The 56,680-nt window shown below is 66.2% G+C and carries 51 protein-coding genes, 1 rRNA gene and 6 pseudogenes (1 of these 58 cut by a window edge); 9 read left to right on the plus strand and 49 right to left on the minus strand.

Going from position 1 to position 56,680, the window contains the following annotated elements; translation table 11 throughout:
• The 5 genes from PAA8504_RS18735 to tnpA (PAA8504_RS18755) all read right to left on the minus strand — a co-directional run.
• Window positions 1-123 (minus strand): 16S ribosomal RNA (locus PAA8504_RS18735); the annotation flags it as partial.
• Between the two features lie 588 nt (window positions 124-711).
• Window positions 712-1,308, minus strand: coding sequence for a plasmid pRiA4b ORF-3 family protein (locus PAA8504_RS18740; protein WP_108895678.1), 597 nt, complete (start codon window positions 1,306-1,308; stop codon window positions 712-714).
• Complete coding sequence (gene tnpC, locus PAA8504_RS18745; protein WP_108895679.1) at window positions 1,305-2,951, minus strand: IS66 family transposase; 1,647 nt, start codon at window positions 2,949-2,951, stop codon at window positions 1,305-1,307. Before tnpC ends, PAA8504_RS18740 begins: the two co-directional genes overlap by 4 nt.
• Window positions 2,952-3,011: 60 nt before the next feature.
• Window positions 3,012-3,362 (minus strand): IS66 family insertion sequence element accessory protein TnpB, encoded by a 351-nt coding sequence (tnpB, locus tag PAA8504_RS18750; protein ID WP_108895680.1) that lies wholly within the window; start codon window positions 3,360-3,362, stop codon window positions 3,012-3,014.
• Entirely contained in the window at window positions 3,359-3,763 is a 405-nt protein-coding gene (tnpA, locus tag PAA8504_RS18755; RefSeq protein ID WP_108895681.1) for an IS66-like element accessory protein TnpA, read from the minus strand. Before tnpA (PAA8504_RS18755) ends, tnpB (PAA8504_RS18750) begins: the two co-directional genes overlap by 4 nt.
• A 346-nt stretch (window positions 3,764-4,109) precedes the next feature.
• Here tnpA (PAA8504_RS18755) and PAA8504_RS22325 point away from each other — a divergent pair.
• Window positions 4,110-4,244, plus strand: a pseudogene (locus tag PAA8504_RS22325) (IS5/IS1182 family transposase); the annotation flags it as partial.
• A gap of 56 nt (window positions 4,245-4,300) precedes the next feature.
• On the opposite strand, the pseudogene PAA8504_RS22595 reads toward PAA8504_RS22325, so the two are convergent.
• The 16 genes and pseudogenes from PAA8504_RS22595 to PAA8504_RS18835 all read right to left on the minus strand — a co-directional run.
• Window positions 4,301-4,528: pseudogene (locus PAA8504_RS22595) on the minus strand (plasmid pRiA4b ORF-3 family protein); the annotation flags it as partial.
• Window positions 4,525-4,668, minus strand: a pseudogene (locus PAA8504_RS18765) (transposase domain-containing protein); the annotation flags it as partial. The pseudogenes PAA8504_RS22595 and PAA8504_RS18765, both read right to left, overlap by 4 nt.
• Before the next feature lie 4 nt (window positions 4,669-4,672).
• Window positions 4,673-4,901 (minus strand): annotated as a pseudogene (locus tag PAA8504_RS22980) (hypothetical protein); the annotation flags it as partial.
• A gap of 114 nt (window positions 4,902-5,015) precedes the next feature.
• Window positions 5,016-5,072 (minus strand): annotated as a pseudogene (locus tag PAA8504_RS22985) (hypothetical protein); the annotation flags it as partial.
• 242 nt (window positions 5,073-5,314) lie between these two features.
• A pseudogene (gene tnpB, locus PAA8504_RS18775) lies at window positions 5,315-5,703 on the minus strand (IS66 family insertion sequence element accessory protein TnpB).
• On the minus strand, window positions 5,700-6,065 hold the full coding sequence (gene tnpA, locus PAA8504_RS18780) for an IS66-like element accessory protein TnpA (RefSeq protein ID WP_108895685.1): 366 nt from the start codon (window positions 6,063-6,065) through the stop codon (window positions 5,700-5,702). Before tnpA (PAA8504_RS18780) ends, tnpB (PAA8504_RS18775) begins: the two are co-directional and overlap by 4 nt.
• A gap of 394 nt (window positions 6,066-6,459) precedes the next feature.
• Complete coding sequence (locus tag PAA8504_RS18790; protein ID WP_108895686.1) at window positions 6,460-7,899, minus strand: tetratricopeptide repeat protein; 1,440 nt, start codon at window positions 7,897-7,899, stop codon at window positions 6,460-6,462.
• The gene (locus PAA8504_RS18795) at window positions 7,884-8,975 is read right to left on the minus strand and encodes a family 8 glycosyl hydrolase (RefSeq protein WP_181375871.1); all 1,092 of its coding nucleotides are present in this window, start codon (window positions 8,973-8,975) and stop codon (window positions 7,884-7,886) included. The genes PAA8504_RS18790 and PAA8504_RS18795 overlap by 16 nt, the downstream gene beginning before the upstream one ends.
• Window positions 8,972-11,278: a cellulose biosynthesis cyclic di-GMP-binding regulatory protein BcsB gene (locus PAA8504_RS18800; RefSeq protein ID WP_108895688.1), complete on the minus strand. Its 2,307-nt coding sequence runs from the start codon at window positions 11,276-11,278 to the stop codon at window positions 8,972-8,974. Before PAA8504_RS18800 ends, PAA8504_RS18795 begins: the two co-directional genes overlap by 4 nt.
• Window positions 11,279-11,281: 3 nt before the next feature.
• Window positions 11,282-13,639, minus strand: a complete 2,358-nt coding sequence (gene bcsA, locus PAA8504_RS18805; RefSeq protein ID WP_108895689.1) for a UDP-forming cellulose synthase catalytic subunit — start codon at window positions 13,637-13,639, stop codon at window positions 11,282-11,284.
• A 15-nt stretch (window positions 13,640-13,654) separates the two neighbouring features.
• The gene (locus tag PAA8504_RS18810) at window positions 13,655-14,137 is read right to left on the minus strand and encodes a hypothetical protein (RefSeq protein WP_146190532.1); all 483 of its coding nucleotides are present in this window, start codon (window positions 14,135-14,137) and stop codon (window positions 13,655-13,657) included.
• 499 nt (window positions 14,138-14,636) lie between these two features.
• Window positions 14,637-14,912 carry a hypothetical protein gene (locus tag PAA8504_RS18815; protein ID WP_108895691.1) on the minus strand — a complete coding sequence of 92 codons (276 nt, stop codon included), beginning with the start codon at window positions 14,910-14,912 and terminating at the stop codon, window positions 14,637-14,639.
• Between the two features lie 21 nt (window positions 14,913-14,933).
• Window positions 14,934-16,178: an AAA family ATPase gene (locus PAA8504_RS18820; RefSeq protein WP_181375872.1), complete on the minus strand. Its 1,245-nt coding sequence runs from the start codon at window positions 16,176-16,178 to the stop codon at window positions 14,934-14,936.
• 441 nt (window positions 16,179-16,619) lie between these two features.
• On the minus strand, window positions 16,620-17,072 hold the full coding sequence (locus PAA8504_RS18825; RefSeq protein ID WP_306419545.1) for a type II toxin-antitoxin system VapC family toxin: 453 nt from the start codon (window positions 17,070-17,072) through the stop codon (window positions 16,620-16,622).
• Window positions 17,063-17,284, minus strand: coding sequence for a type II toxin-antitoxin system Phd/YefM family antitoxin (locus PAA8504_RS18830; protein ID WP_219928956.1), 222 nt, complete (start codon window positions 17,282-17,284; stop codon window positions 17,063-17,065). The genes PAA8504_RS18825 and PAA8504_RS18830 overlap by 10 nt, the downstream gene beginning before the upstream one ends.
• A 204-nt stretch (window positions 17,285-17,488) precedes the next feature.
• The gene (locus tag PAA8504_RS18835) at window positions 17,489-18,529 is read right to left on the minus strand and encodes a family 8 glycosyl hydrolase (protein WP_181375873.1); all 1,041 of its coding nucleotides are present in this window, start codon (window positions 18,527-18,529) and stop codon (window positions 17,489-17,491) included.
• A gap of 105 nt (window positions 18,530-18,634) precedes the next feature.
• On the opposite strand from PAA8504_RS18835, the gene PAA8504_RS18840 reads away from it, so the two are divergent.
• The 3 genes from PAA8504_RS18840 (at window position 18,635) to PAA8504_RS18850 (ending at window position 20,597) form a co-directional block, all read left to right on the plus strand.
• On the plus strand, window positions 18,635-19,723 hold the full coding sequence (locus PAA8504_RS18840) for a cache domain-containing protein (protein WP_108895696.1): 1,089 nt from the start codon (window positions 18,635-18,637) through the stop codon (window positions 19,721-19,723).
• Between the two features lie 340 nt (window positions 19,724-20,063).
• Entirely contained in the window at window positions 20,064-20,294 is a 231-nt protein-coding gene (locus tag PAA8504_RS18845) for a type II toxin-antitoxin system CcdA family antitoxin (protein ID WP_108895697.1), read from the plus strand.
• A gap of 57 nt (window positions 20,295-20,351) precedes the next feature.
• The gene (locus PAA8504_RS18850; RefSeq protein WP_108895698.1) at window positions 20,352-20,597 is read left to right on the plus strand and encodes a CcdB family protein; all 246 of its coding nucleotides are present in this window, start codon (window positions 20,352-20,354) and stop codon (window positions 20,595-20,597) included.
• Window positions 20,598-20,698: 101 nt separating this feature from the next.
• On the opposite strand, the gene PAA8504_RS18855 is transcribed toward PAA8504_RS18850, so the two are convergent.
• Window positions 20,699-22,681, minus strand: coding sequence for a glycosyltransferase family 2 protein (locus PAA8504_RS18855; RefSeq protein WP_108895699.1), 1,983 nt, complete (start codon window positions 22,679-22,681; stop codon window positions 20,699-20,701).
• Entirely contained in the window at window positions 22,681-23,958 is a 1,278-nt protein-coding gene (locus PAA8504_RS18860) for an HlyD family secretion protein (protein WP_108895700.1), read from the minus strand. The genes PAA8504_RS18855 and PAA8504_RS18860 overlap by 1 nt, the downstream gene beginning before the upstream one ends.
• Window positions 23,959-24,343: 385 nt before the next feature.
• On the opposite strand from PAA8504_RS18860, the gene PAA8504_RS18865 reads away from it, so the two are divergent.
• A complete protein-coding gene (locus tag PAA8504_RS18865; RefSeq protein ID WP_108895701.1) occupies window positions 24,344-25,561 on the plus strand; it encodes a hypothetical protein in 1,218 nt (405 codons plus the stop codon).
• 147 nt (window positions 25,562-25,708) lie between these two features.
• Complete coding sequence (locus PAA8504_RS18870) at window positions 25,709-26,371, plus strand: helix-turn-helix transcriptional regulator (RefSeq protein WP_245897695.1); 663 nt, start codon at window positions 25,709-25,711, stop codon at window positions 26,369-26,371.
• A 97-nt stretch (window positions 26,372-26,468) separates the two neighbouring features.
• Here the strand turns inward: PAA8504_RS18870 and PAA8504_RS18875 are convergent, their stop codons facing one another.
• The 5 genes from PAA8504_RS18875 to PAA8504_RS18895 all read right to left on the minus strand — a co-directional run bounded on the left by PAA8504_RS18875 (window position 26,469) and on the right by PAA8504_RS18895 (window position 33,829).
• Complete coding sequence (locus tag PAA8504_RS18875) at window positions 26,469-27,806, minus strand: HlyD family type I secretion periplasmic adaptor subunit (RefSeq protein ID WP_108895702.1); 1,338 nt, start codon at window positions 27,804-27,806, stop codon at window positions 26,469-26,471.
• The gene (locus PAA8504_RS18880) at window positions 27,803-29,764 is read right to left on the minus strand and encodes a type I secretion system permease/ATPase (protein ID WP_219928955.1); all 1,962 of its coding nucleotides are present in this window, start codon (window positions 29,762-29,764) and stop codon (window positions 27,803-27,805) included. The genes PAA8504_RS18875 and PAA8504_RS18880 overlap by 4 nt, the downstream gene beginning before the upstream one ends.
• Entirely contained in the window at window positions 29,761-31,812 is a 2,052-nt protein-coding gene (locus tag PAA8504_RS18885; protein ID WP_108895703.1) for a hypothetical protein, read from the minus strand. Before PAA8504_RS18885 ends, PAA8504_RS18880 begins: the two co-directional genes overlap by 4 nt.
• Before the next feature lie 118 nt (window positions 31,813-31,930).
• Window positions 31,931-33,019, minus strand: a complete 1,089-nt coding sequence (locus PAA8504_RS18890) for a hypothetical protein (RefSeq protein WP_181375874.1) — start codon at window positions 33,017-33,019, stop codon at window positions 31,931-31,933.
• A gap of 231 nt (window positions 33,020-33,250) precedes the next feature.
• Window positions 33,251-33,829 (minus strand): hypothetical protein, encoded by a 579-nt coding sequence (locus tag PAA8504_RS18895; RefSeq protein WP_108895705.1) that lies wholly within the window; start codon window positions 33,827-33,829, stop codon window positions 33,251-33,253.
• An 88-nt stretch (window positions 33,830-33,917) separates the two neighbouring features.
• Between PAA8504_RS18895 and PAA8504_RS18900 the strand changes: the two genes are divergently transcribed.
• Window positions 33,918-34,331, plus strand: a complete 414-nt coding sequence (locus tag PAA8504_RS18900) for a hypothetical protein (protein WP_108895706.1) — start codon at window positions 33,918-33,920, stop codon at window positions 34,329-34,331.
• Here the strand turns inward: PAA8504_RS18900 and PAA8504_RS18905 are convergent.
• The 7 genes from PAA8504_RS18905 to PAA8504_RS18940 all read right to left on the minus strand — a co-directional run bounded on the left by PAA8504_RS18905 (window position 34,328) and on the right by PAA8504_RS18940 (window position 40,065).
• Window positions 34,328-34,777 carry a hypothetical protein gene (locus PAA8504_RS18905; RefSeq protein ID WP_108895707.1) on the minus strand — a complete coding sequence of 150 codons (450 nt, stop codon included), beginning with the start codon at window positions 34,775-34,777 and terminating at the stop codon, window positions 34,328-34,330. The genes PAA8504_RS18900 and PAA8504_RS18905 overlap by 4 nt on opposite strands.
• A gap of 920 nt (window positions 34,778-35,697) precedes the next feature.
• Window positions 35,698-36,441 carry a xanthine dehydrogenase accessory protein XdhC gene (gene xdhC, locus PAA8504_RS18920; protein ID WP_181375881.1) on the minus strand — a complete coding sequence of 248 codons (744 nt, stop codon included), beginning with the start codon at window positions 36,439-36,441 and terminating at the stop codon, window positions 35,698-35,700.
• Between the two features lie 329 nt (window positions 36,442-36,770).
• Window positions 36,771-37,049: an MDR/zinc-dependent alcohol dehydrogenase-like family protein gene (locus PAA8504_RS18925; RefSeq protein ID WP_108895710.1), complete on the minus strand. Its 279-nt coding sequence runs from the start codon at window positions 37,047-37,049 to the stop codon at window positions 36,771-36,773.
• On the minus strand, window positions 37,049-37,213 hold the full coding sequence (locus PAA8504_RS22190; RefSeq protein ID WP_181375875.1) for a hypothetical protein: 165 nt from the start codon (window positions 37,211-37,213) through the stop codon (window positions 37,049-37,051). The genes PAA8504_RS18925 and PAA8504_RS22190 overlap by 1 nt, the downstream gene beginning before the upstream one ends.
• The gene (locus PAA8504_RS18930; protein ID WP_108895711.1) at window positions 37,214-37,546 is read right to left on the minus strand and encodes an alcohol dehydrogenase catalytic domain-containing protein; all 333 of its coding nucleotides are present in this window, start codon (window positions 37,544-37,546) and stop codon (window positions 37,214-37,216) included. It lies immediately after the preceding gene.
• Between the two features lie 142 nt (window positions 37,547-37,688).
• Window positions 37,689-38,756, minus strand: a complete 1,068-nt coding sequence (locus PAA8504_RS18935) for a ParB/RepB/Spo0J family partition protein (RefSeq protein WP_108895712.1) — start codon at window positions 38,754-38,756, stop codon at window positions 37,689-37,691.
• 13 nt (window positions 38,757-38,769) lie between these two features.
• Entirely contained in the window at window positions 38,770-40,065 is a 1,296-nt protein-coding gene (locus PAA8504_RS18940; protein WP_108895713.1) for an AAA family ATPase, read from the minus strand.
• A 488-nt stretch (window positions 40,066-40,553) separates the two neighbouring features.
• Here PAA8504_RS18940 and PAA8504_RS18945 point away from each other — a divergent pair, with 488 nt between their 5' ends.
• Entirely contained in the window at window positions 40,554-41,228 is a 675-nt protein-coding gene (locus PAA8504_RS18945; protein WP_108895714.1) for a DnaA N-terminal domain-containing protein, read from the plus strand.
• A gap of 25 nt (window positions 41,229-41,253) precedes the next feature.
• On the opposite strand, the gene PAA8504_RS18950 is transcribed toward PAA8504_RS18945, so the two are convergent.
• From PAA8504_RS18950 to PAA8504_RS19005, 12 genes are all read right to left on the minus strand, one after another.
• Window positions 41,254-42,447, minus strand: coding sequence for an MFS transporter (locus PAA8504_RS18950; RefSeq protein WP_108895715.1), 1,194 nt, complete (start codon window positions 42,445-42,447; stop codon window positions 41,254-41,256).
• Window positions 42,440-43,798, minus strand: coding sequence for a TRAP transporter large permease (locus PAA8504_RS18955; protein ID WP_108895716.1), 1,359 nt, complete (start codon window positions 43,796-43,798; stop codon window positions 42,440-42,442). The genes PAA8504_RS18950 and PAA8504_RS18955 overlap by 8 nt, the downstream gene beginning before the upstream one ends.
• Complete coding sequence (locus tag PAA8504_RS18960) at window positions 43,799-44,296, minus strand: TRAP transporter small permease (protein ID WP_108895717.1); 498 nt, start codon at window positions 44,294-44,296, stop codon at window positions 43,799-43,801.
• 20 nt (window positions 44,297-44,316) lie between these two features.
• Window positions 44,317-45,342: a TRAP transporter substrate-binding protein gene (locus PAA8504_RS18965; RefSeq protein ID WP_108895718.1), complete on the minus strand. Its 1,026-nt coding sequence runs from the start codon at window positions 45,340-45,342 to the stop codon at window positions 44,317-44,319.
• 348 nt (window positions 45,343-45,690) lie between these two features.
• A complete protein-coding gene (locus PAA8504_RS18970; protein ID WP_108895719.1) occupies window positions 45,691-46,659 on the minus strand; it encodes a glycosyltransferase family 2 protein in 969 nt (322 codons plus the stop codon).
• Entirely contained in the window at window positions 46,656-49,016 is a 2,361-nt protein-coding gene (locus PAA8504_RS18975) for an alginate lyase family protein (protein WP_108895720.1), read from the minus strand. Before PAA8504_RS18975 ends, PAA8504_RS18970 begins: the two co-directional genes overlap by 4 nt.
• Window positions 49,000-50,802 (minus strand): ABC transporter ATP-binding protein, encoded by a 1,803-nt coding sequence (locus PAA8504_RS18980; RefSeq protein ID WP_245897696.1) that lies wholly within the window; start codon window positions 50,800-50,802, stop codon window positions 49,000-49,002. Before PAA8504_RS18980 ends, PAA8504_RS18975 begins: the two co-directional genes overlap by 17 nt.
• A gap of 85 nt (window positions 50,803-50,887) precedes the next feature.
• A complete protein-coding gene (locus PAA8504_RS18985; protein ID WP_245897697.1) occupies window positions 50,888-51,262 on the minus strand; it encodes a type II toxin-antitoxin system VapC family toxin in 375 nt (124 codons plus the stop codon).
• Between the two features lie 17 nt (window positions 51,263-51,279).
• Window positions 51,280-51,513 carry an AbrB/MazE/SpoVT family DNA-binding domain-containing protein gene (locus PAA8504_RS18990; protein WP_108895722.1) on the minus strand — a complete coding sequence of 78 codons (234 nt, stop codon included), beginning with the start codon at window positions 51,511-51,513 and terminating at the stop codon, window positions 51,280-51,282.
• A gap of 73 nt (window positions 51,514-51,586) precedes the next feature.
• A complete protein-coding gene (locus PAA8504_RS18995) occupies window positions 51,587-52,384 on the minus strand; it encodes a metal ABC transporter permease (RefSeq protein ID WP_181375876.1) in 798 nt (265 codons plus the stop codon).
• Window positions 52,381-53,169, minus strand: coding sequence for a metal ABC transporter ATP-binding protein (locus PAA8504_RS19000; protein WP_370739709.1), 789 nt, complete (start codon window positions 53,167-53,169; stop codon window positions 52,381-52,383). The genes PAA8504_RS18995 and PAA8504_RS19000 overlap by 4 nt, the downstream gene beginning before the upstream one ends.
• Window positions 53,151-53,627, minus strand: coding sequence for a transcriptional repressor (locus tag PAA8504_RS19005; RefSeq protein ID WP_108895723.1), 477 nt, complete (start codon window positions 53,625-53,627; stop codon window positions 53,151-53,153). Before PAA8504_RS19005 ends, PAA8504_RS19000 begins: the two co-directional genes overlap by 19 nt.
• A gap of 86 nt (window positions 53,628-53,713) precedes the next feature.
• Here PAA8504_RS19005 and PAA8504_RS19010 point away from each other — a divergent pair, with 86 nt between their 5' ends.
• Window positions 53,714-54,808: a zinc ABC transporter substrate-binding protein gene (locus PAA8504_RS19010; protein WP_108895724.1), complete on the plus strand. Its 1,095-nt coding sequence runs from the start codon at window positions 53,714-53,716 to the stop codon at window positions 54,806-54,808.
• Between the two features lie 42 nt (window positions 54,809-54,850).
• Here the strand turns inward: PAA8504_RS19010 and PAA8504_RS19015 are convergent, their stop codons facing one another.
• Both PAA8504_RS19015 and PAA8504_RS19020 read right to left on the minus strand, forming a co-directional pair.
• Window positions 54,851-56,464 carry an AMP-binding protein gene (locus PAA8504_RS19015; protein ID WP_108895781.1) on the minus strand — a complete coding sequence of 538 codons (1,614 nt, stop codon included), beginning with the start codon at window positions 56,462-56,464 and terminating at the stop codon, window positions 54,851-54,853.
• A gap of 103 nt (window positions 56,465-56,567) precedes the next feature.
• A protein-coding gene (locus PAA8504_RS19020) for an acyl-CoA dehydrogenase family protein (RefSeq protein WP_108895725.1) crosses the window boundary here: on the minus strand, window positions 56,568-56,680 show its 3' portion. 1,036 nt of this gene lie beyond the right edge of the window; the window shows 113 of its 1,149 coding nt (coding positions 1,037-1,149); its start codon lies beyond the right edge, outside the window — the gene reads right to left on this strand; its stop codon occupies window positions 56,568-56,570.

Here is a 56,680-nt window from a genome sequence, read left to right on the forward strand (position 1 = left end):
AGGAATGGGTACGTTCCCACGTGTTACTCACCCGTCCGCCGCTCACCCGAAGGTGCGCTCGACTTGCATGTGTTAGGCCTGCCGCCAGCGTTCGTTCTGAGCCAGGATCAAACTCTCAAGTTGAAACATCCCGAAAGATGTATCCTTGACGCTCGAACCCTCGCACATCTTTCAACGGCCTACCGGCTATTCGCCTACTTGAGGCCAATACCCAGAATAACCGATGAAAGCTTTCTGCTTGGTCAAAGTCACCGAAGTAACTCGCCAAACAGTGAAGCTGTCTCCTCCATTATCGCCCGAAAGCTAAGAGGCCGATATACGAGAGCTGATCCATCGAAATGAACCGTGACCGCCCGCATATCTCTTCAGATACCGTCAGTTTCAAAGAGCACGACAAAAAAACAAACACGATGCGCTAAATATTCCAGCGCGCCCCGCCTGCCATATGTCTAATTTTCGTCCGCGTCATGAGCCACTTCAGCGACCCATCCGCATCCCCGTCAGCACCTCGGCGCCGGCGGTGAAGCGCTACCTATGGGTGGAGCCGGGAACCTGCAAGAGGTTTTTTTAGGTTAGATCCGCTCTTTTGTTCAGAAGCTGCGGCAAGCCACTGTTTCGCTTCCTGAAAGCTCGGCCAGCCCGAAGCTTGAGCTTCCGACTGCAGGAGCAGTCTAAAAGTAAGCATTCGGCGTAGGCCGTAGGAGCTGGCTTTTATTTTGTCTCCGCCCTGGGTTTGCGAGGTCGCGGAGCCCATTTCTTGGCAAGTCGGTCGAAGCTCTCGATGATGCTGTCAGTTCCGGCATCTTCGGGGTCGAAGTCTCCTCCCGACCACCGCACCATGTCCTCGTGTTGTTCGTGGTCAGGATCGGTGAGAGCTTCGAGGAACTCTTCGTAGCCCCAGGCGCCGCCGACATCTTCGGGCGGACAGGCGCCGGTGGCCTTCAGCAGCCGGGGATAGCTGATGCCCGGCGTGGCATCGTTTACCCGCTCGATCCGGATACTGTGTTCCCAGTCATCGCCGAAGTCGTAGACATACTGGATCGTCCTGGTGGCGGTGCGGTTGAGCAGCTTTTCCAGGGTCATCTTCTTCGCATCCATGGGACCGTCGTAGAACCCTTCCGGGTCGGGCAGTCCCCAACCGGCATCACCGACGCGGAACTCGTAGAGATGGGTGTCCGTCCAGCCCATGGCCGCCTGAATGACCTCATGCAGCCGGTCGAGCCTGATCTTCAGCGGTACCTCGATATGGCGCATCGGCATTGGCTCGACGTCGTTCAGAATGATCCGAAGGCGGGCAATCAGAGTCATGCGGCCATTCTTTGCCGTGTCGGGGCCCAATTCCAAGGCAGGAGGTCTGGCACCTGCGAAGCGGTCATGTCCGGCAGCCGGGCGAGCACGTCGGCCAGCCATGCCTGGGGATCGATGTCGTTCATCTTCGCGGTGACGATCAGGGAATATATGAAGGCCGCGCGGTCGCCGCCGCGCTCGGAGCCGGCGAAGAGCCATGACTTCCGGCCAAGAGCCACGCCACGCAGCGCTCGCTCGGCGGCATTGTTCGTCAGGCAGATCCGGCCATCGTCGAGGAAGCGGGTGAAGGCCTCCCAGCGGTCCTTCTTGAACATGTAGCTGATCGCCTTGGCCACCGGGTTGTGCTTCGACATCGTGTCGCGCTCGCTCCGCATCCATTCGTGAAGATCATCGACCAGTGGGCGTGAGCGAAGTTGTCGGACTTCAAGCCGCGATCCGGCATCCAGGCCGTTGATCTCCCGTTCGATGTCGAAGACGGCATCGATTCGCTTGATTGCTTCTAGCGCGACGGGGGAGATGTCGTGGTCCGGCTTCTTCTTGCGGGCCTTCTCCTTGATGTCGGCGAGCTCGAAGAACTTCCGGCGAGCATGGCTCCAGCACAGCGCGCTGCTCGCCGGCCCGGGATCACGGTCGCCGCGATAGAGATCGTTGTATCCGCTATAGGCATCGGCTTGCAGGATACCCTGCCATCCCGCGAGATGCCGGGTCGGGTGGGTCATCTCCCTGTCCCTGGAGAAGTAAAACAGCGCCGCCGGCGGCGCGCCGCCCGCAAACGGCCGGTCGTCCCGAACATAGGTCCAGAGCCGCGCGGTCTTCGTCCCTCCCTTTGCGAGAAGTGGCACGGTCGTGTCGTCGCCGTGCAACCGTTCGGCGCGCAGAACGTGGTCGCGGATCAAGGCATGGATCGGCGCGAGCGCGGCGGCACAGGCGCCGACCTGATCGGCCAGGGTCGAGAGGCTTAGCTCGACGCCTTCCCGGGCATAGCGTTCGGCCTGGCGATTGAGCGGCTGGTGCTGTCCAAACTTCTCGAACAGGATCATCGCAAGAAGGTTCGACCCGGCCCATCCGCGCGGTATTGCATGGAACGGCGCCGGCGGCTGGCTGATCGCCTCGCAAGTCCGGCACGTGAACTTCTCGCGGACGGTCTGGATCACCTTCCAGCGGCGCGGGATCACTTCAAGGGTCTCGGTGACGTCCTCGCCCATCTTCACGATGCGGTCGGAGCCGCAGCATGAACATGCGGTCGGCGCCTCGATTACGACCCGCTCGCGCGGGAGATGCTCCGGAAAGGGTTTGCGGGCCGGGCGGCGGCGCTGGAAGCCCGTGACGGAGGTGGTCTTTGCCGCCTTCTCCGCGCCGAGCTCATCCTCGGTGGCAGCGGCCTCGAGCTCCTCAAGCTGCAACTCCATCTGGTCGATCAGGCGAGCGCCGCGCTCCGAGCTATGGCCGTATTGCTCCCGTCGCAGCTTGGCGATCTCGAGCTTGAGATGCTTGATCATCGCCTCGGAGGTCGAGACCACCGCGCGGGCCTGCGCCAGCTCGCTCTCGGCGGTGGATGCACGCGCCTGCGCTGTCGCGACACGGGCCTCCGAGGCCGCGAGCGCGGCACGCAATCTGGCGATCTCGGAAGCGGCATCTGGCATAGCGGAAATTTACTACACGGACCTCGCGATGCCTACTGAAATAGGGCTCAAAGGAAAGATTTATCCCGCCTTTGCAGGTCGTTGCGTCCAACGCGGATTGCGCCAATCGATCCCTTCCAAGAGGTAGCCCAGCTGGGCCGCAGAGACCTGAACAGCGTCGCCGCTTGCGCTTGTCGGCCAGATGAACTTCCCGGCCTCGAGCCGCTTGATGTAGAGCGACATGCCGACCCCATCGTGCCAGAGCAGCTTGACCAGGTCGCCCTTGCGGCCCCGGAAACAGAAGATCTCGCCGGCGTGCGGATCGCGCCCAAGCCCTTCCTGAACCTGTAGGGCCAGAGTGTTCATCCCACGGCGCATGTCGGTGACCCCGCCAGCGATCCAGACGCGCACCCCCGCCGGGAGGGCAATCATTGTCCGTCGACCGCCGGCAGCAACCGCGCCAGCACCGCGGGGTCGATATGGAGGGGCACCACGAGGCGGCGCCCGTTCGCCAGCATGATCTCCGCCTTGCCCTCGGCAGCAGGCAGCGTCCCTGTTTCGGGAGTTCTATCTTGGGCCTCTACCGCGAGCGCCAGCGGCGTGAACGACGGCGGCCGGCATACCCCAAGTTCGCCGTTCCGATATTGCCGCCGCCAAGTAGTCATCAACGACCGTGAGATGCCATGCCGCCTCGCCGTTGCACTGGCCTGCCGGTGCCCAAGGAAACTCTCCTCGACGATCCGCAGCTTGTCCGCCTCGCTCCTCTGGCGGCGTCGCACTCCATCCGCGGCAGAAAGAACTTCGATCTCGGGTCTGAACGTAAGGTCGGCCATAAGGTCGGACCTACCACTTTGGCTTGAATGGCGTCAGGCGGCCCTCCCCGGAGCGTTACGTCTAAAACGCTGAAAGCATGTCTCTTTAGTGCCTACTACGGTGAAGCTTACCTCGCTGAGCCGCGACAGTGAGCGACCATTTCTTAGGCTGGCTATATGAGACGGTTCATGCCGAAAATATAAAGGCCTATGGAATTTTCCCGTGTGTGAAGTGTCGTTTGAGCGTGTGTAAAGTGTCGTTTGGCGAGTCGGCATGTGTGAAGTGTCGTTTGTGTCGACTGGCATTGTCGCGGAACTCTGGCTTCGGACCATTAATAGCGCTAATCCAATCGGTTAGAGGGCTCGCATGAGTAAGCCATCGCCCGCCGGCTACCGCACAGTGAACTGGTCCAACTACAACGCGTCGCTGCGCAAGCGCGGCTCGATGTTGGTTCGGGTCGACAAGGACATGGTGTGGCTGGCGTCGCATGAAGGCCGCCCCCCGAAGTCGTAAATGTAACAGATCGGCGCTGTTCCGGCGGTGCTGGCGACGCCTGCGAGGCTGGACTTGGCGACCGGCAGCGCGTCCGTGCCGAAGTCGGGATCAGGCAACCCCCAGCGGATCTCGCCCACCATGAACTCGTAGAGATGGTAGTTCTCCCACCCCATCGCGGCCTGGATGACGAGATGCAGCCGCTCAAGGCGGATATCGACCGGCACCTCGAGAGTGCGCGAGACGACGGGCTCGATGGCCTCGAGGGTAATCTTCAATCGAGCGATGGTCATGCCGGGCTGTGGTCCTTCTCCGGGGCCGACCGCCAGTTCCACGGCAGCAGATCATCCACGCGGGTGATCTTGTAGTCTGGGATGCAGGCCAGTGTATCGGCGAGCCATCCCTGCGGGTCGACGCCATTCAGTTTGGCGGTCTCGGTCGGCGTATTTGGAGACCAGGACATGCGCCAGCAGACCGGGACCGGGGCGACCGCGCTCGATTGGGCGGGATGGCAAAGCAGCCTGGGTAAAGGCCTCGCAGCCGGAACAGGCCAGGCGCGGACGGACGATGCGGTTCACGATGGCAAGACCTTGTTCGCCATTGGTTCAAGAACAATGGTCGAGCGCCGGGAACATACTCCAGCTCTTCGGTCACATCCTCGCCCAAGCGCCGCAGCGCGCCGCCGCAATGGGCGCAGTCGTCATCGCCGGTGGTCAGCTCGATCTCCTGGCGCGGGATGTGATCGGGGATGGGACGACGCTTCGGCTTGTCCTTCTCCTCGTCCGGCAGGCGCAGCTTCGCGGTCATCTTGGCGACGGAGATCTCGCTGGCTTCCAAAGCCAGTTGAAGCTGCTCGATCGTCTCAGAAGATGTCCCGAACCGATGGCTGCGGTGACCGGCAAGCTAGTGGCGCAACTTCTCGATCAGCATCGCCTGCGACTTCACTTCGGCGAGCAAAAGCGCCGTGAACTGCCGCAGTTCCTCGGGGTCTTCGGGTAGGAATTTGGCCACGTCCAGCATGGCCTATCATACCAAAACAAGGGCGAAACAGGAATCCCGGGCGTGCCGCTGGCACCGGATTATCCCGCCTTCAGCGGCCTCCAGCTCCGCTGCGGCAGGCGCCAGTCAATCCCTTCCAACAACATCGCCAGCTGCGCCGGCGTCAGGGCGATCTTGCCCTCCTTCGCCGACGGCCACACGAACTGGCCCTTCTCAAGACGCTTCGCGAACAGGCACGCACCCTGGCCGTCCCACCCGCTGCCCGGCAGTGCATTGCGCAGCAATGTCACGAGAGGGGGATAATCTTGATCAGATCACCGCGCCGCCCGCGGAAGACGAATATGTGACCGACGAACGGGTCCTGCTTCAGCACCGTCTCCGCCTGGGCCGCAAGCGTGGTGAACCCGCGCCGCATGTCCGTTACGCCCGCTGCCAGCCACACGCGGGTGTTTGCCGGGACAGGGATCATGCGGACAGGCCCCGGATCAGCCGGGCCAACGCCTCGGGATCATAGGCTCCGCTGATCCGCAAACGATGACCACCCGCTGTATCGATCTCAATCGTGCCTGCCGCAGGCTCCGGACCGGCTGCGGTCCCGCTGTTGTCGTGCTTGGGTTGATCCACGATCTCGACGGGAAGGAAACAGGCCGCGTCCGGCTCTGCCGAAGCCTCCGGCGCATAGCGCGGGTCGCGCTGCCACTTGAAGATCAGGTTGGCGTTCATCGCGTAGCGCTGCGCCACCCGTGCAACCGAAACACCCGGTGCCGTCGTCTGCAAACAGATCGACTGCTTCTCCTCATCCGTCCAAAGCCGCTTCGTCCGACGCGCCATCACGCACCCACAGTGTCCACTATCCCATGGTGGACACTATCCAGCACACTCTATGCGCGGCAGAGCAGCGACGCCGGACGCTTACCGAAAAGGTGGTAATCTGGGAGAACGGTCTGACCCGGCATGAAGGCCGGGTCGAGATGACCCGCACGGCCCTGTAGGGGTTCGGCAGGCAATCGAAGAAGACGGACGAGGTGGTGATCGAAGCGACCGGCAACCGCATGGCGTTTTTGCGGGTGGTGATTGCCAATTCCTTCCAGGTGAAGGCAGTCGCGCATGCCCACGTGAAAACTGACAAGGTCGATGCGGCGACATTGACGAGCCTGCACGCCGCCGGCTACCTTGCGCTACCAGCTGCTTCTTCTCGTGGACAAGCAGGTACGGGGACCTCGGCTTACTGCCCGGCCTGGGCGATCGCGTTCAGGGAATCCGGACCCGGTTGGGTGGCATGTACCGCGCGGAACTGCTCGCGCGCCGGGCCGATCCGGTTCTCCCTCAGCAAGGCATACCCGCGCAGCATCGCCATGCCCCGGTCAAGCGTTCCGACAGACTGGCTGAGCCGGTCGATATAGGCGATCGCATCGCGGTACCGCTTCCGCTCGAACGCCTCGGACGCGAGCGCGGACAAAACCGTGCGCCCCGCGGTCCGACGCTGATCCGCCGACAAATCGGCGCGGCGGTAGAGATTGGCCGCCTCGGCGGTCATGCCCGCGGACATGTAGCTCAAGATCGCCCCGTAGGTCGCATCGCGCACCTGCGTGGCGGTCGCGCCGGAACGGGCCACCGTGGTGAACGCCGCGATCGCCTCGCGGGGGCGGCCATAATTCATCGCACACCATCCGCGCTGGCCGAGCGCCTCGGGGGTGCGGGCATTCGCCGTCAACTGCAGACAGGTGGACCAGTCCTGCCGGTCCGCCGCCCGGGCCGCTGCCGTGACGGTATCGGTAGAGACCGCCGCGGGAGCGGCCGATGCCGCGGGCACCGGGGCCACCACCGCCCGGGGCTCGGCCACGCGGGGTTCGACCACGCGGGGCGCGGACGGGCGCACTGCCGGCGTGACGCCGCGGGGCGGTGGCGGTGTCCGGCCGGCCGTCTTGGTGGTCCGGTCCTCCGGTACCCCGATGATCGGCGCCAGTTCCGTTTCGAGCGCCGCCAGCCGCGGCGCCAGCGCGGGATTGCGGGAGGCGGCGAGTTCGAACAACGACTCCATGATTTCGGGCGATCCGATCCTGGCCGTCTTCTGCAAGGTCGCGATGACATGGTCGGGGTTGCGGCAGGTGGTCAGGATGCCCGAATTCGTGATGACGGCCTGATCCAAAAGCCCCTTCACCGCCTGAAGCTCGGCCAGGCGCCAGGCGTTGTTGATGCGGCTGCAGGTCATCAACATGGGATAGGCATTCACCGCGGCCATCGCCTCGGGAAGGCTCTGCGCAGCAAAGGCGGCCTCGAATGCCGCCTGACCCTGCGTCTCGTCCAGGACCGACATCATGTCCTCCGGCGGCGTCCAGTCAGGGCGCGCCGCTTGCGTGCGCCCGATCAGATCGCGCGCGGCCGCGAATTCCCCGGAGGCAATGAGACGCCACATCTCCGTGGTGTCGACCATGCTGGCCCGGGCATCCATCTGCGCGATCATCTCGTCGACATCAGCCCCGGGGAAAGCCTCCAGCAGCCGGCGGCGTTCGGCCGTGATACTTTCCTGATCATCGATCGACAGGAAATAGCGCAGCGCCGCGAGATCGGATTCGTTGATCTTGCGGTCCTGCGCCGCGACAGCGGAGGACAGGAGCGACACCGCGACCAGAGCGGCGCCGCAGGTGTTCAGAAACTGTAGCATAGGAACGAAGCCTCACGTTGAGCGACAAGGGAGAGAAGATGCAGCGTGGCCGGGTAATAGGGCTGGGCGGCCGTGAAGGCCGGCATCGCCCGCAGGTTGCTCTCCGGCTCCAGGCAGGCCGCCAGGTTCGCGATCGCGCGATACCCCGGATCCGGGCTCGTCTCGAGGATCTGCCCCCCCACGGGCGCGATGATCGTCGGGATGTCCGGCAGGTCGTTGAGCAGGAACGGCTGGTAGGCCGCAGCGGCGCGCAGCACAGCCGGATGTCCCGACAGGCCCGACCATACGAGATTGAGCGGCACGCGCAGGGCCTCGTAGCCGTAATTGGCGGATTTGCCCGGCGCCTCGGCATATCCCGCCGCGGTCAGCGACACCCAGTCGGGCGGCAGGGAGCTGCGTGACAGGGTTGCCAGATGCGCTACGGCGTCCGCCCCAGCACTCTCGAGCTCCTGGGACCCGGCCACCCGCCCCACGGCCATCATGGCGCGCGGACACCAGTAGCTCGGGTTGAGAACGACGCCGCCGTCGATCTCGAATCCCTCTGCCCCGGGCAACAGGACCACACCCCCCTTCCCCGCGGGATCGGGCCTGACGCAGCTGGCCGCGAGAGCCGATCCGATCTCCCCGGCCAGACGCGTCCAGTCCGCCACGCCGAACCGCTGCGCGGCTCGCAAAAGTGCCCAGGCGTGGAAGAGATCACCATCGGAGGCGTTGTTCATGTCCGTGACCGTCCCGGGCCCATCCCCGGGACCGCCGCTTTCGGGCGCCCATTTCCAGGCGCGCAGAGCATCTGGTCGGACGGCCAGGTTGCGGGTCGACCAGTCGAGAATGCGTTCGAAGTTCTCCCGGTCGCCCATCGCCTCAGCCAGGAGCAGACCGTAGGACTGCCCCTCGGAATGGCTGGCATTGTCCTGCCAGCGGTCGACCACGCGCCCCTCCGCGGTCATGTGGACGGAGGTCCAGGCCTGCCAGAGCGGGGTCAGAGCGTCGGCTGCGGCCGCTTGCGGCATCATGCCCGCCACCCCCGCGAGCGGCGCCAGCGCCGTCCATCGCAACAGCTCGCGACGCGTGGTCATGACCGCGGCCGCGACTGCAGGATGACGCCCCGGGCGATCATCGCCGAGACCAGTGTCAGCGCCATCAGCGCCAGCGCGAAATAAAGCGGTCGCGCCGAGGCGTAATTGCCGATGACAGCCCGCAGATTGCCCCATGACATTTTGCCCGTCAGAACCGGCAAGCGGGTCCGATCCGCCCAGCTCGCCCAGTTCCCCTCCCAATCGAGAAGCGCCACCTGCCCGCCCAGCGGAACATCGGAGACCATGGCCCGCCCGAGGGCCGAAAACACCGTCTGCACGTCGGCCCCGCTGGCCAGGACGAGATAGAGCTGGTCGGGGCTCTCCTTATCGAGCTGATAGAGCATCGCCTGCCCCCGGCGCGGCGCCATCCAGGCGGCCAGATCCGAGGCCATGTCGGGGCGCAGGAGATCCCGGGCCCCCCGCGCCATGTCGCCGGCGGTCCCGGCCAGCCAGTGGACGGGATTGCCCTCCGGCAAAACCGACATGCGCAGGGTTTCGACCGGGGGCGGCGCCGGCAGACCGGGAACCACCGCAGGTGTCACCACCACAGGGTCGGTCTCGATCTGCAGGGTGTTCAGCAAGACTTCGCGGCCCGACCAGAGAGACCCGAAGCTGGCCTGCGGAACCTCGTCGATCCCCAGAACCCGAAGGTTGACGCCGGGCCCGGGGCCGGCCTCCCCCTCAAGGGGAAGCGTTGCGGCCAGCCGGGCAATCCCCGCCGACCCGATCGCGCCGGCGTCGCCCGGATCGAGAAGTCCCGCGACCGTCAAACGGTCGAGCGCGCGGCCGATATCGGGACCGACCATCTGCGGCGATGCGGGCACGAACAACGTGGTCTCGGCATCGAGGAACATCTTCGGCGAAGAGACGACCGGGCATGGCCGGTCCGCGGGATCCCCGGGCACGACGAGATCGATCCGCAATTCGTTCCGCCCGCCGCGCAGCAATCGGGACGGAAAGCGGATCCGCAGAGCTTTGCCGCTCTCGTAGAGACGGTCGGACAGCGGCAGCATCCGGATTGCCGATCCGTTGACGAGCACGCGCGCTTCTGCCCCCGCCGGCAGCATGTAAGCCGTTCCCATCCGCAGGCCGATCTCGGCCCGGGCATCGGTCGTGATCAGCCAGTCGGCCGGCAGGGCGAAGCCGAACCGACCCGACCAGAGATTTTGCGCGACCTCGTGATCGCCGTAGCCCAGTTCGCGCAGCGAGACCTTCCGGTTCCGCGCAAGCTCGGGCAGCGGATCCTCGAGCACGATCCCCGGTCCCAGATCGCCCCGCAGATCCGGCAGACCCGCCGGGCCGATCACCACCCGCATCTCGCTGCGGCCTTGGTGGTCCCGCGAAAACCGAACCTGCGACTGCGCGCCGGGCTCGACGCGGATGAGAGGGGCCGCAGCGTCGGTTCCTTCGGGGGCCTCAAAGCTGAACGACAGACCGTCCCCGTTCATGACATGGCCGAGACGGGCGAGCACATCGAGGACCTGCGCGCGGTCGGCCCCGCCCAGGACATGGATCGGATCCCCCGTGCCGCGGGCGATTCCGGCGGCCGTGAAGAACCCCGCGGCGCCCGACCCGATCGAGCGTCCCGCAAGCTGCGCCCCGCTCTGCGACAGATCGATCTCCGTCCACAGATCGTAGGCTGCCTCGGCCCCGCAGAAGATCCGATGCGCGTGATCGACCGAAACCCGCAGAAGATTGGGTCCCGGGCGCAGGGCGCCGGGCGGAACCTCGAAGGCGATCCGGCCGGCCTCGGTGATGTTGCCCGGCGCAAAGCTTGCCAGATCCGTCTGACCGATCGTCACCGACACCCGAGACCGCTCGGGGAAGACATAGGCGCTCGATTGGGTGGTCAGGACGATCTCCGACACCCCCCGTGGGTCATCCACGAAGAGCAGGAACTCCACCGCGTCCCGCTCGCCAGTCAATCTGACCCGCGTTCCCGCGGTCATGCCGGCCCGGCGCGGCCAGAGCGCGGCAAGATGCATGGGCTGCCCGGAGGCCTGCGGGGCCTGCCGATCCGGCCCCTGGCCGGGCAGCGCGATCACATCGCTCCCAGCCGTGTCCGGCGTGCCCAGAAGAAGCACGATGCGGGCGTCCTCGACCTCACGTTCGGCCAGGGAAGGCAGCGCGATGATCTCCCCCTCCTCGGACAGGATCGCCGCGCTCCCTGGCGGAACGGGGAGCGACATTGCCGGACGCGATGGGGCGGGCAATATCTGGGCCCTCCCTTCGGGGGCCAGACCCACCACACAGACCAGGCAAAGGCAGGCGGCACGAAGACACATCGTGAAGGAACGGTTCATGGATCAGGCTCCGTGCGAGGAGATCGCCGAGCGGTCACGACTGCCGGCGGAATGGACAAAGATGGGCGTTGGCTCGGCGCGTATCGCGCTTGCGGCCTCCTCACGACGGATCTCTTGCTGGATCCGGACGCCAGGCTGCGGCTCGGCGGCCGGCGCGTTCGCGGTGTCCCCACGTCCCGCCAAGAGCAAGGCCGGAATCGTGCCGATCCCCGAAAGGGCAAGGACGACGAGACGGGCAAGGCCTGCCACGAGACCTTGATGTTTTCCCCGCCGGGCGCGGGCCGCTTCCCAGCGCGCGCTGCTGCCGTTCAGGAGCCGCGCGATCGTGCGCAGCCCGCCCGCGGCCTGGCCTGCGTCGAAGGCGAGGCCGAGGATTGTCTCGCCCGACTCCACTCGCACATTCGCCACCCGGGCCTCGATCGGCGCAGATGCCGCCGCACCGTCTTCCGCGAGCGCCAACAGGACCTTGTCATCAAGAAAGAACGGCTGGCCTCCCCCCGCCCGCGCGGTCTTGAGGCTCAGACCGGCGCCACCATAAGAGACGTCCCGGATCGAGACGGGCGTACCTGGCGCCTCGGGGCGGGAACTGCGCAAGACGAGCGATCCGGCCGCCGCGATCTGCGCGCGCGGCGCCTGGCGCCGCTGGCGCACTTCCATCACCGCCCTGAGCGCGGCCCCGGTCAATGCGGTGTTGAAGATCACCCAGGCGCCGACGAGCTCGAGGACGCTGCGATCGCCCGGGAAGGCGTAGTAGCGCCAACCGATCACGACAAGCCCGGCGATCAGGATCGCAAACAGCCCCGCGAGCGGCGCGAACACGTCCGAAATCGTATCCTCGTAGATCGTCTCGTCCTTGCTCGTCACCTTGAAATCGGCCTTGCGCGGATTGACGATGGCCCCGATGACCGCCCGGGCCAGGTACGGCGCCTGGGCGATCTCGTAGATTTCCGACAGGAACGGATGGCGACTTGCCCCGAACAGCGTGTTCTGCACCAGATAGGTGATCGTGAGGTAGCTCAACATGTAGGCCAGCGCCTCGGAGGCGCTCGTCACGAACAGCTCCACCCCGAAGAAGACATAGCTCAAGGGGGCCATGAGCAGGATCAGGCGAAACACCGGAAACAGCCAGTAGACCATCGAATTGAAGTAGCAAAGCCGCTGAAAGAGGCTCAGCCCGGGCATCGTGAACGGGTTGCGCGTCATCAGAAGCTGGATCATGCCCGTCGCCCACCGGCCGCGCTGCTGCAGGAAGGAGGCGAAGGTCTCGGGCTGCAGGCCGGCGATCATCGCGTGGTTGACATAGAGGCTCTCCCAGCCGCGCCCGTGGATCTGCAAGGCGGTTTCCGCATCCTCCGTAATGCTCGTCCCCGAAATGCCGCCCACCTCGTCGAGCGCCCGGCGGCGCAGAACCGCGGCAGAGCCGCAGAAGAAGGCCCCGCCCCACCGGTCCAGCCCCTCATGCAGCTGGCGGTAGAACATCTCGTTCTCGGGGGGCGCCGCGCCGAGCCCAAGATTGCGCGCGACCGGATCGTCGTTGAGGAAGAAATGCGGGGTCTGCACGAGAAACAGACGCGGGTTCTGGGAAAAATACCCCACGGTGCGCATCAGGAAATCCGGCGTCGGGGCGTGGTCGGCGTCGAAGATCACGACGAGCTCGCCGGAAAGATGCGCCAGCGCCTCGTTGAGGTTTCCCGCCTTGGCGCTGCGATTGAACGGCCGCGTGCGGTAGGTCACGCCGAGCTTGCGGCACAGCTCGAAAAGGTCGCGCCGCCGCTGCTGCGCCGCCCGGGCCTTCCCCGGATCGGGATCGGAGCACCGCTGGTCGGTCCCGCCATCGTCGCACAGCACGATGGTCAGCTTGTCGCGCGGATAGTCGAGGTTGCACGCCGCGGCCAGCGTGATCGCCAGAAGATCGGTCGGCTCGTTGTAGCTTGGAATGAGGACATCGACGCTGGGCAAGTCGTTCGCCTCAACGGGCGGTGGCGGCGCGCGGCGCACCGGGTCGGCCATGATGAAATTGCCCAGGAAGAAGACCCCGATCGCGTAGGTCTCGATGCCGAAGAGAAGGCTCGCGGCCGCGAAGGAAATCGGATCGTCAAGGCTCGGCAAAGTGTTCAGAAGCCGCCAGAACCAGTAACGCAGGGCCACGATGGACGCGATCCCGAGAAAGATCATGCGGCCCGTGGGCGAGGATATGTAAGGGCGCAGGATCAGGATCGCGGCCACCGCGAGAAGCCCAAGCAAGGCCTGGACGGAGACCGATGTCGATACGCTCGCGAAAAAAACAACCAGCGCGACCGAGAGTGACCAGAACGCAAGATTGAGCGCGAAGCCGGACCGCTTCGAGAATGCAGTTCTCATTTTCAATTACCCCGATCAGAGAAACGGATTAAATACGTCCGTCGTCGACAATATTGGAGAAAGGGCGTCCCGGGCCGATCCCAGGACGCAATTACGCAAGATCTTGGTGGTGCCCGTCGCGCCGATCGCCAATTCCAAGCCCACATACGTGACCTCGCGAATGGCCAGAACACATGTCGTCCCATCGAGGGGCCGCGCCACTGCGAACTTGTAAAGGCCTTCACCATCCATCGCGGTATGGAAATCGCGCACGGTCACGAACTCGAACGGCGCCGGAGCTCCGCCAATACTCGACAAGGTCCGCGCCACGTGCGACCGCAGGGACAACCTGGAAACGTCCTTGTACATAAGTACATTGTCGCCTGGCGTCAGCGTGTCATTCGGCAACAGGCGGTCCCCACCTCCCCCCACCGAACTGGGAAGACCAAAGCCCTCTTCCTCGGCGAGAATTCCGGTCAGGCGCGTCTGTCCGGGGGCCGTGAAAAACATTGCGGACACGAATGGCGCCGGAGCGGAAGAACACCCCGCCAGGGAAATCATTGAAAGGCATAATAAAATGCGTTTCACGAAAGGAGGAAACAGAAGTCTCCGACCGATATCCCACAACATTCAGAATTACGCCGCGATCCGAGCGCAGCGCCTCCTCAAATTACACACCAAATCACATCGCCCGAAGCGGGCGATCCTGCCTGTCATGTCATGGGGAAGGACGTTTTTGCCGCCCGGACCGCGTACTGCTCGGTAGTACGTTAACTTTACGTTAATCTCGGAATTTTTGATAAGTCAGCAATTTCTCGCCTGTCCATGAAAAACCGTGAAAACAGTACGTTTCCGCCTTATTTTCCACCTGAGGATGTATACCCATCGGGATTAGCCCATAGGAGGTTGCGAAATTCCCTCCCGAGCCCGCTCTCTTGGGCGAAAGAATGGCACCCGATTCTCCCCCCGGTACCGCGCCGCCAGACCCGCGCGCGACCGCGGCGGGATGCTCCGAGGGTCAGGTCACGATCCGTCCCAGAACCGCGCCCCCCGCGACAAGAGCCACGCCCCGGAATAACAACACTGGCAGAACCATCGACGTGGCCGGCTGCGATCGGGCGCGCGGGGCGGCAATGGGCAGCACCAGGAAAAGAACGCCCGGCAGGGGCGTGACGATAGCCCCCAGCCCGTAGGGGACCAGCAGGATGAAGTCGATCGGAGCGACAAGGCCCTCCTGAGACGACTTCGCCAGGATCGGACCGGCAGGAGCGAGGCGGCCGGGTGTATCATGCATGCTCGGATGTCCTTGCAGTCTCTAGTGAAGGCGCGGGGCCAAGTCACCGTCGCGCAGGCGCGCGACGAGCGCCGCGACCTGCCTCAGGGTCATGCGGGGGTCGCTGTCCCACCGCGCCGCCACCAGACGGGCCGCCTCCGACGCGATCCCGGTATCGAGATCGCCGAGGCCCTGGCGGACGATCTGCGCGACATGCACAGGGGCCGGGCGCGGGATCTCGACACGCATCACCCGGCTCAAAAGAACCGGGTCGACCGCGTCGAGCGTGTTCGCCGTCAGGACCCAGGTGATCGCCGACATGTCAAAGCCAAGCCCGAAATACGGGCACCTGAACCCGGCCGCGCTGCCGCGGTCGAGAAGCGTCAGGAGCGCGTCCGCCAGCGAGCTGCGCGTCCCGCCCGATTTCAGCGACCCGCCACCCACCCGGTCGATCTCGTTCACCACGACGATCGGGTTCGCCACGCGGTGGCGCAGGATCGCCTCGATCGGATCGCCAGGATGCGACGAGGCCCAGGTCCTGTCGGCCCCCGCCACCCGGAACGCCGCGGTCGACAGCCCGGCATCGATCTCGATGACCGGCGTATTCATCAGCGCTCCCAGCCGGCGCGGCAGCGTCGTCTTGCCGATCCCCGGTGCGCCCCAGAGCAGGACAGGCGGCATGAACGGCCCCCGCCCCCCCGCAACCGCCCCGCGCATGGCCCGGTAGAGCCGCGCACTGGCCGACTCCATCCAGGGCGCCGTGGCGTGAACCGCGGCCCACAGCTCGTCGACCGCATGAACGCTCCGCGGACCGGCCAGGGGAATCGGACCGCTGGCCGCCATCAGCCTCTCGGCCTCGCCCGGTCGCAGCTGCGCGGGAACGGAATGCGGGGCGCGGCACGCATGGAGCCGCTCCGCCCGGCGCCGGATCATCGCCTCGGCCCTGCTCCCGATACGCAAAGCCTCCGAGATGGTGCGTTCAAGCCTGGCCGAAAGCGCCAGATGCACCTCCCAGCTCGTCGGCGCGGAGCTTTCCTCGAGCCCGGCCGCGGCCAGGCGCGCCATGATCTCCCCCTGGGTGTCGGAGGAGAGATCATCAAACGCCCCGGAGACCTGCACCCTTTGCGATGTTCCCTCGCTGTCCACGACCCAAAGAAGGCCGAGAGCCTGAAGGCGCGCCAGAAACACCAGGCGGCGCACCCGAAGGTAACGTTCCTTCACGTGCGCCTTCGTCTCGCGCAAGCTCGACGGGGCAACGAGGGGAGGATGGATGGTGAATGTCTGCACGACGCGTCTCCTGGCATCCGGATCGGAAAGGCAAAGAGGCCGGACGGTTTGCGCGCCTGGAGGCGGGTCCCCGTTCCTCATTGGCGTCATCAGGGAAGATGAACATCCCGCACGCGCTGCCTCCCCACTAGGCGCGCCCCTTCCAAGAAGGGCGCGCGTGGATCGGTCAGCGTATCGAGCGCAGCATCAGCATGACCCGAAACATGGGGGGCGTGGATCCGGTGTCAATCCCGGGTGAGGCAAGGTCATCGGATCCGACCCCACGGGCCCAGACCCTTGCAAGGTCGGGCCCGACAGCCTGCCGACGGCTCTTCACGCCGAGGGTCCCAAGACCGCGATCTCCAGGGGGGAAGCTCTCTTTCAATTTCTTGCGGGTGACGCCCCGATCACCAGCCCCTTGCATTTCGTGGTGCAAATTTTGTCGGTGGAATATGTCCCGCCCTACTGGCGGGGAATCGTCGACGAAGATTTCTTCGCGGGCTCTTCAGACCACAGTCGGCCCTTCCACCCCGGAAATCCTTTCAGTCCGTCAAACGCGGGATCTTTTGAAACCAGCGGACACGCCATCTCGATCGCTGTTGCAGCGATCATCCGGTTGAATGGATCGCGGTGACTCCACTCCATCCCGCCTGAGAGCATTGCCATCTCGGCCGTGTAAGGGGCTACAACGCCGCCTTGGGCTCGGAGGAGAGCCGGAAGCCGGGCCACGATGGAGCCAACCTCTGGCCACTTCCCGGACCGATGCTTCTGCGTGATCTCATGGAAGCTACAGGGCGGCACATAGACCGTCTGAGCCTCCTCGATCACCCCCTTGGCTGCCGGATTGAGGTCCGGCATATCGAGCATGCTCCACACCCATGTGTGCGTATCCAGCAAAACAGCCGTCATTCCCATAGAGCAAGCTCATCCTCGGCCATGGGCTCGAAGAAGTCCGGAACACGGTCGACCTCCCCCGCAGCAACCCCAAAGCGGAACTTGGGCTTCGTCGGAAACGCCGCGACAATGCGCACGACCGGGTGCCCGCCTCGCGCCAGAACCACCTCCTCGCCACGTTCCGCGGCGGCGATGAGTTCGGACAACTTCGCCTTCGCCTCCGCAATATTCATCTGCACGGTATGTCTCCGCATCGCAAACACGCTTATTGGTCCAAGACTTGGACTAAGTTAGGCTCTCATGCGCAGGTTGGCAAATGCCGCCTCATCGGCACCGGCAACAGGAAATGCAAAAAGCTGGCCCCGATCAGCCCCCCTTTGGAAAACGGCGGCCGCGGCTCGAAGGGACCGGGGCCCATCCCGAAAGCGCGTGAGGCGTCACGGCACGCACGCATCCGTCGTCTCGAGAGCCGCCACGAGGGCCAGCAGATGGAGCGTGGCCGGATAATAGGGCTGGTCGGCCGTGAAGGGCGGCAGACTTTCCCGCGACACGGTACGCCCCGTGCAGCGGGTCAGCGTCGCGACCGCACGGTACCCCGCCGCGTCGCTGCGTTCGGTGGCCTTGCCCTCCAGATCGGCCCGGACCGGAACGCCACGGGTCCGGGCCGATGCGAAGAGGTCGCGCGCGCGGGCGACGGCGGGATGACCGAAGCGGCCGGACCAGATGAGATAGAGAGGCACGCGCAAGGCGTCGTAGCCATAGAGGCCGGAAAGGGTGTCAGGGAGGCGCAGACCTTGGGGCGTTACGGTGATCCAGTCGGGGACGAGGCCCGCTTCGGCGATCCGCGCCAGTATCGCCGCGCCGTCATCGGCCACGCGGGCCAGCCTGGAAAGATCAAAGGCCGCCGCCAGCGCGTGCAACGCCAGGGGCATGTAGTAGGACGGGTTGATCGTCTCGGCCCCGGGCCCCGAAAACCGCTCGGCCGCCGGGCGCAGCAGCAGGCCGCCCTGCGGGCTCTCCCGGACGAGAATCGCGTCGATCGCCCCTGCCACGGCCCGGGCGCGGTCGGCATAGGCGGGCACGCCGAACCGCCGGGCCGCTCGCAAAAGCGCCCAGGCGTAGAAGAGATCCCCGTCGGAGGCGTTGTTGAAATCCGTAACCCCGCGGCCGGGCCGCCAGCGCCAGGCCAAGAGCGCATCCTGCCGAACCGCGAGGGTGCGCTCCGTCCAGGCGAACATGCGCGCGAAGGCCTCCGCATCGTCGAACGCGACCGCCAGAACAAGGCCCCAGCCCTGTCCTTCCGAATGGCTCGCGGCCTCCTGGAGCGCGTCGACCACGCGCCCCTCGCCGGTCAGAAACGCCGCCTTCCACGCCTCCCAGGCGTCCTGCCAGGACGTAGCGCCCGCAAGGGCGGCTGCGGGAGCGGTCGCCGAGATGACCTTGGCGGGGATCATGGCCAGCACTGTCCTGCGTTTCAAACCGATGCTCTCAGAGGGCCCCCGGCGTCGATCCGGCGCCGGGCGCTGTGAATACGAGACGAGAAATGACATAAGCGAGCACAACCGGAGAGCAATGGAGTCCGAATGTCCAGCCGCACGCAAACCCCCATCACTCTGCCCGGGGCGCTAACGGGTCTCGTCCTGATCGGCATCCTCCTCTTTTCCGGCGCCGCCTATGTGCTGGTCCGCGACCGGGTCGGCACCTTCCAGGAAGCAGCCATGGAACAGGCCGTCTCGGTGCGCGCGGCCGGCGCGGCCAAGGCCTTCGCCCGCGCCCTCGAGCAGGACTGGCAGCATCTCGCGGCCATCGCGACCGAAATCACCGCGCTGGACACGACCGCGCTCCGCCCAGTTCTCGATGCCGCCGCCGGCCCCGATCAGCGTATCTCCTGGGCCGGGCTGGCCCGCCCCGATGGGGAGGTCGTGGCCGCCTCGGAAGGCCTGCTGGAAGGGGCCGATGTCGGCGCGCGGCCATGGTTCCAGCAAGGGCTCCAGGGGGATTTCGCCGGCGACATGCACGAAGCGGTACTGCTTGCGGACCTGATGGCCGCCGAAGACGTCGCCCCACCCCGCTTTCTCGACATGTCCATCCCGGTCGAAGGTCCCGGCGGGCGCATGACGGGCGTGCTGGGCTTTCACATCAACGCCGCCTGGGCCGAGGAGTACCTCGCAGACATGGCCACGGCCCTGGAGATGGACCTAGTGCTGATCAATGCCAACGGTGAGGTGATGATCGGCACGGATCCGGCCATACCGGCCCGGATCGATCTGCCGAGCCTTGGCACCGCGGCGGCGGGCGTGGCCGGGGCGGGCTACGAGATCTGGCCCGATGACAGGCGGTATTTCACGACCGTGATCCCCGATGTGACCCATGGCGCCCTGCCCCCCTTCGGATGGCGCCTGATCGGCCGGATCGATCCCGGGGATTTTCCGATCACGCCGGGACATGACCTCCTGCGCACGGCCGGCATCGTCTTTGCGGTCACTGCCGCGGCGTTCCTGCTCGCCGCCGCGCTTTTCATCCGGCTCTACCTGACCCCCGTCGGCCGGCTGGCACAGAACGCCGAACGCATCGCTGAAGGCCACGAGGAATATCCCGCCGAGATCCGCGCAACGGCGGAGCTGCAACGCCTCTCGGCCTCCCTCGCGCGCCTCGAGGCCCAGCGGAACTGACCCCGCCGGGCGGAGCGCCCGAACGTCAGGCGATGCGGCGCCAGCCCTCTGCAAATGAGAGGTGCAAGTTCGAACAGAATTCTCCCAGGCGAACGGCAACGCCAGGCAGAGACGCGCGAAGAAATCTTCGGAGCAGAAATTCGACGAGCAGACGTGACCTGACTCCCAAAAGCCCCGTGAGCTCCAATTCCGGTCGCAGCCATGAAACGAAACGGCTGGGGTGCGTCGGGAGCCATTCCGCGCGACAAAATACGGAAAAGAAGACCTCCGTCGCGTTCGGCAGTAGCGTTCGAATACGGTATATTGTCCAGTGTGCCCGGCGATCCATCGGAGCAAGACCATGGGGACCCCCACACGGAAATCCACCAGCATGACCCTTGATGGCGCGGTGCTCGAAGAAGCGCGCCGGCTCGGGATCAACATCTCTCAGACAGCCGAAGGCGGGGTAATCGCAGCCATCCGCACCAAGCGTTCGGACGCCTGGAGGCAGGAGAATGCAGGAGCTATTGCCGACTATAATGCTTTCGTCGACGCAAACGGAGTTCCTCTGACGGAATTTTGCAAATTCTGATTTATGGCGGCGCAGTTCGATCTCTATCGCATGCCTGGCGGCGGCTAGCTCGTTGTCCTGCCGAACGATCTTCTCGATCAGCTTCAGACGAGGGTTGTCGCGCCACTTGTTCCAGCGAGTTCGGTGGAGCGGGTCATACACTCGCCGAACCCGACAATGATGCTGGGCGAGAAGACATATCTCGTAATGCCGCAACTCGCAGCGACGCTTGCTCTGGGCGAGATGGGAGACAGGGTCGGATCGCTGGCGATGATGCGCGATGCGATCGTGAGAGCCATTGATGCCCTCCTGTCGGGGATCTGACGACGCTGGTCAGCACGATATTTCACCTCAAAGCCGACGCCGTCGGAGGCGGTTACGTCAGCAACGCCCCTGGAAAGCTCACCGGGCCTGATCCCGTACCCTCAGACGGAGCGCCCGAACGTCAGGCGACGCGCCAGGTCCCGCACGATCGCCGAAAGCTTCGTCTCGACGATGCCCGGCGCATCGCCCTCGGCATAGAGCCGACGCAACAGCGCGGGGCCCGCGACCGCGTCGGCCACCAGGCGCAGCCGGACCCCTCCGGACGTCTGTGCCATCACGCTGGCCTCGATGTCGCCCACCCCTGGAAGGCGCAAGGTGCCGCGCGTGCCCGTCTCCCAGGCCCAGCCCCGGATGCGGGCCGTGTCCTGGGAGAGTGAGGCCACCCAGACGCGGCGCGGCATCTCCCCCTCGACTGCGAAGATCGCGCGCGCGGGCGCATCGGCGACATGGCGTTCGCGCCGCGGCAGCTCCACGCAGGCGATGAGGACGAGGGCCAGCACGAACAGGTTGTAGACCGTCCAGAACAGGATCACCGCCTTGCCATCTCCGGCATCGTAATAGGCGAAGCGATCCGAGACGATGCCAAGACACAGCCCCGTCAGCGTCAGCACCAGAAGCACGATATAGGGCGCCATCAGCCGCCACTGGATCTGCAGCCGGCTGCGGTCACCGCCCTTGGCGGTGACGCTGAACGGATGGCCGTGGGGCTTGAGAAGGCCGGTGATCGCCGCGCGGCTGATCTGGGGGGCGCCCAGATGCTGGCTCACGTCCTTCAGGAGGGGCACGAGCATGCCCGGCGAGAGCAGGTTGAAGGACACCACGGTCCACAGGAAATAGACCCCGAAATAGCTCAGCACCTCCGGAACCTCGGCATCCACGACCGTGATATTGAAGAACCAGTAAAGCAACGGGTAGACGAAGGCCGCGATCCGGAACGGAAAGGTCGTCAGCCAGTAGAAGACCGAATCGATCACGCTCCAACGATCCCGCAGCCGCAGCCCGTTCGCCGCGAAAGGTCCGAGCCGGCCGCGCGCGATCTGCATCAGGCCCAGGCACCAGCGCGCGCGTTGCGTGATGTATTCCTTCAATCCTTCCGGCGCGAGCCCCTCGGTCAGCGGCTCGTTGAGATAATGCGTCTCCCAGCCCCGTTCCTGCAACGCCAGGCTCAGCAGGAAATCCTCGGTGATGCTGTCGGTGGGAAGCCCCCCCAGCTCGGCCACGGCGGACCAGCGCGCCACCGACGACGTCCCGCAGCAGATCGTCAGGCCCCAGGCATCGCGCGCGGGCTGCATGTGGTCGAAGAAGAAACGCTGCTCGTCGGGATAAGACCGGGTGAGACCGAGATTGTGCTGGATCGGATCGGCGTTGAAGAAATGCTGCGGGGTCTGGACAAGACCGGTCGCAGGGTCGTGGAACAGAGCCAGCGTGCGGCGCAAAAAGTCGCGATGGGGCACGAAATCCGCATCGAGCACCGCAAAGAACTCCGGCGCGCCCTCCGCCGCGAACTGCGCCAGGGCATGGTTGATGTTGCCCGCCTTCGCCCCCTTGTTGTCGGGCCGGGTCATGTGCCGGGCCCCATGCGCCCGGCACAGCTCGCGCAGCCAGTCGCGGCGGCCGTCGTCGAGCACGCAGACCTCGAGGGACGGCCAGTCGAGCGCCAGCGCCCCGATGATGGACCGCTCGAGCACCTCCCGATCCTCGTTGTAGGTCGCGATCAGCACCGCGACCCGGGGCGCGGGACCGGGCTCCCACCACCCGGCATTCCGGCTGGCCTCGCCGCTGCGCGCGCGAAAGCGCGACATCAGGACACTCGCGCTGATCGAACTGGCCAGCGTGCCGATCTCAAGCGCAAACAGCGACCAGCTCGCCAGGCAATCGACGGTCAGCCCGAGCGGGGCAAGCGTGTCCGTCGCCCGCCACCAGGCATAGCGCAAGGCCAGGAGAATACCGATCCCCATCAGGATCGCGCGGTGCCGGGTGTCGAAGCGGTTCACCACCCCCGGCAGGACCAGGGCAAGCCCCAGCACCAGAAGCATCTGCAAAGCGCTCGACTGCGTCTCGCTCAGCCACACGGGGAGCGGCATCAGACGCGGTCCCGAAGCCAGTCCAGGGGCCGCGTCTCGAAAAACACCCGCCCCGTCCGGCCGACCGGGCATTGCAGATCGGGATCGTCCACAAGACCGGGCACCGAAAGCGCCACGTCGTAGCGCTCCAGATGCTCGGCACTCGGGGCCACGGCCAGATTGCCGTAAATGCCGGAGGCTCCGGAGCCGGCAAGCCGGGTCACGGTGCCCCGATAGACGGCGCCGCTGCCCGACAGCCGGAACTCCGCGGCCTCCCCGATCCGCAGATCGTTGTAGACGCTTTCGGTCACCGACAGCGTCACGAAAAGCCCGTCGCAATCCACCAGCCGCAGGACCGGCTCACCACGCTGGAGCCGCTCGCCATCGGCGGCAAGCACCTCCCAGACCTGGCCGTCGACCGTCGCGGGAATATCCGCCGCCGACATGCGGTTCACTGTCACCCGCGCGGCCGTCAGGCGGGCGTCGAGCGCCTCCAGACGGGTCCGCGCCGCGGCAAGATCGGTCTCGAGACCGTCCAGCACGGTCTCGAGTTCCACCCGGCGCTGCTCGGCATTCGGCGCGTCGTTGTACCCGTCCCCCACGAACACCCCCTCCCTGGCGGCGGCAAGGGCGTTTTCAAGGATATCGACCTCCTCGCGCGCCCGGCTCTGCGCCAGCGTGACCGGATCGCCCACCGCCAAGACAGGATCGTCTGGTCCCGCCCCGGCCGGCCTCGTGCGCCCCTCTGTGTCCGCTGGCGTATCCCCGCCCCCGGGGCGTCCGGGCGGTCGGCGCGCTGCTGCGGAAACAGACTCCGCCCCGGCTTCGGCTTCGGCTTCGGCTTCGGCTTCGGCTTCGGCTTCGGCTTCGGCTTCGGCTTCGAGAAGGCGCAGCCGATCGCGCGCATGCGCAAGACGCAGCTCCAGCCCGGCAATCTGGCGCGCAGTGAACCGCGCACTGCGCTCCTCAAGGGAGAGAATGACGTCATGCGTCCCGGCCGCGAGGCTTTCCAGCCTTTCCAGCTCGGCGGCTGCGAACGCCCGCTCCATTTCAAGATCATTCAGACGCACCGCATCGGGCCGGGGATCGACCATCCGCCCCAGGGCTTCCCCCTCGGTCACCGTGGCGCCAAGCGCCCGGTCGGGCAGATCGATCTCCCCGGCGATGGGGGTACGCAGCGTCGACAGCCGGGCATTGACCACCGCGTTGGCACTCGCACCGGCCATCTGCTCGGCCACGATCACCCACAACGCGACGATCACGATCACCGCTCCGAGCACCAATCTCGCTATCCGCATCCCGCTCCTTTCCCGAGCCTGTCCGTCCCGGCCGGGCGCGTTCCTTCTACAACCCCAGCGAGAGTGTCTTGCGACAGGGCCTGCGGTAAAGTCAAACCTCACCATCCGGCCGGGCGCGGGAGCGTTCCGACCGAAACATCGAAGCGCCGGCCCCCGGTGATCGCGCCCCGCCCTGGAGCCTGCCTTGCTCAGTGCGCTTTACCAGTCCGCTTACCCAGTCCGGGGCGGAGCGCGCATGAGGCCCCCGCCCGCCTGCGCGCCCCCGTCATGCGGCTTGTGCGCCGCATCCCCACACAGAGCGCCTATCGGCTCTTCTCCGGGATCGCCGCTGGAAGGTAGCAAGTTTCCCATGAAGACAGATCGAAGAGACCCGGCCGGAGGGAACGTGCCGACACCCCCGGTCGCGGCGGTCCTTGGCATACTCGCGGTAACGGCGGCATCGATCGTCTTGTTCTCGAACGGCCTGACCCTGTCCCCTTACAAGACGCTCCATTTCGCTCTCAGCTACGAGACAGAGTTCCTCAAGCGCGGCCTGGTGGGCGAAGCGATCCGCCGATCCGGGGCAAGCCCGTGGCACGCTGCGCCTGGTCTGTTCACCCTGGCGGTCCTCCTGCTCCTGTGCGGCCTCTACGCGCTCGCCGCCCATGCCATTCTTCGCCAAAGAGCCGACCCCACCATGGCGGCGATCCTGGTCGCTCTCTGGGCGTCCCCCGCCGCGATGCCGCACCTCGCCGCCGATTTCGGCCGGTTCGACGCGCTCCTGGTCCTGCTCCTGGGAAGCTGGGCTCTCTTGTCCCGCGCGTTGCACGCGACCGCTTCGCTCCTGCTCCTGGCACTCGTGGGATGTGCGGCCATGGCAGTCCACGAGATCGCCTTTCTCGTCACGATTCCGATCGGCCTGGTCCTCTGGGCGATCCGGTACGACGCGCCGGTGATCTCGCTGCGCACCCTGCCCTTCGGGATCGTGATCGCAGGGGTATTCGCCCTGGTCTGGACTTTCGGGGGGGCCGACATCCTGACGCGGGAGGAGGTGGCTGTGACGATTTCGGATCGCTTCGGAGCCGACGACTATTCGATCGCCCTCATCCTCCTGGTCCTGTTCGGCGATATCTCGCAAAACGTTGTCTATTCCGCCCTGCAGGTCGGCCGTCTCGCGCCCCTGCGCGAGCATCTCGAATATGTCGTCATCATGTCCGGGGTCTTCGTGCTGCTTGGGGCAATCGCCGTGATCATCGCCCGCAGCAGACCAGGATATGCCTGGATGGCCGGGCTGGCCTGTCTCGCACCGCTCGCGCTCTATCCCCTGGGATACGACCACTTCCGATGGCACAGCTTCGTCCACATCAACATGACAATCCTTTTCCTCTGGGTCATGCTGCATGATCCGGGAACCACGAAAGCCGTCATCACGCGGTGCCGGGCCCGGCAGGCGGGAATCGTCGGGCTGTCGCTCCTGTTCCTCGGAGTTGGCCCGCTGGGCGTCTTCACCGCCTTCGATCTCGAAAGAGCCCCCTTGATCACGCTCCTGCGGCCCTCGGCAGAGACATCCGACGCCTTTTCCGGCGCCCGGGACAAGCCTTCTGCGGCGTTTCGCCAGCCATGAAGACAACCAAAGGTTGACGTAGCGTAATTTGTCTTTGTGGAAACCGGAAGGCTTGGTAGGCTCTGGCTACGCACCTTGGGGGAGGGGCGCACGCTTTGTAAGCATACCCAGCCCATAATGACTAATTACGAGTCTTGTTTTTGCGTGTTGGGGAAATGGGAGATTTTTATCATGAAGCCCACTATTCTCATCGTCGATCACCGAAGCATCTTCTGCGAATGCCTGTGCGATTTCCTGACCGGCACCCTGACCGGCATGCAGGTGCTCTCCGTCAGAAATGGCCGGCAGGCTGCCGAGCTCGGATTCCTGCCGGTAGCGTGCTGTCTCGTCTCGGAAGACCGCGACCTACCGGTTCTACAAAAGGCGTTCCCGAACGCCGTGCTGCTTTCCGTGCGCAGCGGCCAGGAGACCGAGACATCCGATCCGCAGGTGCCGCGGATCATGCTCGACATGCCGCGCAACGTCTTCGCCGAAATCGTCCGGGGGGCCGCGCTCCGCGGCTGCAACGGCATGCTGGACGCCGCTCCGCCAGACGCAGGCCCCGAGACCGACCCGAACCTGCACGCCGCGCATGCCGGGGGCGCCGCCCTCTTGTCGGATCGCGAGCGCGAGGTGCTCAAGGCCCTCCAGCGCGGTCTGCCCAACAAGCTCATCGCCGACGAACTGCGGCTCAGCGAGAATACCGTCAAGATCCATGTCAGGAATGTCATGCGCAAGCTCGGCGTGACAAACCGCACCATGGCCGCCTTGTGCCTCACGGTGGAGGACCCGGCCCGCCCAAGCGCGCTGAGAGGACCTCTGACCGACTGATCGGTCCGGGTCGCGGGCCTCCCGCAGGGGCCCGCGACCTTCCCCGGGACCGGTCCTGCCGGGAGGCCATGTCCCGGCCGACCCGGCCTTTGCCGCCTCAATCCTCGCGGAACGCGCGGGACATGCTGTCCTGCAGCGGCCGCAGCAGATACTCGAGGAACGTCCGGTCGGAGGTGCGGATCTGGACCTCGGCGGGCATGCCGGGACGGGGCGTGAAATCGCGGACGCGCAGCTTCTCTTCTGCATCGAGCGACACCCGCACGAGATAGACATCGCCCGACTGCCCCTGCCGGACGCGGTTGCCCGGCAGCGCGTCGGCCGAGACATAGGCCACCCGTCCCGACAGCACCGGGGTCGTGCGCTGGTTCAGAGCCGTCAGCCGGATGCTCGCCTCCTGCCCGCGCCTCACGACGTCGATATCCTTTGGCTGCACCACCGTCTCGATCACGAGATCCTCCTCGAGCGGCACGATCTCGGCAATGACCTGGCCCGGGTCGATCACCCCGCCGGGCGTGTGGTGATGAAGCGTCACCACGATCCCGCCCACCGGGGAGACGATGGTCAGCCGGTCGAGAACGTCGCGCGCCTGGCGCATCTGTTCGGCAATGTCATCGATCCGGCCGCGGACCTCCTGCAGGCTTTCGACCCCGATGCGCACCACGTCGGTCCTGACGCCCTCGACCGCGGAGTCGATGCCAGCGATGCGCTCAGTCGTCTCGGCCGCCTCGGCCTTTGCGCGGGCAATGCGGGCGGTGTTGGCCGCCTGGGCGCGTTCGAGCGCCAGGACCGACGGGCGGGGGGTCAGGCCACGCTCGAAGAGCTGGCGCTTGGCCGCGACCTCCTCGGCGAAGAAGCCGCCCTGGAGTTCGAGCCCCTCGATTTCCTCGAGCATGCCGTCGAGGCGGCGCTCCAGGGAGGTCCGGTCATGCGCAAGCGACGTCAGATCGGAGGCCACCGCGTCACGGCGCGCGTAGAAAACCTCGCGCTGTTCGGCCAGGGCGGCACGGATCTCGGCCTCGTTCGACGCCGCGAGGATCTGCTCTGGATAGTCGAGCGTGTCCCGCCCCTCGATCTCGGCCAGAAGACGCGCCTCCATGGCCCCGAGACGCAACCTGGCGAGTTCGAGCCGGGCAAGATTGGCCTCGGCAGCCGTGGCGCTCAAGGTGAACAGGGCCTCCCCCGCCGCGACGACATCGCCTTCGCGCACGTGGATCGTCTCCACGATCCCCCCCTCGAAATGCTGCACGGCCTTGTTCTGGCCCGTCGTCACGAACACCCCGGTGGCGACCACCGCGCCCGCGATCGGCGCCGCGGCGGCCCACCAGCCGAAGGTGAGCACGCCGACCACCATGACGGCATAGCCAAACAACGTCGCCCCCCGCGACCGGCGCGGGACATTGGCGTAGATGGCCTCCAGATCGGGCATTGCGGTCATTGGTCCCCTCCTCCCTGCAGTTGCGGCGCCATGGCGGCCGGGGGCAGCGCACCGCCTCTCAGGATCGGCAGAACCTCCGACTGCGGGCCCATCATCTTCACGCTGCCTCCTTCGAGGACCAGGATCTTGTCGACATTCTTCAAAAGCGCCGGGCGCTGCGTGACCGCGACCACCGTGATCTCGCGCGCCTTGGCGCGCGCCAGCGAGGCGGCCAGCGCCTGCTCGCCGGCCGTGTCGAGATTGGAGTTCGGCTCGTCGAGCACGACCAGCCGCGGGTCCCCGAAAAACGCCCGGGCCAGACCGATCCGCTGCTTCTGCCCGCCCGAGAGCGGCGCGCCGTCCATCGACACGAAGGTCTCGTACCCGCTGGGCAGCTGCGAGATCAGACCGTGGACATCGGCGATCTCGGCCGCGTCGAAGATCGCCTCGTCCGTCGCGTCCCCGCGCATCCGCGCGATATTGGCCTTCACCGTGCCGGGAAAAAGCTGCACGTCCTGCGGCAGGTAGCCGATCGAGGCTCCGAACTGGCGCATGTTCCAGTTGCGCAGGTCCATCCGGTCGAGCCGGACCGCGCCGGCCGTGGGCATGACAGAGCCCACCAGCATCCGCGCCAGCGTGCTCTTGCCCGCCCCCGAAGAACCGACGATCGCCAAAGATTCCCCGGGCTCGAGCTCGAAGGAGATGCCGTTCAGGATCACCTTCTTCTGCGGTGGCGGCACGTAGAGAACCCGCTCCACCGTCAGAAGCCCGGTCGGTCGCGGCAGCTCAAGGCGGGCGACGTTGAGCGGCGAGTTCTGCAAGAGCAGACGGATGCGGTCATAGGCCGAGCGCGCCGACACGACGTTCTTCCAGCCCTCGATCGCTCCCTCGATGGGCCCCAAGGCCCGGGCGCCGATGATCGAGGCGGCGATGATCATGCCCGCGCTGAGCCCGCCCTGGAGCGCCAGGTAGGCCCCCCAGCCCAGGACCGTGATCTGTGTCATCAGCCGCACGAACTTCGACACCCCCGCCGCCAGCACGTTGCGGTCCTGCGCCAGGATCTGCGCCTTGAGCGAGGCGGCGGTCTCGCGGCCCCACAGCACAACCCCCTCGGGCGTCATCCCCATCGCGTTGATGACCTGGGCGTTGCGCGCCAGCGCATCGGCCTGCAGGTTCGCCCGCGCCGCATGCATGTTGGCCTTTGCGAACGGAACGGCCGTGAAGCGCTTGGTCAGCCACGCGATCAGCGCCAGCACCAGCGCCGTGACGGTGACGATGTAGCCAAAATGCGGGTGGATCAGGAACAGCACGCCCAGATAGAGCGGCGCGACCGGCAGATCGCACAGCGTCATCAGCGTCGAGCCGGTGATGAAGCCGCGGATCTGCTGCAGATCCCCCAGGCGCTGGAACTCCATCGAGGAGCCGTTCTGGGAAGCGCGCGCCGCAGCCGACAGGACCGGCGCCCCGAGACGGCTCTCGACCTGCGCCGCGGTCCGCATCAGCACGATCCGCCGGGCCACGTCGATGAGCGAATGCACGAACAAAAGCCCGACGATGATCATCGTCAGCATCGCCAGCGTATCGAGGCTGCGGCTCGACAGCACCCGGTCGGAAACCTGGAAGAGATAGATCGGCACCGCCAGCAAAAGCGCGTTGGCCACGAAGGAGAAGATCACCACCGTCACGATATTGGTCCGGAACGCCGCCATCGACCGCCCCAGCGCGGCACGGAAATCCTCGTCCGCCTGGCGCCGTTGGAGCGCGGGCTCGCCGGGGGCGGACGCGGAGGTGGCGCGCGCGGCGGGTGTGCCCCCGGGCGCAGGATCCGTCACCACCGGGCCGGCCCGGGACGGATTGCGCCCGGGCAATATGCCCAGAAGATCCGCAGCGCGCATGTTGTCGATCATCCGCGCGACTTCCGGTCGGCGCAGCAGCCCCGGCTCGAAGGGCGGGCGCGGGCCCTCGGCCTCCCCGCTCACGCCATCACTCCGCTCATCATGTCGTCTCCCATGTTCAGCATTATGGCGTCGAACACGCCGTCCCCGTCGGTATCCACAAGCAGGTCGGGATCGAGAAAGGCGATGACCTCGCTTGCCAGCGTGTGCGGATCGATGATCCGTACGGTCGCATCCTCGGCCAAGAGATTGGTCTGGATCATCATCTCGTCGTCGTAATGCGTGCCCCCGATCATCGCGACGTCGCCCTGGCCGCGGAAATCGATGATCTGCGCGATATTCGCCGCGGTGTTGGCCCCGGTCATCAGCGAGAGCTGCCCCGGACCCATCTGCAGGGCCGCATCGGCGTCGTGGATCTCGTTGACCTGGCTGATCGCGTTGACGTCCCAGTAGTCGCCCTCGACGAAGAGGATCCGCAGCGGCACGCCCCCCCCGCCCGGAACCGGCAGGTCCGGCCAGGCATCCGCGGTCTCATCGCCCCGTGCGAGGGCGTCGTGGAACGCCCTCGCCCCGTCGGTCACGGGCGTGAACGTGTCGGTTCCCAGGCGCTGGATCAGCGCCTCGTTCCAGACGGTGTTCTCGCCGCCCCCCGCCATGGCCGGCTCCTCCGACCCCTCCGCGCCGATCACGCGCAGCGCGTCGTCGTCGACCAGGGCATTGAGCTGGAAGATCATGTTGGCGCGGATCATGTCGCCGCCCACGAGGATCGCGTCGTAATAGTCGCGCAGGACCATCAGATCGGCGATCGCGGTACTGTCGTTGTTGCCCAGCACCAGCCTCTGGAAGCCGGTCTCGACATGCTGCACCGACACGTCGCCATCATGGATCACGGTCTTCTGGACCAGCATGTTGAAATCGACGAGGTTGCCCTCGACCACGTCGACGCTCCAATACGGCGACCAGGGGATCGCGCTTTGCACCTCCGCCGCGAGCATCGACGGGGCCGTCTCGAAGCGGGCGATGTTGTGCAGCGTGTTGGCACCCGCGGCGAACGCGTCCACCTCTCCCGCGAGATGCGCCGTGTCGAGATCGGACAGAAGGTTCGTCTGCCAGATCACCGACAGGTCCTGGACGTCGCCCATGACCACCAGCGTGCCGCCCACGTCGTTGAGATCGCGGATCACGGCCGTGGACATCGCGATGTTGCCGCCGAGCTCGGCCTCCAGGCCGGGACGCTCGAGGCCGTTGCGCCCGTCCACCTCGAGATCCCCCGCGGGATTCGCTCCGGCGTCCCCCGCGGCGGGGACGGCCGCGTCCCCGCCCCCGATCGGGTCCCCCGGCGTGGCCGCGGGCATCCCGGGCGTCGCGCCCGGGGCGGCATCCGCATCGTCTGCCGCGTCGCGGGAGGTGAAATCGGGCCGCAAAGGCGCCTCCGCCATCAGCACCCCGTCGACCCAGACCCCCTCGCCCTCCACCGCGAACGCCTGCACCCAGCCATCCCCGTCCTCGAGCTGGGCATCGAGCACCTCCCGAAGGGCGCCGGGAAACGCCGCCGGATCGCCGACGCTCGCCTGCAGGGCCTCGAGCCCCGCCGGCGTCTCGGGCAGGTCGGCCTCTTCCAAAAGCGCCGCGATCCGCGCGCCGCTCTCCGGATCGCCCCAGTCCGGACGCCCCGCGTCGGGATTGGCGAGCACGGTATCGCCATCCTCCAGGATATTGGCCTGGCGGATGACGATCAGCTGCGATCCCACGTGGAAATACTCGATGGTGATGGCCACGTCCTGCGACCACACCGGAAAAAGGGGCGCCCCCTCGCGCAGCGGCACCCCGGGATCGCGCTCCCATAGATCGGCCCAGAGCCGCATCGGGGCCCAGAACGCGCTCTGCTCGCCGACAATCCGGGGTAGATCGCCCGTACCAGGTGCCGGCAGGCTCTCCCGGCCGGGCACAAGGACCTGTGGCACCGCGTCGGCGAAGACGTACGGCAGGGCCTGCGACGGAAGGCCGGCCAGGTCGATCACCTGCACCGTGGCCTCGCCCTCGAGGACCGGCGTGACCCGCCCCTCCTCGTCGAGAATCCTCAAATAGCCCGCAAAGCGCTCGATCTGGTCGCCGACATCGTCCATCTGCATCGTGCTGTTCCCCGGGGGCCCTCACGAGGTGGAAAAAACGGACCGCCGGGGCATCGGGCGATCCGTCCGGAAAAAAGAGGGCCGGTCCCCGAAAGACCGGCCCCCTCCCCCGTCACCGTCAGGCGACGTCGTCTTCGCCCGAGCCGGTCTCGGCGGAATTGCCGCCAACCACCGACATCTCGGCCAGGTTGTACTGGATGTTGGCACCCAGCGTCAGGTTCTGCGTGAACGCCTCCTGCGTCAGCGCCGCATCGGCCGAGGTCATGGAGCTCATGTCCATCGCATCGTCGCCCGCGCCGCCCGCGGCCCCGCCGGCGTTGAAGTCGTGCATGGACGCAGTGCCACCATTCGCGTTCGCGGTCTGGTAGAAGCCGCCCGCGCCGCCCGGCCCGCCGTCTCCGGCATCGGCCGGATAGGCATGCGGATAAGCATCGCCCTCACCGCCCATGCCACCCGTTCCGCCGGGAGTGCCGCCGTTGTAGATGACATCCGGATCGGACACGCGGTCGTTGTCGGTCAGCTGGTTGGTCTGGTCGAGCGAGAACGCCATGTCGTTGCCCGCACCGTTCAACGCATCGGCGATCAGGCTGTCGATCTCGAACCCGCCCACGTCGTTCCAGTCGAGCAGGTCGGTATCCGAATCGTCGGTGTTGAACGCATCCCGGACCGCGAGATCGAGATCGAGATCCTTGTTCGCGACATTGTCGAGATTGGTGCTGTAGTCATTGTCGCGGTTGTGACCATTGCCGTTCAGCGTGTCGTCGACCGTGATATCGGTATCGGTGCTGTGGTCGTTGTCACGATTGTCGCCATTGCCGTTCAGCACGTTGTCGAGGCTGGTATCGATGTCGTTGTCGCGATTGTCGCCGTTGTCGTTCAGCGCATCGCTCACCCGCACGTCGACATCGGTGTCGTCGTCACTGCTGTTGTCGTTGTTGCGGTTGTCGCCGTCATCGTCCGACTGGTTGACCGTCGAGCGGACCGCGTTGGCCTGGTTGTCGCCGTTGTTGGTCTGGTCGGCGTCGATCGTGTCATCGTCGCTGCCATAATCCTCCGGCAGGCGCAGGTTCACCGTGGCGTTGCCGCCCTCGCCGCCGTCACCGCCCTTGGCGATCGCGCCGGCCGCAGCACCGGCGATCGCACCGGCCGCGGCCTTGTTCTCGGTGGTCTCCGAGTCGTCGTCGATATAGGTAAAATCACTGGACATCGTTCTGGCTCCCTATGCGGAAGACGGCGATCCCGGCCTCGCGGCGACTGTCTCACCCGCGACCGACCTCTCTCCCCGGCTCCCCCGTAACCGCGGCCGGGTCATCGACCCCCTCATGGGATCGCCCCCCGCGGTACCAGAAGGCTGCACCGACCCGGCCGATCTGCCGATTCGCCAATTGGAGCGAAGCCCCCTCCCCCATCGGGAGTAATCCTGTCGGTCGGGGGGGCGTCATGGCCGGGGCCGGGCCACCTCCGCGGAGGTCATGTGCCGCTCGAGCCGCGGCAGGAGTGCCCATATCCGCTGGTTGAGCCGACCCAGATCGTCGATCACGGCCGCGATCCTGGCCAGGCGCGCGGCGTCGACCGGGCGGACCCGGCCGAAGCTCAGCCGCTTGCGGTTCTGCTCCACCCGCATCGAACGCGTCGAGACCGGACGCCCCGCGGCATCGAACTCGAAAGAGGCATGCTGCAACTCGTTGCGTATCCGGCCGCATTTCTCGAGCGCGGCCAGAACCGCCTCGATCTCCTCGCGCAAGGCCGGGTCCGACACACGCACCCGCGCCAGCCGCGACACCAGGTCCGACCGCGCCCGCACCGTGTTCAACGTCCCGTAAACCAGCGCCGCGGACACGTCGTCGGTCCGCAAAAGCACCATCATAAGGTAGATCAGCACGCTCTCGTTGTTCGACCACGCAACGCTCAGCGCCCCGATCAGCGTCATCAGGCGCTCGCGCTCCCCCGCGCCGGCCTCGCCCCCCGCCTGCATCGCGGTGAAATCGGGCGGCGGCGGCAGATCCCGGCTCGGCATGGCCAAACTCCCATGGGTACGGATGTCAGACCGATGATACACTCCCACAGGCCCCGCGCAAAACGCAGCGCGCCCGAAAGGACCAAACATGTGGCTGAAAAAGGCAATCGCACGCGCAAGGGCGCGCAGACGCGCCCGCCGCATGCTCGCCCCCTATCTCGAACGCACCGCCTGGAGCTGTCCCGCAACCGAGCCCCAATGGCTCACCCCCGCCATCGCAGGCTTCATGGCCGGCGCCATTACCCGCATCACCGCCCCCGAAGCCCGCGACACCGACGATCTCGCCGCCCTCCAGCTCCATCTCTGGGCCGACCTCACCGGCGGCGCGCCCGACCTCTTCGCAACCCGCCTACATCTCGCCTCCACAAGCGGCGATCCCGACATCCGCGATGGCCATGCCCGGGGCATCCGGTTTGCAGCACTCCTCCTCGCCGGCGACGAAGACGCCGCCCGCGACGCCTGGGACACGGGCGTGACACAAATCCTGCGCGCCGCCCCCTAGGACCCGTCCGTCGCACCCCCGCGAAGAACCCCGAACCGCTCCGACGCCGCCTGCCACAACGGACCCGCCGACAACGTGATCCCCACGCCCTCCTGAAGCCGCGGCGCCTGGCCTGCAACAACACCGATGCCGAACGCGATCACCACGCATACGGTCGCCAGCGCCCGACCCGTCCCGGACCGGCGCCCCGAAGGCCCCGTCTCCAGACGCGCCTCAACGCGCTCAACCGCCTCGGCAAGACGCCCAACCTCGCCGGCACGCGACCCCTCCACGATCCGACCCTCCAGCACCGCCATCCGACGCCGCAAATCCTCGAACGCCTCCACAAGAATCCGCGACGGCGACGGATCGCCCGGACCCTCAGGCGCAACACCCTGCGGACCCGAAGGACGCCGGTAACGCGGCACCGTCTCCGCCGCAGGCTCCTGAATTGCCTGAACTTGCATCACCCTCTCCTCTCCACGCTCCCGCGCAAAACCAAAACCATCCGAAAGCACCAGGCCCAAAACCAACCAAAATCGCCAAAAAGCCCAACACCCCCACACCACTCTGGACGATCCAACACCAACCAAACAATCAACCCAATCGAGCTAATCAAATCAGAAAGGCCGACCATCTCAAGCGCACCCCATGATGGGTCGGGGCAGACCGTCTATCGCGGCGTCGAGCGGGTACGCTCTCGCTTCGTTCTGACAATGGCGGCCAACAACCTCGTCAGGCTGCCACGATTGCTGGCCGCGGAAGTCGAAAAGCGGCATCAGCCGGGCATACCGCTCGGTCCGATGGGTCGGAAGCTCGAGGCAACCGGTCCGCTCCCGAGGAAATCGTTCCGCCCCGCCGACTTCTTCAGCACCCTGCTAGGGGCACGAGGTACTCTCCTTTCAGGATTTCGCCCGGACGCACGGGCACCTGCAGCATCGTCATGTCAGTCCCATCACGTCATTAGACAGCCTGATCGGGATTGCTGGACTTGACCGAGAGCTGGAAGCCGAGCGCCTTCGATACGCCGAGCAGGGTGGATAGGCGTGGGTCGCCCTTGTCGCTGAGGGCTTTGTAGAGCGCCTCCTCGGCAATAAGTTACCGATCACGCTGACGAAATCGGAGGGCATCACCAGCCTGTCACCCTAATCGAAGCCGGAAAACCCAGCACTCGGGAGTTCCAACGTTGGGAGTCGGATCAACACCAACCGGGATCGGGTCGCGGCTGGATGAATGTTTAGTGGCAGGTCGGCGTTACGCCCCCTTTGGTTCAAGAGCGGTGAACCACGTAGGCCCCATAGCCTCAAGCAGATCAATGGATCCTGCCCCCCCCCGCGGGAGGGAGTAGCAGCAAAACCTTTTCGCTCAAATGCCGAGGACGTGGATCCTACCCGGTTAGCGTTGCGGCAATCTCAGCCGCCGCAAACGCCGCGATGAGTTCTGGGCGCTTGTCACCACTGCCGCCTGCGCCGATGGGGCAGGTAAGGCCCTCCGTCACAATGTCGTGCTCCGCTGCGAAACGCTCAAAACGGACACGCTTTGTCGCCGATCCGATCAACCCAATATAGCGTGCATCGCGACGCTTCAGTGCTTCGGCGGTCAGCAAAAAATCAAGCGCGTGATCGTGGGTCATAACCACATGTGCCGCTCCGGGTGCAGCGTCGCGTAGGATCGCCTCGGGCAAAGGAGTCAGGTGATGCACAACGCGAACGGTAGCCTGCGCTAGCTCATCAACACGCGAATCGATTAAAGAGGTGGCGAACGGTAGCGGAGCCAGAGCCTCGGCTAGCGCCCGACCCACATGTCCCGCCCCAAAAATTAGGACTGCTGGCCGCTCCAACCGCGATTGGGCATCGGCGTGAAGCGCGGTGGCGCGTGTAGCCTCATCCATCAAGAAGATTTCGACTTCGACCCGACCTCCGCAGCATTGACCGATTTCGCGCCCTAAGGGAACATCTAACAGAGCAGCCTTCTTACCGGAACACAGGATCTCACGCGCTACCGCGACGGCCATATGCTCCAATCGCCCTCCTCCAATCGTGCCGAATTGCATCTGGGAAGACACGTACATCGCCGTGCCCTCCCCTCGTGGGGACGAGCCCCGGACACGGATCAGTCGTACTACGGCCACCGAATGGCCGCAGTGCAGGAAATCGAACAACGAAGCAGGGTATATCTGAGAGGGCAAGGGGGCGACTATAGCACGATCAACTGCAACTGAAGCGCAAATTTGCCATAAATCGCGGCGATTCACCAGCTGAGAATTGTTGTGCTGGCGCATCTAACCTAGGTCAGCGTCACTGCCATACCGCTAGCTATCCGTTTCAGATCCGCAACTCGTAGGGTAGACGGTCCGTCAGCCCACCTAGCCCCGATTCAGCCGATACGTCCGTGCTGCACCGGCTGTCGGCGAACCGGGCCTGAACCTCCACCACGGTCATGGCTTGCATAACGGGTGCGTCATCGCGGAACCACCTGATCCCCCAGCTTGCCATACGCGATCCATCGACTGCCGAACGGCATCGACAGAAACGTCCGCTCCGCAGTCTGGTCCGTCACGGCATCCAGCACGACCTTCGGCTTCAAGTCCCGGATTATCTCGCGGGCTCGCAGCACGAACTCACCATCCTCGGTGTTCAGAACATGGGTGGCACAAAGCGCCGGCAGTTCGTCGTTCGAGCCATCGCCGCGCACGGTTCCGATTAGTTCCAGGCCCTTGCCTTTCGCCAGTCCGCACATCAGCTCGCCCGGTAGCGAGCTATGACTATGAACGCATCCCGCTCGGCTTCAGCAATCCCCACCATCGCCACCGCGTTCAGCGGATTGATGATCTTCGCGGCGCCGTCGGTGTCGTTCAGATCGTCGCACATCGAAATGCAGGCATCGGCGACGGCGTACTGCACCTAGGCACCCGAGCCGTCCGGCCCGGTCATGAAGGCGACGCGTTTGCCTTTCAGATCGTCCGGCCCTTCGACGACATCGCCGCAGCCTTCTATCCCGGCGGGGCGGCCCTTCTCTCGCTTCTGGCCGTATTCGCCCTTGATGAAATGGATGTCGCTGGGGTTCACGCTGGCCCGACGCACCACGATCAAGGCCTGGCCGTCTCCGGGCTTCGGCACCTCGACTTCCTTCAGCTCCAGCCAGTCTTCAGTGCGGTCGATCATGGGCCCGCTGGCAGTGGCCGAAAATCCGTCCTGGGTCAGGATGAGGGCTTGCATCGTTTCGGGAAGGCTCATCGGGGCGTCCTTTCATGTGCATTGGGTGCGGGAACCCCGGCTTGCTGCCCTTGTTCCAAGCCGTGCCGCCGCGTTGCAAACGAAAAAACCTTCCCCGCGGGGAAGGTTTTCATCGGTCGCAAGATCTTCCCCGCGGGGAAGGTCAGTCCAGCTTGTCCAGCATCTCGCGCACCGCCCGTTCCAGCTTGCGCGGATCAATGGACGAGAAATCGCGGTCCAGCCGCACCTCCAACCGCCCGGCCGAGGCGGTGCATTTCGCCCGCACACCTTCCCCCCGGTCGAACTGAAAACTGGTCTTGGCCTTGCTGCCCGGCCGTGGGGCGCGCAGCTTTTCGGGCCGATCCACCGCTTCACCGGCATGGCGACGCAAGATCGCAAGTTCTTCCTCGGCCGTCGTGACGCGGGCCAGTTCCCCCCGGATCGTCGCGGCCAATCCAGGCGCAGCCTCGATCTTCTTAACCAACGTCGTCCCTAAGGCACGTGGAATCCCAGTCGGGTGAGAGACATCGTTCCCTAGCGCCACCATCAACTTGATAAATCCGCGGATATAGCTGCGCTTTTGATACCCCGCCGACTTGAAAAGGTCCGCCACTGCGCGGTCCGGGTCCGTCTCGGCCACCTGCGGATCGCCGGCATAGGCGATCGCCAGCTGCGCCATCTCGGCGAAAGAGATATCCTTGCGCACGAGGTTCTCGTCCACCATCCGCCGATAAAGACCGTCCATCGTCTCGCCCGGGTGCATCACGGCGGCGGGGATCCGGCCATAGGTTTCGGCATCCCCGGTCTCGGCCAGCAGCGCGCGATACGCGGACAGGCGGCGAAAGCCCTGGACCAGCTCGAACGCCCCCTCGCCCGCGGCCTCCAGCCGGATCGGATTGGACAATCCCACCGCGCGGATCGACTCCTTCAACTCGTCCAGTTCGGGATCGACCCCTATCGCCCGGTCGCGGGTCAGCTTCTGGACGTGGATCGCGTCAAGCGGAACCAGCTCGACCACCAGCCCCTTGTCGCGCAGTTCGACCAGCTCGAAGGCCAATGCATCGTTCTCGGCGCGGATTTGGGTTTCGAGATCCTGACGCGCGCGGGCGGACTCGGCCGTCTCGCGAATGGCCGAGGCCATAGGGCCGCGTCGGCGCTCTGGCTCGGGCGCAGGGGACGGCCCGTCATCCTCGGGGATTTCGATGTCGAAGGTGCGGCGTTTCTTGACCATCTCTCGGCCCTCCTCAGATCTCGTCCCAGACGCGCAGAACGCAGTCGCGGAATTCCATATACGCCCGGTCGAAACTGGCCCGCGCACGGCGCCACGTCTCTCGTGTCATCTCGCGATAATCGATCTCGTACACCGACGACAGGAACCGCCCCGACTGCTCAACCGCGCGCGTCATCTCGACCGGGTTTTCCAGGACATGATCCCCGAATACCTTGCGAAAGGCTTCGAACATCGCGCGGTGCAGCTCGTTCCCGGGCTCATACCGGGTCATCAGGAAGCGAACATCGTGGAAGGCCTTGGGCAGGTCCATCTTCCCCGCGGGGAAGGATCCATCGAACCCGTGGGCCAGATCCTCTAGCGCCTCGGCCAACTGCCCGATGAACGAGGTGGTCGAATCGTACTCCCAGTAGCCGGGGCCCGAAGGGATATACAGCATGTCGGCGGCAAATACCGCGTTCATCGACTGATACCCGATGGCCGGCGGGCAGTCGAAGATAATCAGGTCGTAGTCGTCATCGGCCAAGCCGTCGAGGTATCGCGATACCGCGGCGAAGAACGACCATTCGGGATTCAGATGGCGATACTGGGCGCTGGCGAACTCGACGAAGGCGGCGTTGGCGCAGGACGGGACCACGTCGATGGTGGACCACGCGGTGGGTTTGATGAAGTCGCCGTGCCGCAATTCGTCCAGGCCCATCTCGCGGATCGCTTGGGGGATGCGGCGCTGGGGCAGGGCAGTGCCGCTGGCCGCCCCGCGCCCGGCGCTGTTCATGCGGTCGGTCTCGCGGATCAGGTCGCGGGCCATGATGCCCCAGACTGTGAAATCCTCGGCCACGTCCGACAGGCCCATGGAATGGGACAGCGTCGCCTGCGGGTCGAAATCGACGGCCAGCACCCGATACCCATCCAGCGCGGCGGCATGCGCCAGGTGCAGCGCAACGGTAGACTTGCCCGCACCGCCCTTGAAGTTGGCGACCGCTGCGCGGACGGCGCGCTTGCCGGCGGGGCGCGGGGGCATCAGGCTCTTGCGGTTCACGCGCATCCGGCGGCGCAGCTCGGTGATCTCCTCCAGGCTGAACCAGCGCTGACGACCGTCCTGTTCGACCTCGCCCGAGGGCAGGGACGGGTCCGCCGTCAGCCGTCCGCGGAAGGTCGACTGGTTGATCCCGAAGATCAGCTCGGCCACCTCCCAACTGGAAAAGCGGCGCAAGGTCTTGGCGTTCTCGGGCGAGAAGGTCTGCTGTCTGATGAAGCTTTGCATCTTCAGCGACTGCGCCTGCAGCTTCGCCAAATCCTCGTGGGTGTACATCTGCGCCTCCGGTGGACGTTAATTCCTGCTCGAAACCGAAATACGCTGAATTCGGGTTTTTCGTAAAGTGCCGGTATGCCGATGTGATCCGGGTGTGGTATCTTCCCCGCGGGGAAGGATCCGGCCTTGCTACGCAGGGCTCCACCGTTCGGACCGATTCGGGCGAAAGCTCGTGCCGCGTTGCGCAACCGACCCACCGATTGGGGGACAGGCCGGGACGACCCACCGCAGATTGGGGGACATCTGGCCCCTGATTAGGGGACAGCCAGAATGTCCCCCTATACCATAGAACCCTCCTGACGGAGATATCGGGGTAGGGTTTTGGAAGACGATCCCCGACCGCTCTTGACAGAATCGCCTCACAGGACGCTAATGGCGGAAGATTGGCAAAGAACGCCGGGGTAACGGTGTCTTAACCAAAGAAGAGGCCAGATAAGGCCCAAGACCGAGGCGGCAGACGCCCGTGGGGCGGTGAAGGAGCATGGGCGATGCAATTCGCACGACCCGTGGGACGCGAGGCGGCGTCCCGCAAATACGACCTGTTATCCGCGCTGGCGGCCTTCGCTCTGTCGCAGGACAAGACGCGCCAACGCCGCAGCCTGCGCCTGATGGCCCTGATCACCACCCGGTACAACTGGCAGCGCGACGAGCTGACGCTGGGCCAGACCGAGATCGCGAAGCTTTGGTCCGTCGATCCCCGCACCGTGAAACGCGAGATGTCGGCCCTGCGCGCCTCCGCCTGGCTGGTCCTGAAGCGGCAGGGAGCCCGCGGGCGGGTCAGCGTCTATGGGCTGGGGATCGATGCGATCCTTGCCGACACGCGCCCCGCCTGGGACCGGATCGGGCCTGATTTCATCGACCGCATGTCCCCGACACCGGCGACCGACACGAATGTGGTTCCCCTGCGGGCCGTGGCGGCCCCTGTGTCGGACGGCAGCACCTGGGCCGCGGCACAGGGACGGCTGCACGAAACGGCACAGGCTCAATACGGCGCCTGGCTGGCCGCGCTGACCGAGATCGCCTGCCGCGAGGGGGTGCTAAGCCTGATGGCCCCCAGCCGGTTCCACGCCAGCTATGTCCAGACGCATCTTGCCGGCACGATCATGGCCGCGGTCCGCCAGGTCGATCCTTCCCTGCGCGAGGTCCGGGTCGAGGCAGGGTAGGGGGGGGGCTTCCCCGCGGGGAAGATCAGCGTGCGCCGCCGGCCAGTGCCACGGCCTCGGGCATGCGGCGCAGGCGCAACATGGCCCATGTGCCGATCACCGGGCCGGGGACAAGGATCAGGAACGCCCATTGCCATCCGCCAAACAGGGCCGCGATGACCGGCACGATCCAGATCGCCACGACCGTCAGCGCGAAGCCGATCCCCAGTTGCAGGGCCAGCGCAGTGCCGACGAAGGCCGGGTCCGCCAGTTCCGTGACCGCGGCCGAGAACTGCGCGCTGTCGCCGATCACCGACATCCCCCAGACCAGCGCGATCAGCCCGAACATCCAAGCCGGACCGTCGAAGGCCAGACCGATCAGCAGCGCGCAACTGCCCGAAACGGCCATGAACCCAGCCGTGGTCCAGCACCGCCCGATCCGGTCAGACAGCACACCCCCCAGAACGCATCCCACAGCGCCCGAGGCTACGACGATGAAACTGAGGGTCGAGGGCGTACCGAAAGGAACTTCCCTGGCCGCGGAGGCGAAAGCCAGGATCCAGGCCCACATGGCGTAAAGCTCCCACATATGGCCGAAATAGCCAAGGTTCGCCAGCATCAGGGGCTTTCGTGTGAACACCTGCGCGGCCTTGCGAGGGTCGAACACGGCGCGGGCGAAGGCGTGGGGGCCTTCCTTCAGCGCAACCGCGAACAGGATCGCGCCGACGGCGGCCGTGCCACTGCTGGCCCAGACGACGGCGCGCCAGTCTACGCCCTCGGTCACGGCGCGGATCAGGTGGGGCAGGGACGATCCCAGCGTCAGCGCCCCGATCAGAAGCCCCAGCGCCAGCCCGCGCCCCCGGACGAACCAAGTCGCCATCAGCTTCAGCGCAGGGGGGTAGACCCCCGCCAGCGCGATGCCCGTAAGGATGCGCAAGGCGATTGCAGCCTCGGGACCCGCGACCAGCAGACCTAGGTTCGCCAGCGCCGCCACGCCGGAAGACACCGCCATCAGCCGCTGCATCCGCACGATGTCGGGCAGGTTCACCAGTGACGCCCCCAGCGCCCCCGCGACGAAGCCGATCTGCACCCCGTTGGTCAGCCACGCGCCCTGCGAGGGCGACAGGGCCCAGAGGCGCGTGAGTTCAGGCAGGATCGCGGTGGCCGAGAACCACGTCGCCAGCACCCCCACCACGCCCGCGCAGAGGATCGTCAGCGCACCCCACCGCCCCTCAGCCACCGGCGATCACCCGGGGCAGCCAGAGCGACAGGGCGGGCAGGGACAAAAGGATCGCGACGCGCACGATCTCGGCCCCGAAAAAGGGGGCGACGCCGCGGAACGTGGTCGCCATGGGCACGTCGCGGGCCAGCGATGAGATGACGAAGACATTCATCCCCACGGGCGGCGTGATGAGGCCTAGTTCGACGACGACCAGCGCGAGGATGCCGAACCAGATCTTCAGATCCTCGGTGGACATGCCGAAGCCCGACCCCTCGGCCCCTTGATATAGGCCGCCATTGATCTCGGACAGGACGGGCCAGAAGAAGGGCAGGACAAGAAGGATCATGGACAGCGAATCCATCAGGCAGCCCAGAAGCACAAGCGCCAGAAGCAGGATCAGCAGGACCGCCATGGGGGTCAGGCCGGAATTCACGGCCCATTCGGCCGCCGCCTGGGGCACGCGGGCGCGCGACATGAAGATCTTCAGAAGCTCGGCGCCCAGAAGGATCAGATAGATCATGCCCGTGGTCGCCGCCGTTTCCAGCACGCTGTCGCGCAGGTCCCGAAGTCCCAGCGTGCGGCGCAGCAAGCCGAAGACGAGGACGGCGAAGACTCCGATGGCCGCCGCCGGGGTGGGATTGTAGAGGCCCGCATAGATACCGCCGATGACGATGCCGAAGACGATCAGCGTCGGTATGACGCCGCGGGTGGCGGCCCAGAAGGCGGCGCGATCCTCGGCCCCTCCGACCGGTCCGGAACCGGGAAAGACCCGGACATAGATCGCGATGGTGACAAGGAACATGCCCACAGAGATCAAGCCCGGAATCAGCGCGGCGGCGAACATCGCGACGATGTTGGCCTCGACGATGATGGCATAGATCACCAGCGCGACCGAGGGCGGGATCAGGATGCCCAGCACACCCCCCGCCGCGATGGATCCCGTCGCGAGGGCAGGGGAGTAGCCAAAGCGGCGCAGCTCTGGCAGGGCGACCTTGCCCATGGTGGACGCGGTCGCCAGGGACGACCCGCAGACCGCCCCGAACCCCGCACAGGCCGCGATAGAGGCCATGGCCGTGCCCCCCCGCATCCAACCGAACCAGGCGTTTGCGGCGCGGAACAGGTCGCGCGACAGCCCCGTCCGGGTCGCCAGCGCGCCCATCAGGATGAACATCGGCACGACCGACAGATCGTAGATCGAGAACTGCCCGTAAGCCAGTGTTTTCAACTGGTTCAACAGGATCCCCGGCCCGTTCAGCCATGCGATCCCACCCGCGCCGACGACGATCATCGCGTACCCGATGGGCAGGCGCGCGGCGATCAGCAGGATCAGTGCCAGAAGCCCCAGCAGACCGATGGTGACGGGCGCCATTCAGCGCCCCCCGTCGATGTCGTTGCGCAAGGTGGCGATGGCGGCTAGGCACAGCATCCCCAGCGAGATCAGGATCGGCACGAAGGCCCACCAGACGGGGATCTGCAGGATCGTCGTGGCATAGCCATAGGACCGCTGGTCCATCAGCCCGGCCGACATGCGCCACAGCAGCACCGCCCCGAAGACCACCGCCAGGGCCGAGCCCACGGCTGACAGCCACGCGACAAGGCGGGGACTTGCGCGGGCGGTGAAGATCTCGGCCGTGACGTTCTGCCGGGTCAGTTGGCAATAGGGTAGGAAGGTGAAGACGGCGACGGCGGTGCCCATCTCGGTCAGTTCGAAATCACCCGCGAAGGGGATGCCAACCGCGCCGCCGATCACCGCCCACAGGTTCACGGCCACGATCCCGGCCAGAAGCCCGCCGCCCAGAAGCGCCCACAGCGTGACAAGCCGCCCGAGCACCCCGTCGGCCGGGCCGGGCGGGGCATCGTCACTCATGCGTGTTCATCCACCAAGCCTCATCGCGTGGCATTGTCCGCGATGGCCTGACGCGCGGCCTCGACCAGCGCTTCGCCGTCGATGTCCGATCCGGAAACCTCGTCCTGCCAGCGCTCGACGACCGGGGCGACGGCGTCTTCGAACGAGGCCCATTCCTCGGCCGTCAGCATCAGGTGCTGGTTGCCGTTCTCGACCGCGATGCGGATGCCGGTGTCGTCGGCTTGCCGCCACACATCGCCGATTTGGCGCAGGAACTCCTCGTTGCTGGCATCGCGGAACGCGGCTTGGATATCCTCGGGCAGATCGTCCCATCGGCTCTGGTTCATCGACACCTGGAAGACCGACGTGCCCAGGCGTTCGGCGTTCGGCCCTTCGATCTGGTACTCGGTCTGCTGGAAGATGCGCAGGGCGGGGATGATCTCCCACGGGATGAGGGCGCCGTCCACGACGCCCTTCGACAGCGCCTGCGGCAGTTCGGGGACCGGCATCGCAACGGGCTGGGCGCCCAGGGCCTCGATCACCCAGGCGCCGGTGCGGGTGGGGATGCGCAGCGAGGTTCTCTCCAGATCGGACGGGCTGCGCGCGGCCATGTCGACCATCTGGATGCCTTGCCCGGCATGGGCGTGCAGGAACATCACCTCCAGCCCCTGGTATTCCTCGGCCAGATACGCGTCGAACAGCGCCCGCATGGCGAGGTTCGTGGCCGGGATGTCGTTCTCGAACACGGTGGGCAGCTCGAACACCTCGGTCCGGGGGAAAAGTCCGGGGGTATAGCCGTTCAGCGTCCAGATCAGGTCGACCACGCCGTCGCGCGCCTGCTGGATCAGTTCGGTGGGACGTCCGCCCAGGGTCATGGACGGAAAGATCTCGATCGCGACCCGGCCGTCCGAATTCCGTTCGACCTGGCGCGCCCACGGTTCCAGCATCTGGCTGTGGGCCGGGGCCTGCGGTCCAAGGAAATGGTGCAGGGTGAAACTATATTCCTGCGCATGGGCGGCCGTGGAAAAAAGGGCCAGCGCGGCGGCGGCAAGCGATCTGACGAACATGGTAACTCCTCCCGGGACGTGGCGGGCACCCGCCTTCGCGGGCATGGTTCACGTCTTGCGCGGCGATTGGAAGCCGAAAGTGTGCCGCGGCAGCCGCCCGATCCGAGCGTGCGCGCAGGATCCGGTGAGGGATGAGGCGGGACAGCTGGTCAGGCGAGCCAGCGTTCCCACGATCCCCAAGAACGCCGGCACCGCCCCGGAGTCGGCCACCACGCCCGGTCGACGGTCGTTCCGCCAGCGCGGTCGCGACCCCGGTCCCCTTCCCAAAGCCCCTCAGATGGGACGATCGAAGTGGTTATAGGGGACCGGTGAACAATGGGTTAACTGTTCAGATTTAAACGGTTTTCGTCAATGCCCCGTCGTCTGGCGATAGAGGTCGGATCTCGCGCCGGCAATCGCGCCTAGGCGCCCGGCGATCCAGCCGGTCGTGCGGGCCAGATCCAGCATCGTCGCGCCATTCGTCGGGACCAGGGCCACTGCAAGGCCCAGGGCGCTGACTGCTTTGAGCGGCACGGTCACCAGAACAGTCCAGCGCGCCGCCGGATTGCCGTCGATCTTGCGTCGGAAATTCGTGTTGGACTGATCGCGTCCGCGGGCGAACTGATAGCCGAAGCTGAGACGTTCGGGCGGCACGATCTCGTGGACATGGGCGTCGGCGATCCAGGCGGTGGGCAATCCGGCCTCCTTCACCTGGGCCGAGAACTTCGCGTCCGTTCCGCCGGTATAGCGCATCGCCTCGTCGAACCAGATGCCATGCTCGGCGAAGAGACCGGTCTCGCCCAGCCAGTTGTTCGTGACGATGGTGACACCCGGCGTGCCGGTCAGGTCCGCCCGCCTGGCGGCGCGGGTGGCCTTCTTCGCGTATCGACGGCGGATGCAGTCATGCATCTTCACCTGGATCCAGCTGAGATCCTTCTGCGGCGGATGGATGCCCAACGGGGCCCCCAGAAGCACGGCGCCGCTTTGGCGGTACCCGGCGATCAGGTTCACCAGCCAGTCTTCGGCCACGACCTCGTCGTCATCGACGAAGGCCAGCAGGTCATGACCGGCGGCGATGGCCTCCTTCGCGGCGCGGTTGCGGCCGAAGGGGATGCCGGGCTCGGGCTCGAGCACGTAGTCCAGCGCGCCGCCGGGCAGGGGGGCGCGATGCGCGACCGTGTCGCGGGACAGGGGATCGGTGTCGTTCTCGACGATCAGGAAGCGGACCGTACAGCCTTCGGGAATCCGGAGCGCCGCGAAGCTGTCGATCAGGTTCGCCAGCATCAACGGCCGCCGCCGGGTCAGCGCGGCCACGGTCACGGACAGCGGCGGCGTCATTCCGCAGGCTCCGGCTGGGGCACCGCGAGCGGGGCGAGCATCAGGGGCCAGAACGGCGGTACCCCGTCATGGGGATGAAAGCAGGGGCGCCGCTCGGCGATCGCGGCATCACCGGGCGGGATGTCGGCGGCAAGCTGCAGGTCGGCGGCCATCAGCGTGATAGGCGCATAGCGATCGGTGTCGAACTCCGAGATCTGGGGATAGGGCCATTTGGTGCCACGATGCGCGCAGAACCACGCAAGCCCCCTGTCGATCCGCGCCATTTCGGGCTGGGCATGGATCGGCAGGCCGCAGCCGCGATACAGATGCAGAAGCGTCATCCAGCCTTGCAGGGTGAAGGCGCAGTAATGCTGGGTCAGCGTGCGCGTCAGCTCGTGCGGTTGGGCGCCGGTCGGATCGAAGTGTCCTTCGACGCGACCGATCGAGTGCATGTAGCAATCCAGCAGCATCTCCGTCTCGCCCAGGAAGGCTGCGATGGCGGCAAGCTGGAGGTCGAAATACAGCCCGTGATTGTTGGGCGCGCGCCGTTCCTTCCGCCCCTGGGGCGAGGTCAGCAACCAGTCGGCATAACGCCGCAGCCAGTCCGACAGCCCGGCGGTCAGCTCGGAATCGTCGATCAGTCGCACGGCGTCCAGAAGGAAGGCCAGGTCCTTGAACTCGATGATGCCGGTGGCGGCGCCCTCGTCATTGTTGTGCCCGCACCGGACCTGCGCCATTCGCAGATTCGGGGTCATCGCCGTCTCGGGGTCCAGGAACCAGACGCGCACCAGCCGGATCGCATGATTGCGCGCGGCGCGATCCTCGAAGGCCGTCCAGGCCAGCGCGCAGGCGACCACGTCGTCGCCCAGCATCTGAAAGCGGGTGCGGTCGAACTTGTGGCTGTCGGGGCTGAACATCTCGGTCCCGGGCAGGCGTTCACCGTCGCGCTGGATATAGGGCAGGCCGTCGGCTTTTTTCGGATTGGGCCACCAATAGGGCGCAGGGTGGAAATAGTCGTGCGGGTTGCCCGAGGGGGGACGCTCGGTCTTGTCGGTCACGGCATGGGGGCCGCGGGCCATGGCTGTCGTGGCGGCGGCCCGGATGGCGTCCGCCGTGGCGGGCGTCGGCGCGCGAAGGTGGGCCGGATCGAAGAAGACCGGTTTGCGCGGGTCATAGCCGCGATGATTCAGCATCAGGCGGTCGGCCTCGGCCAGTCGCGACCGGATCGCGGACGCGCGGGCCGTACCGCGCGAGCGCAACGCATCGCGGCCCCCGGCTTCGAGATCGACGCGGCCCGACGCCAGGCGGCGCACCATCCCCGCGCGCCCCACGCGATGGGCACCCGCATCGACCGGCCCGCTGTGCAGATCCCAGGGATCGTTCGGATAATAGGTCCACGGCCCCTCGATCCCCAGACGGGCGAACAGCTCGACCTTGGGGCGACGCCCGTAGGGATGCGCCTCGTCGAACCGAAGGGGCGCGTCGCGGCGGAAGGCCATCTGCGGCTCTTCCCCGGCATCCTCGGGGCGCATGTCGTCCAACGCTGCGTCGTTGGTGCCAAGCCGCGCCATGGGGACTAAGACATACTGCCGATCCGGGGCGGCGGCGATGTCGCGGCGCAAACGCTCCCAATCGGCATTGGTCAGAAAACAATTGCCGTCGAAGGGCAAAGCCCATTTCGCCCGCGCCGCCCCGATCTCGAGCGCGGCGTTCCGCGCGCCGTTATTGTGCATGACATAGGCGTTGCGCCGACGGTGGATCTGCAGGATCGCGCGGGTCTGCGCGTCGTCTTCCAAGCTGTGGAAGGCGTCCGACAGCAGGAATTGTTGCATCCCGAACCGCGAGAAATTCAAGGGGGCCTGCGCGTATTCGTCGGGATCGAAGGGGATGACATGGAAGTCTTGCCCGGCATCCTTCAGACGGGCGATGATCTGCGCCTCTTCCACCCGATCGACGATGCGGTTGACGATCCAGACTTTCTCGCACGCCTCGAACGCGGGCTCGTGGCGCAGGACGAAGTCGAGGTTCTCGCGCGCCTGGCCGATCTTGTGACGCGGGGGAAGGTCGTTGCCGATCACGCGCACAAGGCAGAACGTATCGGGTTCAGCCGCCATCTGTGCCTCGACCGTGGGGTCGGACGGAATGGCGGGGGGCAGGGCGGTCGCCTGCACGAAGCGGGGCGCGCGCCGCTTGCGCCGTCGGAACAGCTTTCCCTTGGCCACCGTGACGCCCAGGAACACGGGCACCGTCACCGGTGACGACACGACGATCCCCGCGATCCACGCCGCCTGCTCGGCCCGGCCGGCGCGACGGAATCGCCCCTTGGCCGTGTGGAACAGGTCCGACGCGGATTTGCGTGGATTATTCGGCGGCGGCATGGCTGAGCCCCTCGAACTGCTGATCGAACAGGCTGCGGAACGGGCCCTGGTTGCGCAGCAGATCCTGCACCGCGCCGCTTTCCGCGACCTCGCCATCCTCGATCACATAGACATGGTCGGCCTCGAGGATGGTCGACAGCCGGTGCGCGATGACGATGGTTGTCGTGCGACCGGTCAGCCGGGCCAACGCCTCTTTCACTAGCCCCTCGGAGGTCGCATCCAGCGCACTGGTCGCCTCGTCCAGCAGCAGGATCTGCGAGCCACGAAGGATCGCGCGGGCGATGGCAAGGCGCTGGCGCTGCCCACCCGACAGGAAGATGCCGTTCTCGCCCACCTCGGTGTCATAGCCCTTGTCGAGCGCTGAGATGAAATCGTGGGCATTGGCCTCGCGTGCGGCAGCCTCGACCTCGGCATCCGTGGCGTCTGGGCGCGAAAAGCGGATGTTCTCGCGCACGGTGCGGGAAAACAGGAACGTGTCCTGCCCCACGAACGAGATCCGTTCGCGCAACGAGGCGAAGGTGGCGGCGCGGATGTCCTGCCCATCGATGGTGATCTTGCCATCCTTGGGGTCGTAGAGGCGCATGATCAGGTTCAGGATCGTCGACTTCCCACCGCCCGAGGGGCCGACCAGCGCGGTTGTCTTGCGCGCGGGGAATTCCATGTCGAGACGTTTCAGCACATCCGGCCGGTCGCCATAGCCGAAGCTGACGCCGCGCATGCGGACGGTGCCCGGGCCGGGCTGAAGCACGGTGGCGTCGGGCGCCTCGATCAGGGGCTCGTCATAGTCCAGAAGCTCGAACATCATGCGCACGCGAACCATGGCCGCCTCCAGCGTGACGCGGACCTTCGAGAGGCGCTTGGCGGGCTCATACGCCATCATGAAGGCGGTGATGAAGGACATCAGTTCGCCCGCGGTCGTGGGTTCTCCGCCGAACAGCGAAAGGGCGCTGACCGCAACGATTCCGGCGATGGCGAAGCCGGCCAGCGTCTCCATCAGGGGGCTGGTGACCGCGCCGATCCGCGCGATGGCGTTGCGGCGGTGTTCGACGTTGCGCACCGCGGCGCCCATCCGGCCCTGCATCTCGCCCTCGAGCGAGAAGACCTTGACCACTTGGATGCCCTTCGACGTCTCCTGCACGACCTTCATGATCTCGGCGGTCGAGGCCTGTTCGCTGCGCATGATGTCGCGGATCTGGCGCACCAGTCCCCGCACGCCCAGGATGGCGATGGGGCCGACGACCAGCGCGAAGACCGACAGGAACGGCGCCTGATAGACCATGACGCCCAACAGCCCGATCAGCATCAGGGCATCGCGGCTAATCGAGGCGACGATCAGCTCGATCACCTTCTGCGCCGCCGAGGCCCCCGAGGTCAGGCGCATCAGGATGTTCGAGGATTCCTGGCTGTTGAAGAAGGACACGCCGTTCTTCAGCAGCTTGCCGTACAGGTCCTCCTGCTGGTCGGCGATGATCCGGTTGCCGGCCCGCGACAGGGCGACCGTCTGGGCATAGTTCGCGATGCCCTTGACGGTGAAAGTCGCGGCCACGGCGCCAGCCACAAGGAAAACCATGCTGCGATTGTCATAGGCGGTCAGCGCGTAGACGATATATTCCATCAGAAGGGCCGTCATCGCCGTGGTTGCGGCGACGACGATCATCGCGACGATGGCGATGGCATACCATTTCCGCTGCGAGGCCGCCTGTTCGGTCAGCAGACGGCGCAGCATCTCCTGCCGCTTTTCATCGGCCGAGAACAGGGCCGCGAGCGCGCGTCTGATGGATTTCAATACGGGACCTCGTGTGTCTTGTCCGTGGAACCGACATCTATGTCATGTCGCGGCGAATTGCGATACCGCTGGCGGGGCGTTCGGATCAGGTCAGCAGCGTCATGTCGCCTTGCGCCGCGGCCTTCCGGTCGAAGGTATAGACGGTGTCGCACCCGGCGCGGTCGGCGGCGATCCGGATCATGTGGTCGGCCATCCCCGGTCCGCCCTTGCGATAGCGTTCCAAAGCCAGCGCGATATCCTCGCCCGCCTCGATCACAAGCTCGGCGGCATCCAGCAGTCCCGAAAGGGCGCCGGAGATCTGCGCCCTGTCGAAGCGATAGGCGCGTTCCAGCACCCAGACCGTCTCGATCATCACTTCGCGCGACAGGAAGCCCGGATCGGCCTCGGTCAGGCGATCGAACAGGGCGCGGGCCGCGCGGCCCTGATCCGGGTCGTCCTCGACCAGGAAACGGACCAGCACATTGGTATCAAGGCCGATCACCCCCGCGACGCGCCCGATGCGATGGCCTCGTCCATATCGTCCAGCGTGACGGCGCGGGGCGCCTTCAGGCAACCGGCCAGCTCGGACACGGGGCGCAGCTTGGACACCCGGACCTCGCCATGATCCAGAACGACATAGCGGACGCGGTCGCCCGCATGCAGGTCCAGCAATTGCCGCACCTTGCGGGGCAGGGTGGTCTGCCCCTTGGCGGTGACGCCCGATTCCATCATATCCTTACGTCCCCGGAAATTGCAATGCGATGACCGGAAAGGTAAGGCGCTGCGGTTCGCATGACAAGGGCGCCTACGCGGACCGTCGCAGCCCGGACACCACCGTGGACAAAAGGAACAGAAGGGCCGCGACGCAGACGATGGTCGGACCCGTCGGCGCGTCGAAGCTGTACGAGGCGCGAAGGCCGCCGAACGCCGACGCCATCCCCACCAGCGCGGCCAGGATCCCCATCCGCTCGGGCGTGGTCGCGAAAGGGCGGATGGTGGCCGCGGGGATGATCAGAAGGGCCGTGATCAAAAGCACGCCCACCACCTTGATCGCCACGGCGACGACCAGCGCCAGCGCAAGGGTCAGGACCAGCTGCTCGCGCTTTGGATCTACCCCGGCGGCGCGGGCGAGGTCGGGGTTCAGCGTCGCGGTCAGAAGCGCGGACCAGCGCCAGCCGATCAGCGCCAAAACCAGAAGCGCGCCGCCCCAGATGACGGCCAGATCCACCCTCGACACCGACAGGATGTCGCCGAACAGATAGGCCATGATGTCGATGCGCACGTTCGACAGGAACGACACCCCCACGAGGCCGATGGCCAGCGCAGAATGCGCCATGACCCCCAAAAGCGTGTCCATCGCATAGCCACGCCCCGAAATCAGCGAGACCGCTGTCGCCATCACCAGCGCGACCACCAGCGCCCCCGCGAAGACCGGAAGTGAAAGGGCCAGCGACAGCGCGACGCCCAGGATCGCGGCATGGGCGGTGGCGTCGCCGAAATACGCCATGCGCCGCCAGACGACGAAACAGCCCAAGGGTGCTGCGGCCAGCGCGGTGCCGATGCCGGCCAGTGCCGCGCGTGTCATGAAATCGTCGAGGATCATTCGGCGGCGTCCCGGTCTGCAGGTTCGTGATGCGCGTGGCCGTGGTCGTGCCCGTGGCTGTGGTCGTGCGTATGGCGATACAGGGCCAGCGCACCCTTCGTCCCCTCGCCGAACAGGCGGCGGTAATCGGGGGCCGCGGCAACGACGTCGGGCGTGCCTTCGCAGCAGACATGGCCGTTCAGGCAGACGACGCGGTCCGACGCGCTCATGACCACGTGCAGATCGTGGCTGATCATCAGCACGCCGCAGCCGGTCTCGGCCCGGACTTCCTCGATCCGGCGATAGAACGCGGCCGATCCGGGCTGGTCCAGGCCGGCCGTCGCCTCGTCCAGAATCAACAGGTCGGGTGTCTCCAGCAACGCGCGGGCCAGAAGCGCGCGCTGGAACTGGCCGCCCGACAGGACCGACATCTGCCGTTTGCCGATACCCGGCACGCCCGCGCGTTCCAGGGCGTCCTGGGCGCGGGCCTTCGAAACGCGGCGCGGCAGGCTCAGGAACCGTTCGACCGTCATCGGCAGGGTGGGGTCCAGCACCAGGCGCTGGGGGACATAGCCGATCTTCAGGCCGCGCGGTTTTTCCACCCAGCCGCGGCCGGGGGTCACGCCGCCCAGGATCGCGCGGATCAGGGTCGACTTGCCCGAGCCGTTGGGGCCCACGATGGTCACGATCTCGCCCCGCGTGACGCTGAGGCTGACGCGGTCCAGAATGGTGGTGCCGCCGTATTCGACCGTCAGGTCGTGCGCATGAACAAGGGTCGGGGCCACGATCAGGCCGCGTCCACGCAGTAGGGGCACAGCCCCTCGGCCTCGCGCACGGCGCGTTCGATGACGAACCCGGCCTCGGACGCGGCGCGCCCCAGTTCGCCGCGCGTGGGGTCCGATCCCGCCTCGACCACGCGGTCGCAAGACCGGCAGATCAGGAAGACGGGCGTGTGGCCGCCGGTGAAATGGGTGCAGGCCACGAAGGCGTTCAGACGCTCGATCCGGTGGGCGAAGCCGTGGGCGGTCAGGAACTCCAGCGCGCGATAGGCGACGGGCGGCTGCGATCCCAGCCCTTCGGCGCGCAGGATGTCGAGGATCTCGTAGGCACCGATGGCCTTGTGCTCGGACAGCAGGATTTCCAGCACGCGCTGCCGGGTCTTGGTGAATTGCAGCTTTTGGTCCGCGCAATAGCTTGCCGCCGCCGCCACGCCTTCGGCGATGCAGCTTTTATGGTCGTGCTTCTCGAATGCCTGGCTGGACATGCGGACCTCCGGACGGAACGGGCTTGATATGTGATACTGTATCATCTAGTCGGTGTCGAACTGTTATATAATCACAGGAGCTTTCGATGTCCACGCCCCTTAGATCATCAATAGCCGGCGGTGTCCTGGCCGCCGTTTCGGCCACGGTGACAACCGCCGACGTGCCTGCCGTGGCCGCCGATATCGCGCCGGTCCACAGCCTGGTCGCCCGCGTCATGGAAGGCGTCGGCACGCCCGAGCTGATCGTGCAGCCCGGCACCTCGCCCCACGGCTATTCCATGCGCCCGTCCGAAGCGCGGGCGGTCGAACAGGCCGACGCGGTCTTCTGGATCGGGCCCGAGCTGACGTCGTGGCTGGGCCGCACGCTGGAGACGCTGGCAGGCGACGCGGTCGTCACCGGCCTTCTGGACGCCGAGGGCACCCGGACCCTGGAGTTCCGCGAAGGCGCGACCTTCGAGGCCCACGACCATGGAGACGAAGACCATGACGCCGAGGCGCATGATGACCACGACGATGGCGAGGATGCGCAGGACCACGAGCACGCAGAGGGGCACGAGGACGGGCACGATCACGAGCATGACGAGGCCGAGCACGACCACGAGGAAGAGCACGACCACGATCATGAGGACGCGGACCATGCCCATGACGGGGAAGGGCATGCACACGAGGGCGTCGATCCCCATGCCTGGCTGGACCCCGAGAACGGCAAGGCCTGGCTGGACGTGATCGCCGCGGAGCTGTCGGAACTGGACCCCGAGAACGCCGAGACCTATCGCAGCAACGCCGCCGCCGGCCAGCAGGAGATCGACGCCGCCTCTGAAGACGTGCGCGAGACCCTCGACCGGATCGGGCCGCTGACCTTCGTGGTGTTCCACGACGCCTACCACTATTTCGAGGCCCGCTTCGATTACGAGGCCGTCGGGGCCATCGCGCTGAGCGATGCAAGCGATCCAAGCCCCGCCCGGGTCGAGGAGGTGCAGGACACGGTCGAGGCGCTGGGGGTCGAATGCGTATTCGCCGAGCCGCAGTTCAACCAGAACATGGTCCGCGTCGTGCTGGACGGGACCGAGGGGCGTTCCGGCGTGATCGACCCGCTGGGGATGGATATCGACACCGGCCCGGACTTCTATCCCGATCTACTGCACTCGATCGCGGATCAGATCGCCGCCTGCAAGGGTTGAGGCCCGGCGTTCGGGCGCGCCCGCGGGGACGCGCCCGATCCCTCAATCCTTCAGGCGGAAGCGCTGGATCTTGCCCGTCTCGGTCTTGGGCAGTGCGTCGATGAACCGGATGATGCGGGGATACTTGTAGGGCGCGATGGTGGCTTTCACGAAATCCTGCAGGGTCTTGGCCAGCACTTCGTCGCCCGTGTGCCCTTCGGAAAGGACCACATGGGCAGCGACCACCGCGCCGCGATCCTCGTCCGGCTGGCCGACGACGGCGCATTCGGCCACGGCATCGTGGGAGAGAAGGGCCGCTTCGACCTCCGGCCCCGCGATGTTGTAGCCCGACGACAGGATCATGTCGTCGTTGCGCGCGGCGAAGTGCAGATAGCCGTCCTCGTCCATGGTGAAGGCGTCGCCGGTGATGTTCCAGCCGTCCAGAACGTATTTCACCTGCCGGTCATCGGCCAGATACCGGCACCCCGTCGGCCCCCGGACGGCCAGCCGTCCCACGGTGCCCCGCGGGGCCTCGGCGCCGTCCTCGTCCACGATCTTTGCCTCGTAGCCCGTGACGGGCTTGCCGGTGCAGGCGGGGCGATGGTCATCGAACCGGTTCGAGATGAAGATGTGCAGCATCTCAGTCGCGCCGATCCCGTCGAGCATGGGTTTGCCGGTCTTTTCAATCCATTCGTCATAGACGGGGGCGGGCAGAGTCTCCCCGGCCGAGACGGCGGCGCGCAAGCTCGACAGGTCCGCGCCCTCGTCCATCGCGCGAAGCATCACGCGGTAGGCGGTGGGCGCGGTAAACGAGACCGTGGCGCGGTAAGTCTCGATGATTTCGATCATGTTGGGGGGCGAGGCAGATTCCAGCAGCGTCGCGGCGGCGCCGAAGCGCAGGGGGAACACCGCCAGACCGCCCAGCCCGAAGGTGAAGGCCAAGGGGGGCGATCCGACGAAGATGTCGTCGGGGGTAACGTTCAGCACTTCCTTCGCATAGCCGTCCGCGATGATCAGGATGTCGCGGTGAAAATGCATCGTGGCCTTGGGCGACCCGGTCGTGCCCGAGGTGAAGCCCAGAAGCGCCACGTCGTCCCGGCCCGTGTCCACCGCGTCGAACTGCACGGGCTTTTCCAAAGCCAGGCGGTCAAGCTCGGCATCGTGGTTTAGCGTGCCGTCGAAGCCCACGACGGTCTTGAGGTACTGGCTGGTCTTGGCGCAGGTGGCGATCTCGTCCATCAGGCGGGTGTCGCACAGGGCGAATTCGATCTGCGCCTTGTCGACGATCTGGCCCAGCTCGCCCGCGCGCAGCAGCGGCATGGTGTTGACCACGACCGCCCCGGCCTTGGTCGCGGCCAGCCAGACGGCCACCATCGCGGGGTTGTTGGCCGATCGGATCAGGATCCGGTTGCCCGGCTTCACGCCCAGATCGTCGACTAGGACATGGGCCAGGCGGTTGGTCCAGTCGGCCAGCTCCTTGTAGGTCCGCCGCCGCCCGTTGCCGATCAGGGCGACGCGGTCGCCGTGGCCGCGCGCGACCATGGCGTCCGTCAGCTCGACCCCGATATTCAGCCGGTCGGGATAGTCGAACCTGTCCAGCAGGAAGTCGGGCCACTGGTCCGGCGGGGGCAGGTTGTCGCGGGTGAAGGTGTCCACGTGGGCCGAGGGGCCCAGCATGTCGTCGAAAGACCGGTCAGGCATTCGGTCCACTCCATGTTGGTGGCCCGGAACCTCGGGCCGGGTGATGGGCGGGTTGGCCCGCCTCTGATCTTTTCGTCGGTCAGGCGCCCATCGTCTGGCGCGCGATGATGACCTTCTGCACGTCCGAGGCGCCTTCATAGATGCGCAGGGCGCGGATCTCGCGATACAGGCGCTCGACAACCTCGCCGGATT

Source organism: Palleronia abyssalis (assembly GCF_900302445.1).
Classification (GTDB): domain Bacteria; phylum Pseudomonadota; class Alphaproteobacteria; order Rhodobacterales; family Rhodobacteraceae; genus Palleronia; species Palleronia abyssalis.

What these genes read in the sequence shown, in the direction of transcription:
- PAA8504_RS18740 (WP_108895678.1), bottom strand. Translation starts at nt 1,308, where the DNA reads ATGACTCTGATTGCCCGCCTTCGGATCATTCTGAACGACGTCGAGCCA.
- tnpC (WP_108895679.1), bottom strand. Translation starts at nt 2,951, where the DNA reads ATGCCAGATGCCGCTTCCGAGATCGCCAGATTGCGTGCCGCGCTCGCG.
- tnpB (WP_108895680.1), bottom strand. Translation starts at nt 3,362, where the DNA reads ATGATTGCCCTCCCGGCGGGGGTGCGCGTCTGGATCGCTGGCGGGGTC.
- tnpA (WP_108895681.1), bottom strand. Translation starts at nt 3,763, where the DNA reads ATGGCCGACCTTACGTTCAGACCCGAGATCGAAGTTCTTTCTGCCGCG.
- tnpA (WP_108895685.1), bottom strand. Translation starts at nt 6,065, where the DNA reads ATGGCGCGTCGGACGAAGCGGCTTTGGACGGATGAGGAGAAGCAGTCG.
- PAA8504_RS18790 (WP_108895686.1), bottom strand. Translation starts at nt 7,899, where the DNA reads ATGCTACAGTTTCTGAACACCTGCGGCGCCGCTCTGGTCGCGGTGTCG.
- PAA8504_RS18795 (WP_181375871.1), bottom strand. Translation starts at nt 8,975, where the DNA reads ATGACCACGCGTCGCGAGCTGTTGCGATGGACGGCGCTGGCGCCGCTC.
- PAA8504_RS18800 (WP_108895688.1), bottom strand. Translation starts at nt 11,278, where the DNA reads ATGAACCGTTCCTTCACGATGTGTCTTCGTGCCGCCTGCCTTTGCCTG.
- bcsA (WP_108895689.1), bottom strand. Translation starts at nt 13,639, where the DNA reads ATGAGAACTGCATTCTCGAAGCGGTCCGGCTTCGCGCTCAATCTTGCG.
- PAA8504_RS18815 (WP_108895691.1), bottom strand. Translation starts at nt 14,912, where the DNA reads ATGCATGATACACCCGGCCGCCTCGCTCCTGCCGGTCCGATCCTGGCG.
- PAA8504_RS18825 (WP_306419545.1), bottom strand. Translation starts at nt 17,072, where the DNA reads ATGGGAATGACGGCTGTTTTGCTGGATACGCACACATGGGTGTGGAGC.
- PAA8504_RS18830 (WP_219928956.1), bottom strand. Translation starts at nt 17,284, where the DNA reads ATGAATATTGCGGAGGCGAAGGCGAAGTTGTCCGAACTCATCGCCGCC.
- PAA8504_RS18840 (WP_108895696.1), top strand. Translation starts at nt 18,635, where the DNA reads ATGTCCAGCCGCACGCAAACCCCCATCACTCTGCCCGGGGCGCTAACG.
- PAA8504_RS18845 (WP_108895697.1), top strand. Translation starts at nt 20,064, where the DNA reads ATGGGGACCCCCACACGGAAATCCACCAGCATGACCCTTGATGGCGCG.
- PAA8504_RS18855 (WP_108895699.1), bottom strand. Translation starts at nt 22,681, where the DNA reads ATGCCGCTCCCCGTGTGGCTGAGCGAGACGCAGTCGAGCGCTTTGCAG.
- PAA8504_RS18860 (WP_108895700.1), bottom strand. Translation starts at nt 23,958, where the DNA reads ATGCGGATAGCGAGATTGGTGCTCGGAGCGGTGATCGTGATCGTCGCG.
- PAA8504_RS18875 (WP_108895702.1), bottom strand. Translation starts at nt 27,806, where the DNA reads ATGACCGCAATGCCCGATCTGGAGGCCATCTACGCCAATGTCCCGCGC.
- PAA8504_RS18885 (WP_108895703.1), bottom strand. Translation starts at nt 31,812, where the DNA reads ATGCAGATGGACGATGTCGGCGACCAGATCGAGCGCTTTGCGGGCTAT.
- PAA8504_RS18890 (WP_181375874.1), bottom strand. Translation starts at nt 33,019, where the DNA reads ATGTCCAGTGATTTTACCTATATCGACGACGACTCGGAGACCACCGAG.
- PAA8504_RS18895 (WP_108895705.1), bottom strand. Translation starts at nt 33,829, where the DNA reads ATGCCGAGCCGGGATCTGCCGCCGCCGCCCGATTTCACCGCGATGCAG.
- PAA8504_RS18900 (WP_108895706.1), top strand. Translation starts at nt 33,918, where the DNA reads ATGTGGCTGAAAAAGGCAATCGCACGCGCAAGGGCGCGCAGACGCGCC.
- PAA8504_RS18905 (WP_108895707.1), bottom strand. Translation starts at nt 34,777, where the DNA reads ATGCAAGTTCAGGCAATTCAGGAGCCTGCGGCGGAGACGGTGCCGCGT.
- PAA8504_RS18925 (WP_108895710.1), bottom strand. Translation starts at nt 37,049, where the DNA reads ATGTGCGGACTGGCGAAAGGCAAGGGCCTGGAACTAATCGGAACCGTG.
- PAA8504_RS18930 (WP_108895711.1), bottom strand. Translation starts at nt 37,546, where the DNA reads ATGAGCCTTCCCGAAACGATGCAAGCCCTCATCCTGACCCAGGACGGA.
- PAA8504_RS18935 (WP_108895712.1), bottom strand. Translation starts at nt 38,756, where the DNA reads ATGGTCAAGAAACGCCGCACCTTCGACATCGAAATCCCCGAGGATGAC.
- PAA8504_RS18940 (WP_108895713.1), bottom strand. Translation starts at nt 40,065, where the DNA reads ATGTACACCCACGAGGATTTGGCGAAGCTGCAGGCGCAGTCGCTGAAG.
- PAA8504_RS18945 (WP_108895714.1), top strand. Translation starts at nt 40,554, where the DNA reads ATGCAATTCGCACGACCCGTGGGACGCGAGGCGGCGTCCCGCAAATAC.
- PAA8504_RS18955 (WP_108895716.1), bottom strand. Translation starts at nt 43,798, where the DNA reads ATGGCGCCCGTCACCATCGGTCTGCTGGGGCTTCTGGCACTGATCCTG.
- PAA8504_RS18960 (WP_108895717.1), bottom strand. Translation starts at nt 44,296, where the DNA reads ATGAGTGACGATGCCCCGCCCGGCCCGGCCGACGGGGTGCTCGGGCGG.
- PAA8504_RS18965 (WP_108895718.1), bottom strand. Translation starts at nt 45,342, where the DNA reads ATGTTCGTCAGATCGCTTGCCGCCGCCGCGCTGGCCCTTTTTTCCACG.
- PAA8504_RS18970 (WP_108895719.1), bottom strand. Translation starts at nt 46,659, where the DNA reads ATGACGCCGCCGCTGTCCGTGACCGTGGCCGCGCTGACCCGGCGGCGG.
- PAA8504_RS18975 (WP_108895720.1), bottom strand. Translation starts at nt 49,016, where the DNA reads ATGCCGCCGCCGAATAATCCACGCAAATCCGCGTCGGACCTGTTCCAC.
- PAA8504_RS18990 (WP_108895722.1), bottom strand. Translation starts at nt 51,513, where the DNA reads ATGATGGAATCGGGCGTCACCGCCAAGGGGCAGACCACCCTGCCCCGC.
- PAA8504_RS18995 (WP_181375876.1), bottom strand. Translation starts at nt 52,384, where the DNA reads ATGATCCTCGACGATTTCATGACACGCGCGGCACTGGCCGGCATCGGC.
- PAA8504_RS19005 (WP_108895723.1), bottom strand. Translation starts at nt 53,627, where the DNA reads ATGTCCAGCCAGGCATTCGAGAAGCACGACCATAAAAGCTGCATCGCC.
- PAA8504_RS19010 (WP_108895724.1), top strand. Translation starts at nt 53,714, where the DNA reads ATGTCCACGCCCCTTAGATCATCAATAGCCGGCGGTGTCCTGGCCGCC.
- PAA8504_RS19015 (WP_108895781.1), bottom strand. Translation starts at nt 56,464, where the DNA reads ATGCTGGGCCCCTCGGCCCACGTGGACACCTTCACCCGCGACAACCTG.